Source organism: Micromonospora sp. NBC_00821 (genome assembly GCF_036347035.1).
GTDB classification, from domain to species: Bacteria; Actinomycetota; Actinomycetes; order Mycobacteriales; family Micromonosporaceae; genus Micromonospora; species Micromonospora hortensis.
Genome location: NZ_CP108880.1, coordinates 3,375,182 through 3,430,380, shown reverse-complemented (window position 1 = coordinate 3,430,380; position 55,199 = coordinate 3,375,182). Strand labels below are relative to the sequence as shown.

At 69.9% G+C, this 55,199-nt stretch carries 57 protein-coding genes (1 of these 57 cut by a window edge); 25 read left to right on the top strand and 32 right to left on the bottom strand.

Features of this window, described 5'->3' with window-relative positions:
• The first annotated feature begins 57 nt into the window (after positions 1-57).
• From OHB44_RS15645 to OHB44_RS15635, 3 genes are all read left to right on the top strand, one after another.
• Entirely contained in the window at positions 58-777 is a 720-nt protein-coding gene (locus tag OHB44_RS15645; RefSeq protein ID WP_330441103.1) for a DsbA family oxidoreductase, read from the top strand.
• Between the two features lie 272 nt (positions 778-1,049).
• The gene (locus OHB44_RS15640; protein ID WP_238685929.1) at positions 1,050-1,586 is read left to right on the top strand and encodes an RICIN domain-containing protein; all 537 of its coding nucleotides are present in this window, start codon (positions 1,050-1,052) and stop codon (positions 1,584-1,586) included.
• 140 nt (positions 1,587-1,726) lie between these two features.
• Positions 1,727-2,260 (top strand): RICIN domain-containing protein, encoded by a 534-nt coding sequence (locus tag OHB44_RS15635; protein ID WP_330441102.1) that lies wholly within the window; start codon positions 1,727-1,729, stop codon positions 2,258-2,260.
• Positions 2,261-2,338: 78 nt separating this feature from the next.
• Here the strand turns inward: OHB44_RS15635 and OHB44_RS15630 are convergent, their stop codons facing one another.
• Complete coding sequence (locus OHB44_RS15630) at positions 2,339-3,343, bottom strand: hypothetical protein (protein ID WP_238685931.1); 1,005 nt, start codon at positions 3,341-3,343, stop codon at positions 2,339-2,341.
• A gap of 207 nt (positions 3,344-3,550) precedes the next feature.
• On the opposite strand from OHB44_RS15630, the gene OHB44_RS15625 reads away from it, so the two are divergent.
• Entirely contained in the window at positions 3,551-3,940 is a 390-nt protein-coding gene (locus OHB44_RS15625; protein ID WP_266302682.1) for a hypothetical protein, read from the top strand.
• Positions 3,941-4,040: 100 nt separating this feature from the next.
• Here the strand turns inward: OHB44_RS15625 and OHB44_RS15620 are convergent, their stop codons facing one another.
• Complete coding sequence (locus OHB44_RS15620) at positions 4,041-4,955, bottom strand: SDR family NAD(P)-dependent oxidoreductase (protein WP_330441101.1); 915 nt, start codon at positions 4,953-4,955, stop codon at positions 4,041-4,043.
• A 101-nt stretch (positions 4,956-5,056) separates the two neighbouring features.
• Here OHB44_RS15620 and OHB44_RS15615 point away from each other — a divergent pair, with 101 nt between their 5' ends.
• Positions 5,057-5,722: a TetR/AcrR family transcriptional regulator gene (locus OHB44_RS15615; protein WP_330441100.1), complete on the top strand. Its 666-nt coding sequence runs from the start codon at positions 5,057-5,059 to the stop codon at positions 5,720-5,722.
• A 143-nt stretch (positions 5,723-5,865) separates the two neighbouring features.
• Here OHB44_RS15615 and OHB44_RS15610 read toward each other — a convergent pair whose 3' ends face one another.
• The 3 genes from OHB44_RS15610 to OHB44_RS15600 all read right to left on the bottom strand — a co-directional run bounded on the left by OHB44_RS15610 (position 5,866) and on the right by OHB44_RS15600 (position 8,168).
• Entirely contained in the window at positions 5,866-7,125 is a 1,260-nt protein-coding gene (locus tag OHB44_RS15610; RefSeq protein ID WP_330441099.1) for an MFS transporter, read from the bottom strand.
• A 1-nt stretch (position 7,126) separates the two neighbouring features.
• Complete coding sequence (locus tag OHB44_RS15605; protein ID WP_238685936.1) at positions 7,127-7,711, bottom strand: winged helix-turn-helix domain-containing protein; 585 nt, start codon at positions 7,709-7,711, stop codon at positions 7,127-7,129.
• Positions 7,712-7,895: 184 nt separating this feature from the next.
• Positions 7,896-8,168: a hypothetical protein gene (locus OHB44_RS15600; RefSeq protein ID WP_330441098.1), complete on the bottom strand. Its 273-nt coding sequence runs from the start codon at positions 8,166-8,168 to the stop codon at positions 7,896-7,898.
• Between the two features lie 142 nt (positions 8,169-8,310).
• On the opposite strand from OHB44_RS15600, the gene OHB44_RS15595 reads away from it, so the two are divergent.
• From OHB44_RS15595 to OHB44_RS15580, 4 genes are all read left to right on the top strand, one after another.
• Positions 8,311-9,087 (top strand): alpha/beta hydrolase, encoded by a 777-nt coding sequence (locus OHB44_RS15595; RefSeq protein WP_330441097.1) that lies wholly within the window; start codon positions 8,311-8,313, stop codon positions 9,085-9,087.
• A 269-nt stretch (positions 9,088-9,356) separates the two neighbouring features.
• The gene (locus tag OHB44_RS15590) at positions 9,357-9,734 is read left to right on the top strand and encodes a DUF2089 domain-containing protein (RefSeq protein WP_238685939.1); all 378 of its coding nucleotides are present in this window, start codon (positions 9,357-9,359) and stop codon (positions 9,732-9,734) included.
• Positions 9,734-9,991: a hypothetical protein gene (locus OHB44_RS15585; protein WP_238685940.1), complete on the top strand. Its 258-nt coding sequence runs from the start codon at positions 9,734-9,736 to the stop codon at positions 9,989-9,991. The genes OHB44_RS15590 and OHB44_RS15585 overlap by 1 nt, the downstream gene beginning before the upstream one ends.
• Positions 9,992-10,003: 12 nt before the next feature.
• Positions 10,004-10,426 carry a DUF2089 domain-containing protein gene (locus OHB44_RS15580; protein WP_238685941.1) on the top strand — a complete coding sequence of 141 codons (423 nt, stop codon included), beginning with the start codon at positions 10,004-10,006 and terminating at the stop codon, positions 10,424-10,426.
• 169 nt (positions 10,427-10,595) lie between these two features.
• Here OHB44_RS15580 and OHB44_RS15575 read toward each other — a convergent pair whose 3' ends face one another.
• Positions 10,596-11,363 (bottom strand): S1 family peptidase, encoded by a 768-nt coding sequence (locus OHB44_RS15575; RefSeq protein WP_238685942.1) that lies wholly within the window; start codon positions 11,361-11,363, stop codon positions 10,596-10,598.
• 459 nt (positions 11,364-11,822) lie between these two features.
• On the opposite strand from OHB44_RS15575, the gene OHB44_RS15570 reads away from it, so the two are divergent.
• Positions 11,823-12,278 (top strand): hypothetical protein, encoded by a 456-nt coding sequence (locus OHB44_RS15570; protein WP_238685943.1) that lies wholly within the window; start codon positions 11,823-11,825, stop codon positions 12,276-12,278.
• A gap of 57 nt (positions 12,279-12,335) precedes the next feature.
• Here the strand turns inward: OHB44_RS15570 and OHB44_RS15565 are convergent, their stop codons facing one another.
• Complete coding sequence (locus OHB44_RS15565; RefSeq protein ID WP_330441096.1) at positions 12,336-12,677, bottom strand: GlsB/YeaQ/YmgE family stress response membrane protein; 342 nt, start codon at positions 12,675-12,677, stop codon at positions 12,336-12,338.
• A gap of 198 nt (positions 12,678-12,875) precedes the next feature.
• Here OHB44_RS15565 and OHB44_RS15560 point away from each other — a divergent pair, with 198 nt between their 5' ends.
• From OHB44_RS15560 to OHB44_RS15550, 3 genes are all read left to right on the top strand, one after another.
• Positions 12,876-13,382, top strand: a complete 507-nt coding sequence (locus OHB44_RS15560) for a GNAT family N-acetyltransferase (protein ID WP_330441095.1) — start codon at positions 12,876-12,878, stop codon at positions 13,380-13,382.
• A 169-nt stretch (positions 13,383-13,551) separates the two neighbouring features.
• The gene (locus OHB44_RS15555; protein ID WP_330441094.1) at positions 13,552-14,205 is read left to right on the top strand and encodes a hypothetical protein; all 654 of its coding nucleotides are present in this window, start codon (positions 13,552-13,554) and stop codon (positions 14,203-14,205) included.
• A 4-nt stretch (positions 14,206-14,209) separates the two neighbouring features.
• The gene (locus OHB44_RS15550; protein WP_330441093.1) at positions 14,210-15,448 is read left to right on the top strand and encodes a DUF6357 family protein; all 1,239 of its coding nucleotides are present in this window, start codon (positions 14,210-14,212) and stop codon (positions 15,446-15,448) included.
• Positions 15,449-15,483: 35 nt separating this feature from the next.
• On the opposite strand, the gene OHB44_RS15545 is transcribed toward OHB44_RS15550, so the two are convergent.
• The 8 genes from OHB44_RS15545 to OHB44_RS15510 form a co-directional block, all read right to left on the bottom strand.
• Positions 15,484-15,711, bottom strand: coding sequence for a hypothetical protein (locus OHB44_RS15545; protein WP_330441092.1), 228 nt, complete (start codon positions 15,709-15,711; stop codon positions 15,484-15,486).
• 74 nt (positions 15,712-15,785) lie between these two features.
• A complete protein-coding gene (locus tag OHB44_RS15540) occupies positions 15,786-16,349 on the bottom strand; it encodes a hypothetical protein (protein WP_330441091.1) in 564 nt (187 codons plus the stop codon).
• Between the two features lie 118 nt (positions 16,350-16,467).
• Positions 16,468-17,691, bottom strand: a complete 1,224-nt coding sequence (locus OHB44_RS15535; protein WP_330441090.1) for an exonuclease domain-containing protein — start codon at positions 17,689-17,691, stop codon at positions 16,468-16,470.
• 9 nt (positions 17,692-17,700) lie between these two features.
• Positions 17,701-18,405 (bottom strand): DUF6218 family protein, encoded by a 705-nt coding sequence (locus OHB44_RS15530; RefSeq protein WP_330441089.1) that lies wholly within the window; start codon positions 18,403-18,405, stop codon positions 17,701-17,703.
• A 271-nt stretch (positions 18,406-18,676) separates the two neighbouring features.
• On the bottom strand, positions 18,677-19,831 hold the full coding sequence (locus OHB44_RS15525; protein WP_330441088.1) for a helix-turn-helix domain-containing protein: 1,155 nt from the start codon (positions 19,829-19,831) through the stop codon (positions 18,677-18,679).
• The gene (locus OHB44_RS15520) at positions 19,818-19,979 is read right to left on the bottom strand and encodes a hypothetical protein (protein ID WP_330441087.1); all 162 of its coding nucleotides are present in this window, start codon (positions 19,977-19,979) and stop codon (positions 19,818-19,820) included. The genes OHB44_RS15525 and OHB44_RS15520 overlap by 14 nt, the downstream gene beginning before the upstream one ends.
• 125 nt (positions 19,980-20,104) lie before the next feature.
• Positions 20,105-21,289, bottom strand: a complete 1,185-nt coding sequence (locus OHB44_RS15515) for a helix-turn-helix domain-containing protein (RefSeq protein WP_330441235.1) — start codon at positions 21,287-21,289, stop codon at positions 20,105-20,107.
• A 114-nt stretch (positions 21,290-21,403) separates the two neighbouring features.
• Positions 21,404-22,621, bottom strand: a complete 1,218-nt coding sequence (locus tag OHB44_RS15510) for a helix-turn-helix domain-containing protein (RefSeq protein ID WP_330441234.1) — start codon at positions 22,619-22,621, stop codon at positions 21,404-21,406.
• A 380-nt stretch (positions 22,622-23,001) separates the two neighbouring features.
• On the opposite strand from OHB44_RS15510, the gene OHB44_RS15505 reads away from it, so the two are divergent.
• Both OHB44_RS15505 and OHB44_RS15500 read left to right on the top strand, forming a co-directional pair.
• Positions 23,002-24,114, top strand: a complete 1,113-nt coding sequence (locus OHB44_RS15505; protein ID WP_330441086.1) for a DUF262 domain-containing protein — start codon at positions 23,002-23,004, stop codon at positions 24,112-24,114.
• Positions 24,111-24,770: an MAE_28990/MAE_18760 family HEPN-like nuclease gene (locus OHB44_RS15500; RefSeq protein ID WP_330441085.1), complete on the top strand. Its 660-nt coding sequence runs from the start codon at positions 24,111-24,113 to the stop codon at positions 24,768-24,770. Before OHB44_RS15505 ends, OHB44_RS15500 begins: the two co-directional genes overlap by 4 nt.
• Positions 24,771-24,826: 56 nt before the next feature.
• Here the strand turns inward: OHB44_RS15500 and treZ are convergent, their stop codons facing one another.
• From treZ to glgX, 3 genes are read right to left on the bottom strand one after another with little or no spacing between them, the layout of a single operon-like run.
• Positions 24,827-26,551 carry a malto-oligosyltrehalose trehalohydrolase gene (gene treZ / locus OHB44_RS15495; RefSeq protein WP_330441084.1) on the bottom strand — a complete coding sequence of 575 codons (1,725 nt, stop codon included), beginning with the start codon at positions 26,549-26,551 and terminating at the stop codon, positions 24,827-24,829.
• Entirely contained in the window at positions 26,551-28,854 is a 2,304-nt protein-coding gene (gene treY / locus OHB44_RS15490) for a malto-oligosyltrehalose synthase (RefSeq protein ID WP_330441083.1), read from the bottom strand. Before treY ends, treZ begins: the two co-directional genes overlap by 1 nt.
• Position 28,855: 1 nt before the next feature.
• Positions 28,856-30,973 (bottom strand): glycogen debranching protein GlgX, encoded by a 2,118-nt coding sequence (glgX, locus tag OHB44_RS15485; RefSeq protein ID WP_238685955.1) that lies wholly within the window; start codon positions 30,971-30,973, stop codon positions 28,856-28,858.
• Between the two features lie 480 nt (positions 30,974-31,453).
• Between glgX and OHB44_RS15480 the strand changes: the two genes are divergently transcribed.
• Together OHB44_RS15480 and OHB44_RS15475 are read left to right on the top strand one after the other, a co-directional pair.
• On the top strand, positions 31,454-32,725 hold the full coding sequence (locus OHB44_RS15480; RefSeq protein WP_266305166.1) for a glycosyltransferase family 4 protein: 1,272 nt from the start codon (positions 31,454-31,456) through the stop codon (positions 32,723-32,725).
• A gap of 841 nt (positions 32,726-33,566) precedes the next feature.
• Positions 33,567-34,211: a maleylpyruvate isomerase N-terminal domain-containing protein gene (locus OHB44_RS15475; protein ID WP_330441082.1), complete on the top strand. Its 645-nt coding sequence runs from the start codon at positions 33,567-33,569 to the stop codon at positions 34,209-34,211.
• Positions 34,212-34,484: 273 nt separating this feature from the next.
• On the opposite strand, the gene OHB44_RS15470 is transcribed toward OHB44_RS15475, so the two are convergent.
• The 4 genes from OHB44_RS15470 to OHB44_RS15455 all read right to left on the bottom strand — a co-directional run bounded on the left by OHB44_RS15470 (position 34,485) and on the right by OHB44_RS15455 (position 39,599).
• A complete protein-coding gene (locus OHB44_RS15470) occupies positions 34,485-35,768 on the bottom strand; it encodes a citrate synthase (RefSeq protein WP_112698363.1) in 1,284 nt (427 codons plus the stop codon).
• Positions 35,769-35,954: 186 nt separating this feature from the next.
• Positions 35,955-38,009: a sulfatase-like hydrolase/transferase gene (locus OHB44_RS15465; protein WP_330441081.1), complete on the bottom strand. Its 2,055-nt coding sequence runs from the start codon at positions 38,007-38,009 to the stop codon at positions 35,955-35,957.
• The gene (locus tag OHB44_RS15460; RefSeq protein ID WP_330441080.1) at positions 38,002-39,432 is read right to left on the bottom strand and encodes a class I SAM-dependent methyltransferase; all 1,431 of its coding nucleotides are present in this window, start codon (positions 39,430-39,432) and stop codon (positions 38,002-38,004) included. Before OHB44_RS15460 ends, OHB44_RS15465 begins: the two co-directional genes overlap by 8 nt.
• A gap of 17 nt (positions 39,433-39,449) precedes the next feature.
• Complete coding sequence (locus OHB44_RS15455; protein ID WP_165947858.1) at positions 39,450-39,599, bottom strand: hypothetical protein; 150 nt, start codon at positions 39,597-39,599, stop codon at positions 39,450-39,452.
• A 202-nt stretch (positions 39,600-39,801) separates the two neighbouring features.
• On the opposite strand from OHB44_RS15455, the gene OHB44_RS15450 reads away from it, so the two are divergent.
• A complete protein-coding gene (locus OHB44_RS15450; protein WP_266305167.1) occupies positions 39,802-40,650 on the top strand; it encodes an arginase family protein in 849 nt (282 codons plus the stop codon).
• A gap of 25 nt (positions 40,651-40,675) precedes the next feature.
• Here the strand turns inward: OHB44_RS15450 and OHB44_RS15445 are convergent, their stop codons facing one another.
• The 3 genes from OHB44_RS15445 to OHB44_RS15435 all read right to left on the bottom strand — a co-directional run bounded on the left by OHB44_RS15445 (position 40,676) and on the right by OHB44_RS15435 (position 43,249).
• Positions 40,676-42,181, bottom strand: a complete 1,506-nt coding sequence (locus OHB44_RS15445; RefSeq protein WP_442932672.1) for a sensor histidine kinase — start codon at positions 42,179-42,181, stop codon at positions 40,676-40,678.
• Positions 42,159-42,905: a response regulator transcription factor gene (locus OHB44_RS15440; protein ID WP_238682800.1), complete on the bottom strand. Its 747-nt coding sequence runs from the start codon at positions 42,903-42,905 to the stop codon at positions 42,159-42,161. The genes OHB44_RS15445 and OHB44_RS15440 overlap by 23 nt, the downstream gene beginning before the upstream one ends.
• Positions 42,906-43,018: 113 nt before the next feature.
• Positions 43,019-43,249 carry a hypothetical protein gene (locus OHB44_RS15435; RefSeq protein ID WP_238682799.1) on the bottom strand — a complete coding sequence of 77 codons (231 nt, stop codon included), beginning with the start codon at positions 43,247-43,249 and terminating at the stop codon, positions 43,019-43,021.
• 199 nt (positions 43,250-43,448) lie between these two features.
• On the opposite strand from OHB44_RS15435, the gene OHB44_RS15430 reads away from it, so the two are divergent.
• The 3 genes from OHB44_RS15430 (at position 43,449) to OHB44_RS15420 (ending at position 46,090) form a co-directional block, all read left to right on the top strand.
• Positions 43,449-44,396: a serine/threonine-protein kinase gene (locus OHB44_RS15430; RefSeq protein ID WP_238682798.1), complete on the top strand. Its 948-nt coding sequence runs from the start codon at positions 43,449-43,451 to the stop codon at positions 44,394-44,396.
• A 70-nt stretch (positions 44,397-44,466) separates the two neighbouring features.
• Positions 44,467-44,892, top strand: coding sequence for an OsmC family protein (locus OHB44_RS15425; protein ID WP_196922768.1), 426 nt, complete (start codon positions 44,467-44,469; stop codon positions 44,890-44,892).
• A 349-nt stretch (positions 44,893-45,241) separates the two neighbouring features.
• Positions 45,242-46,090: a hypothetical protein gene (locus OHB44_RS15420; protein ID WP_266302706.1), complete on the top strand. Its 849-nt coding sequence runs from the start codon at positions 45,242-45,244 to the stop codon at positions 46,088-46,090.
• Positions 46,091-46,114: 24 nt separating this feature from the next.
• On the opposite strand, the gene OHB44_RS15415 is transcribed toward OHB44_RS15420, so the two are convergent.
• The 5 genes from OHB44_RS15415 to OHB44_RS15395 all read right to left on the bottom strand — a co-directional run bounded on the left by OHB44_RS15415 (position 46,115) and on the right by OHB44_RS15395 (position 50,538).
• Positions 46,115-46,636, bottom strand: a complete 522-nt coding sequence (locus tag OHB44_RS15415) for an ATPase (protein ID WP_266302707.1) — start codon at positions 46,634-46,636, stop codon at positions 46,115-46,117.
• A gap of 114 nt (positions 46,637-46,750) precedes the next feature.
• Positions 46,751-47,197 (bottom strand): response regulator, encoded by a 447-nt coding sequence (locus OHB44_RS15410; protein WP_330441079.1) that lies wholly within the window; start codon positions 47,195-47,197, stop codon positions 46,751-46,753.
• An 84-nt stretch (positions 47,198-47,281) separates the two neighbouring features.
• Positions 47,282-47,629 (bottom strand): STAS domain-containing protein, encoded by a 348-nt coding sequence (locus OHB44_RS15405; RefSeq protein ID WP_238682795.1) that lies wholly within the window; start codon positions 47,627-47,629, stop codon positions 47,282-47,284.
• 116 nt (positions 47,630-47,745) lie between these two features.
• A complete protein-coding gene (locus OHB44_RS15400; RefSeq protein WP_330441078.1) occupies positions 47,746-48,783 on the bottom strand; it encodes a cobalamin B12-binding domain-containing protein in 1,038 nt (345 codons plus the stop codon).
• A gap of 3 nt (positions 48,784-48,786) precedes the next feature.
• Entirely contained in the window at positions 48,787-50,538 is a 1,752-nt protein-coding gene (locus OHB44_RS15395; protein WP_266302709.1) for a PP2C family protein-serine/threonine phosphatase, read from the bottom strand.
• A 210-nt stretch (positions 50,539-50,748) separates the two neighbouring features.
• On the opposite strand from OHB44_RS15395, the gene OHB44_RS15390 reads away from it, so the two are divergent.
• Positions 50,749-51,087: an STAS domain-containing protein gene (locus OHB44_RS15390; protein ID WP_238682792.1), complete on the top strand. Its 339-nt coding sequence runs from the start codon at positions 50,749-50,751 to the stop codon at positions 51,085-51,087.
• Positions 51,088-51,164: 77 nt separating this feature from the next.
• Here the strand turns inward: OHB44_RS15390 and OHB44_RS15385 are convergent, their stop codons facing one another.
• Positions 51,165-51,479 (bottom strand): hypothetical protein, encoded by a 315-nt coding sequence (locus OHB44_RS15385; protein ID WP_238682791.1) that lies wholly within the window; start codon positions 51,477-51,479, stop codon positions 51,165-51,167.
• A gap of 200 nt (positions 51,480-51,679) precedes the next feature.
• Between OHB44_RS15385 and OHB44_RS15380 the strand changes: the two genes are divergently transcribed.
• The 3 genes from OHB44_RS15380 (at position 51,680) to OHB44_RS15370 (ending at position 54,699) form a co-directional block, all read left to right on the top strand.
• Positions 51,680-52,657 (top strand): DUF2267 domain-containing protein, encoded by a 978-nt coding sequence (locus OHB44_RS15380; RefSeq protein WP_330441077.1) that lies wholly within the window; start codon positions 51,680-51,682, stop codon positions 52,655-52,657.
• 103 nt (positions 52,658-52,760) lie between these two features.
• Entirely contained in the window at positions 52,761-53,555 is a 795-nt protein-coding gene (locus OHB44_RS15375) for a spermidine synthase (protein WP_238682789.1), read from the top strand.
• A gap of 58 nt (positions 53,556-53,613) precedes the next feature.
• Complete coding sequence (locus OHB44_RS15370) at positions 53,614-54,699, top strand: AI-2E family transporter (RefSeq protein WP_238682788.1); 1,086 nt, start codon at positions 53,614-53,616, stop codon at positions 54,697-54,699.
• A 77-nt stretch (positions 54,700-54,776) separates the two neighbouring features.
• Here the strand turns inward: OHB44_RS15370 and OHB44_RS15365 are convergent, their stop codons facing one another.
• Positions 54,777-55,199 carry the 3' portion of an NAD(P)/FAD-dependent oxidoreductase gene (locus OHB44_RS15365; RefSeq protein WP_330441076.1) on the bottom strand. It continues 879 nt past the right edge of the window, so 423 of the gene's 1,302 nt are visible here — the last part of the coding sequence; the start codon falls outside the window, past its right edge — the gene reads right to left on this strand; its stop codon occupies positions 54,777-54,779.

The following is a 55,199-nucleotide window of genomic DNA, read 5'->3' as shown; positions in this document are numbered from 1 at the left end:
CCGATTCTGACGCATCATGTCACTACGAACAAGAAGTGAGAATCGAGGAGGAGCAACGTGAAGATCGAGTTCTGGTCGGACATCGTCTGCCCGTACTGCGGGCTGATGGACCACCGGCTCCACCAAACCCTGGACCGGCTCCCGTACGGCGATCAGGTCCAGGTGATCCACCGGTCGTTCCAGCTACATCCCGACCTGCCCCGAGCGGGTGTCAGTCAACGGGAGTTGATCACGATGGCGGGGGCGCCCGCGACGACAGTCGACCGGATCCTGCGGCCCATCGAGCGGGCGGCCGAGGCGGAGGGTTTGACGCCCTACCACGCGGTGGACCGCACGCTCGGGCCGACAGATTTCGCCCACGAACTACTCGCGTACGCGACCGACCAGGGGCGCGGCGCCGAGATCTGGACGGCGATGTTCCGCGTGCACTTCGGGCAGGCCCGCAAGCTGTGGACCGTCGAGGAGGTCCTCGACTTCGCCGCCGAGGTGGGTCTGGACAGCGCCGGGGCCGCCGACGCCCTGCGAAGCCGCCGCTACCGGGCCCGCGTGGCGGCCGACCAGCGCGAGGCACAGCGCCTCGGGGCACGCGGCGCGCCGTTTCTCGTCTTCGACGGCCGCTTCGCCGTCCCCGGAGCGATCGGCCTCGACGACCTGCTCGCGGTCATCGACAAGGCGTGGACCGAGAGCCACCCGACGCCACAGCCGCTGCCGGTGGTCGGTGCGGCCGAGGGCATGTGTGCCCCGGACGGGTGTGCGGTGCCCGACCGCACCACCTGAGCTCGCGCCCCGTCACCATCGGCGACTCCGTGTGGTGGCCCCATCGACACGACGACCTTGGGCGACGCCGTCCTCCGCCCTCGGCATCCCCGTCACGACGTTCGCGGAGTGGGCGCGCGAAAACCTGCCTGAGCCGTCGGGTCGCTGACGAGGCGACGCCGCACTCCCGCAGAGGGCGCATCTCGCCGCTCGCGGGTCTGCTCGGGTAGCGTGCATCGAGCATGATCGCTAGCCTTACCGGTCCCTCCACATTGGACAACGGAAGGCCATTCATGAAGCGCAGAATGATGACCAGCCTGGTGGCGATGTTCGCCATGATCGCGGCGACGCTGATCGGCACCGGCAGTCCGGCGGCGGCGGCCTCCTCCGGCCCGTGGATTGTCCAGCCCTTCACGAACCTCTACTGCCTCCACCCGGCGGGCTACTCGTCGGCGCTCAACGTCGTCGTCGAGCAGCGCCTCTGCGAGGGCGGACTGAACCGCAACTGGATCTTCACCACGACCAGTTCGGGCTACTACCACATCTCCTACCGCAACGGCGGAAGGTGCATGGCCGTCCGCGGCGCGGTGACCACCGAGCGGGCGAAGATCGCCACGCAGGTGTGCGGCGACGCCCGCCTCAACGACCAGTGGCTGCCGATCAAGCTCTTCGGCTCCGGTGGTTCCGACTACTACCAGCTGAAGAACCGCGACACCGGCAAGTGCATGGCGGTCGAGGGCAACTCGGTGCAGAGCGGCGCCGACATGATGCAGTTCACCTGCTACACGACCTCGAACAACCAGGCCTTCACCTGGTTCTCCCCGTCGTAAGCAACGCCCCGCGGCCGGGAAGCGGGACCTCCCGGGGTCCCGTTCCCGGCCGGTGGCGCAGATCGCCGACAAGTGGCGCACATCGAGCATGATCGTTAGCCTTACCCGACTCTCCATTTTGGACAAGGGAAAGGCCCCTCATGAAGCGCAGAACGATGACCGGCCTGGTGGCGACGCTCGCCATGATCGCGGCGACGCTGGTCGGCACCGGCAGCCCGGCGGCGGCAGCCACCACCGGCCCGTGGGTGATCCAGCCCTTCACGAACGACTACTGCATCCACCCCGAGGCGTACGCATCGGCGAGCGGGACCGTGATCGATCAGCATCTCTGCGACAGAGGACTGCTCCGCAACTGGAACTTCACCACTACCAGCTCGGGCTACTACCACATCTCCTATCGCAACGGCGGAAAGTGTATGGCCGTCCGCAACGCGTCGAAGACCGAGCGGGAAAAGATCGTCACGCAGGGGTGCGGCGACGCCCGTCTCAACGACCAGTGGCTGCCGATCAAGCTCTTCACCTCCGGGTTCGCTGACTACTACCAGCTGAAGAACCGCGGCACCGGCAAGTGCATGGCGGTGGAGGGCAACTCGACGCAGAACGGGGCCGACATGATGCAGTTCACCTGCTACACGACCTCGAACAACCAGGCCTTCACCTGGGGCCTGGACTAAGCAACGCCGTTGAGCCGCGCGGCGGGACCCCCCTCCGGGTCCCCCGCGCAGGGCGTCGTGCCCACCACGGACACTGCGTCAGTCGGTTGTCAGCCCTCGGGTCGCCAGTTCACTGAGGGACGCGGCGCTGTCACCGCCGAGCTTGGCGCGAGCCGCCGCCGGCTTGCGCAGCTCGAACACCTCCACGAGGAATGTCGGCGATGCGGACCGTTGGCGGATCGAGTCGACCTCCTGCCGGTCCGGGTTGAACGGCAGGAGCTTCCACTGGTTCGCGGTCTCCTGCCAGTCGGACGAGATGGCCGCCACCAGGCCGTCGAGCAGGCTCTCGTAGTCCTGCTCGCTGATCGGGCGGCCCATCCCGTATCGCTCACGCAGGGCGAGGATCTCGGCGGTGGGCGTTCCGGAGTACCTGCCGCCCTTGAGCCCGAGCCACCAGTGGGCGAAGTAGGCACCCTGGTAACCCTGGGCGAGGTAGCGGGATTTGTCGCGGTGCACCTCGATGACGAAGTTGTGCACCTGCGGGAACTGGCAGTCGAGCAACAGGACGGTCTCCGCGCTGGCAGGCCGCGCGAGTAGTGCCTCCCGGAGCTCGACGCCCTGCCCAGCCCGATAGGTCTCGCCCGACAGTCGGGCGGGCTCGCCGCCCTTGTCATGCAACTGCTTGCGGATCTGGAACGCGGCTATGCCGCAGTTGGCCCACCGTCGGCTCTCGTCGCGCAACACGATCTGCGGGTCGCCGGTCCGCCCCGTGCTCGCCACCGCCGCGTTGAGCTTCGCCAGTTCGTCACCGTCGACGACCTGGCCACGATGCCGTTGACCGGTATCGGTGGCCCGCAGGGCCTCCCGCCGCGCGTAGCTGGTCGCGGCGGTGATGGCCTCGGCCCACGTGCCGAATTTCTGACCGTCCAGCAGGGTGCTTTCCGACCAGCTCACCAACGCGCCGACCACCTCCCCCCGCAGCTCGGTGGGCAACAGCGGCTCGATCCTGGCCAGGATGTCGCCGCACGCCTTCTCATCGGTCTCCAGGTTGGGGATCTGACCGTCCGGTGGGTAGGTGTGCCGCTCCTCCGCGATGACCAACATCCGAGCCTCCACAGTCCCTTGTGTACCGACCGCCCGACGGCGAGCCGGGTTTCAGATTGAGCCATCCGTGAGCGGGCAGACACACAACGTCGGACTTCCGTCCCGGATCACGAGCACCGAGCCGGGCACGCCTCCCGAGAAACAATCAATGCGCAGGAGTGCTCGATCGCTCTGCGACGGGTTGCCCGCCGGTGGCACCATCGGTGCGTGAACGTTCGTCGTTTGGCGGCCGTCGACATGTACGGCAGCCGAGGAACCACCCGCCGACGGCGGATCATCCTGGCCGAATTCCTCGTCGGCGTTGTTGTCATGGTGACGTGGGGCGCCTGGCTGCTGTCGACCTCGAACGACCTCAGCGGCCGAGCGTTCGGCCTGTGGCTGACCGGCGCAGGTCTCAACTACGCCCCGCTGTCCATGTACGCGCTCATGCTGATGCGACCCGGCGCCCTCGACGCCGAACTGGCCGGCGTCGACACCAACGGGGAACTGCGCCGCTACACAGTGCTCCAGCTCTGGGTCTTCGTGCCGCTCTCACTCGTCGTCTTCACCATCCGCGACGCACTGGCCCGGCGCAGGGCAGGGACGACAGCCCCCTGACCACCTGACCGCCACCGCGCCTCCCGCCGGGCCACCGTCTGTGATCGACCACGGTCGCCAACCCCTGCCCGCGCCCGGACCACGTGCCCCCCTGGCGCGGTCACGCCGCGACGGCGGCCCTGCCCACCGGGAACCGCACGCCGGTGAGGTCTTCCGAGACGACCCAGAGGCGTTGCTGCACGCTCACGTCGTAGGAGTCGGGGCTGGACGTGACCAGCCTCGGGTAGCCGCGCGCCTCACCCGGGCCGTCGGGGCCGTAGTACTGCCCGCCGAGGACGGACGGGTCGGTGGCGGCCCGCAGGGTGGGCAGCGCGCCCGTCGCCGCGGGCTGGGTGACCAGCGGGGCGAGCCAGGTGAGCGGTCGGCGGACGACGGCCGGGGAGTTGCGGGTCAGTTCGGTGTTGGAGATGCCGGGGTGTGCGGCTACGGCGGCGGTGGTGCCGTGCGCGGCGAGCCGGCGCTGCAACTCGTAGGTGAACATCAGGTTGGCGAGCTTCGACTGGCCGTAGGCGGCGACCCGGCCGTAGGACCGTTGCCACTGCAGGTCGTCGAAGTGGATGGCGGCGCGGATGCGGTGACCGACGCTGCTGACGGTGACCACCCGAGAGCCGGGCACCGGCAGCAGCAGGTCGAGCACCAGGCCGGTGAGCGCGAAGTGGCCCAGGTGGTTGGTGCCGAACTGCATCTCGAAGCCGTCGCGGGTGGTCTGCCTCGGGGTGTACATCACGCCGGCGTTGTTGATCAGCAGGTCGATCCGCGGGTGCGTGGCGCGCAGGCCGGCCGCGGCGGCGCGTACCGATTCCAGCGAGGTCAGGTCCAGTTCCCGTACGGAGACGTCGCCGTTGATGCGGGCGGCGGCCAGCTTGCCCTTCTCCGTGTCGCGTACGGCCAGCACGACCGACGCCCCGCGCTCGGCGAGCAGCCGGGCGGTCTCGAAGCCCAGCCCGGTGTTGGCGCCGGTCACCACTGCCACCCGGCCGTCCTGGCGCGGGATCTGCTGCTCGGTCCACTTCATCTCGTGCTCCTTATGTACCGCCGGTAACTTACACCTGAAACGGTAAGGTACTGCCGGTACGCTGTCAAGGGACCGCCGGTACCTAAGCTAGGGTTGGTGTCATGACTTTCCAGCGGGCGCGCAGCGAGGAGCAGCGTGAGGTCCGGCGCCGGGCCATCCTGGAGACGACCTCGGCGATGCTCGACGAGATGCCGGTGGCCGAGGTGACCCTGAACGAGCTGAGCCGGCGGGTCGGCCTGGCCAAGACGGCGGTGCTGCGCTATTTCGAGTCCCGCGAGGCGATCCTGCTCGACCTGCTGGACGACCGGACGACGACCTGGCTGGCCGAGCTGGACCAGGAGCTGGCCCACGATGTCGACCTGAGCCGGTCCCCCATGGAACGGGCGGAGCAGACGGCCGACGTGCTCAGCCGGTCGCTCGCCACCCAGACGGTGCTCTGCGATCTGTTCGGCGCGCAGGGCGCTGTGCTCGAGCACAACGTCTCGGTCGAGGCGGTCCGCCGGCACAAGCGGGCCGCCCTGGGCAACCTCGCGGTGATGGCCGGCCTCGTCCGGCGGCACCTGCCCGAGCTCGGCGACAACTCCGAACTGTTCTGCCTGAACGCCTTGATCATGGGTGGCGCGCTCTCCGCCTACACCTCGCCGCCGCCGAGCCTGCTCGCCGTCTACGAGTCCGAGCCAGCGCTCGCGGTCCACCATGTCGACCTACGGACAGCCCTACGGGTCGCCATCATCACATCGCTCGTGGGCATACTGCCGCGCTCCTGAGTCGGACGTCTCCCGTCACTGCTCGAATCACTCCCGCACCCGCTGCTGCACAGCGAGGGCTGGTCGTTGCCGGGGGCGAGGACGTGGCGTACAACCCTTCAGGCGCACGGCTGGGCCGTCGTCGTCGGTGAGACGAGCGTGGCTTACCCGACGTCGACGGTGGCGCGCTGCCGTACGGCGGGGCGCAGCTGCTGCCGCACGGCGCGCAGGCCAAAGTAGGCGACCGCCCCCGAGGCCAGGTACAGCAGGGCCTGCACGTTGAGCATGAGTACGACGCTGAGCACGTCGCCGAGCAGGCCGGCCGCCGCCATGCCCAGCCCCTGCGAGGCGTTGAAGATGGCGAAGTAGACGCCGAAGGCGCGGCCCAGCTCGGTGTCGGGCACGCTCTGTTGAATCTGCGCGAAAGCTCCGCTGGCGTACGCGATGCCAGGCGCACCGACCAGGATGAACAACCCGACGTACCACTCGGGTTGACGGGTGACCGTCGGTCCGTTCCAGATGACCAGGCTGATCAGTGCGAAGGTGGTCGCCCCGAGGCTCATCAGCAGTCGAGGACTGAGCCGGGCGCCCAGCAGGCCGACGATGAGCCCACCCGCCACGCCGCCGATCGCCTGGACGCCGCGCAGCACACCGGTGAGAGTGCCGTCGGCGTGCAGCGCGCGGCTGACGAACACCACGAAGAGCACCACGAACAGGCCCTGCGCGATGCCGCCCAGCGCCACACTCACGATCGTCATCCGGACGGCGCGGTTGCGCAGCACCGCCGTGAGGCCGTGTCGCCAGGCGGTGAAGAACGACGACGTACGGTCCGGGGTCGTCTGCTGTGCAGTTGCCTGGTGGGCGGCCCGGCGCCCGGCGGCGATCAGGGCCGCCGTGATCACGAAGGCAACGGCAGCGCCGACGGCCAGGTAGCGAGTGCCGTCGCGGGTGATGGCGAACCCGCCCAGCGAACCTCCGATGAGCCGTCCCACGCTGGTGTTGAGCGCTATCACGCTGTTGGCGCGTACCAGGTGCGCGGGCTCGACGAGGCGGGGCAGCGCGGCGTTGCGGGCGGAGTCGAACGTCTGCGTCAGCACCGCTTGGGCCCCGGCAACCAGGGAGATGACCCATAGGTGATGGTCGGGTTGACCGAGCAGCGGGAGCATCACAGCGGCCTGCAACGCGGCGACGCAGCTCATGAGCCGGAACCGGTCGAGACGATCGGCCAGAGCACCGGCGAACGATCCCAGGGTGATGCCGCACAGCAGCTCGACGAGGAAGACCGCGGAGGTGGTGAGCGCCGAGCCGGTCACCCCGAACACGTAGATCGGCAGCCCGGTGAGCAACAGCCAGCTCGCCACGCTGGAGAAGAGCCCGGCAGCCCAGATCAGGACGAATCCGCGGTGTCGCAGCAGGGTCACCATCTCAGATGAACTCCGCCGTGGGGTACGCCTGAAGGTTGAGAGTGACGGGCCGGGCATCGCTCGGGGGCGCGGTGCGCAACGGGCGAAGGTACGGCCGGATGACGGCGTCCAGGGTCAGGGCGAGATGCCGCAGCTCCTCCGGAGTGAGCGAGAGAGTGTAGCTGTGGAAGGTGGCGCTCTCCCGCCACTCGTCGGTCAGTTTGTGCTGCTGATTCTGGTAGCGCTGCAACGATCGGAACACCTCGTCTAGCTCCAGGGCGGTCAGCGCGTCGTTGATCTGCTGCCCCTCGGCATCGTCGGGGTCCGGGCGGAATTCGAGCCCGGTGGCGGCGGCGCGCCACGGTCGGTCACGCCGGTTGGCCCCCTCGGCGGGGACCCGCTCGATGAGGCCGTGCCGGGCTAGTTGATGCAGGTGGTAGCTGCAGTTCGATCCGGTGTCGTCAAGGGCCTCGGCGCACTGCGCGGCGGTCCTCGGGCCGGCGGCCAGCAGATAGCGCAGCAGCCGTAGGCGCAACGGGTGCGCGAGTGCGCGCAGCTTCGTGGCGTCCTGGACGCGCACCCGACGTTCTGGCTCGTTCTGCTCCATCAGCACCCCTTAACGAAAGACTCCCTTCGGTTATACGTCCGTGGAGCCCGTTTTCGCAAGAAGTCTTTCGCATAGGCTGAGCCCAACGGCGGCCGACGTGCGGCCATCCGGAAGGTGCCGGCGCGAGCCACTGCGGTCTTGCACAGCTCGAGCCTGGTCGTTGGGCGGAAGGCTGCCCGGACGGTCAGGTTCGACGGAAACCCTGATAGGCCCGCCAACAACCCCAGCCAATCGTCGCGAAGCAGGCGACCCGCGCCGCGAGCAGGATCGGCAGGCCCAACCGACCCCGATCGATGAGCCAGTCGTGCAGCCCCCAGAACAGGGCGGTGAACACGATCGCGGCCACCACGGCGACGGTCAAGCCGCTCACCACCTGCGCCCAGCGGCGGGTCGGCAAAACCCGAGCCAAGCCACGGCCGCCGTCGAGCCGGCGCCCGTCGTCATCGACCCCCGCCATGCCCGGCACCCTAGTCCTCTCCAGCAAGGCCCCTTGGTGAACGACGTCCGCCACGGCCCTACCGCCTGCGACTCGCACTCACGGCATGACGGCGCGTCCCCATCAGCTTGCAGACGTACACCGCCAATGATCGGATGCCGTCATGGTGAGGGCTGGTGGGGAATCCTCGACCTTCTACCGGGCCGCCGACGGCAGCGAACTGCCCCTGCTGGTCTTCGAGCCGGTCGAGGGCACGCCGCCACGTGCTGGCATCGTCCTGTTCCATGGCGGCGCCCTCCGCGAGGGATCGCCCGACGGGCTCGCCCCGCACTGCCGAGCACTGGCGTCGCGGGGAATCCTCGCGGTGTCGGCCGGCTACCGGCTGCTCGGTCGGGGCGCGGCCGGCATCGACGACTGCCTCGCTGACGTACGGCGCGTGGTCGAGCGGTTCGGCCGGTTGGCAGCGTCGCGCGGGCTCGACGCGCCGCACCTGGCCTCGGGTGGCAGCTCAGCCGGCGCTCATCTCGCGATGCTCGCGGCGATGACCCCGTCCAGCACGGCACCGGAGTTCGGCATCACGGCGCTGGTGGCCCTCAACCCTGCGGGACTGGATCTGGGCTCCTTCGAGCCGAACGCGCAGCGCCGCCTCGCACAGCAGGTCGGTGTCGCCGCTGACAGACTGATCGAGTACTCGCTGATCGAGTTCGTGCGACCGGGCAATCCACCGACGCAGATCCACCACGGCACCCGCGACGAGATCGAGCCGATCGGCTCGGTGCGGCAGTTCCGGGACGCGATGGTCCGCGCCGGCAACGAGTGCACGCTCCTTGAGTACGAGCACGCCGAGCACGGATTCCACTACCCCGGCACCGGCGGGCACTTCGACGACGTCATCGACGCCACGGCGCGCTTCCTCCTCTGCCGGACAGCAACGACCTGAACGGCGCGCGTCTCAGCTGGGCGGCGGCGGGCACTCCAGGACGGCTATCGAGTTCCCGGCGAACAGCCCCAGGTGCGGGTGCCCGGCGAAGATCTGGACGGCCTCGTCGTGTGAGCCCGCGGGACCTCTTCGGGTTCCGCCGCGGTTGCGCATTCCCGGCAGGCGGCGAGGTCGACTCAGGCTTCTTGAGACCGCCCCACAAGGACGACCTTAAGAAAATTAAGGTCAACTTCTTGGAAGTTGAAGATTCTTGAGATACAACTTTAGGTATGACAGAACAGGCCATGGACTGGCAGGACCTGACCAGCCTGACGCGGGGGCAGCCGTTCGTCGTCGAGCGGGTGCGCCTGGCGAGCAACGGCGTCGCGATCGAGGGCGAGTTCGAGCCACCGCAACTGGCTCAGCTCAACGTCGATGACCAGGTCTTCGTCACGGCGTTCGTGCGCTGCCACGGTTCGATCAAGGAGATGGAACGCATCTTCGGGGTGAGCTACCCGACGATCAAGTCACGACTCAACCGGATCACACAGATGCTCGACTTCGTCGAGACCGACCCGGCGCCCTCGCGAGCCGACATCATCGACCGGTTGCGCCGCGGTGAGATCACCGCACAGGAGGCGTTGGCCGAGCTGGACGGCCGGACGTGATGCCGCAGTTGGTGACCGTCAAGGTCAACCGCCCGGACCGCCGGCCCGTCCGCGTCTGGGTTCCGGTGCTCCCCGTGGCGCTCGTGCTCTTCCCGGTCGTGGTCCTGGTCGTGTTGGCGGCGATCGTGGCCTGCGTCGTGTTCCGCATCGGTGTGGTGCGGGCCCTCGACGCCGCTTGGCGTGTCATCTCCGCGCTACCCGGCGCCCGCTTCGACATCGAGCAGGGCCACACGGCCGTGTTCGTGGCCATCCGATAAGGAGAGGTTCGAATGACCGAACAACGCAAGGACATCCTCGACATGCTGGCCGCCGGCAAGATCACCGCCGAGGAGGCGGAGCAGCTCATCGCCGCACTCGAACGGGACCAGGCACCGGCGACGGCGAGTCACGACGCCCGACCGAAGGGCAAGGTGAAGTACCTGCGGGTGATGGTGGACGCCACCGACAACGGCGAGCCGTCGCGGGTCAACGTGCGGGTGCCACTGCAACTGCTGCGCGCCGGTGTACGGCTGGCGGCGCTGATCCCGCCCCAGGCCCTGGTCAAGGCCAACGCCTCACTCAGCGACTCGGGGGTGCCGATCGACCTGACGCAGCTCAAGCCCGAGCAGTTGGAGGCGCTCGTGGAGCACCTCGACGAGGTCACAGTGGAGGTGGATTCACCCGATGCCACAGTGCGGGTCTTCTGCGAGTAGGCGCCGTCCGATGGGACGGGCAGCGGAGGGAACCACTCGGACGGGTGGTCCCTCCGCTGGTCGTCGCGGTCCTCCGGCACGACGTCGGGTATTGCGCGACGTGGCGCCATCGGCGCGGTGGGCGTTCGTCGGCGCCTGGCTGCTGGCGTCGTCGGACGAACCGTGCCAGCTAGACCAGCGCCCCGGGAACAGGATCAGGGTTGACCGGGATTGGCGCGCCGGAGCGCTCGGTCACCTGAGCGGGCTGCTGCCCCGCACCTCTGGTGTACGGATGGACGGGCAGCGTCGCGCCGAACCGCGCGAGTACGTTCTGGATGGGGTTGAAGCACATCTTCCCATCGGACTTCGCGATGACAATTCCCACCGCCCACACGTGGCCAGCCCCGTCGGACTGCCACACCGGCCCTCCGCTATCCCCGCCATCCACCGTCGCAGTGGTGCACAGCAGGTAGTCACGCACACCGTCAGGGTAGTTAACGGTTCTCCACTCGGTGATTCTTCCTTCCGTCCAGCCCGTCCTCCGACCCATCTTCCCGACCAACATGCCGGGACTGAGGGCACTGTTGTTGAAGTAGCCCACGACCCTGCCTGGGCTGCGTCCGCTCACCGGGTCCACAACGATTTGTGTGGCGTCGTCCCCGGCGTCCATGCGAATCAGTGCTCCATCAAAGGAGTTCGTTGTGTATATGTCACCGACTCGGTCGTTGCGGATCACCGTGCCGTATCGGCGATCGCTGCCGTACACGATGTCCCCGGTCCGGCCGTAACCCCAGCAGTGCCCTGCGGAGACCAGAAACATCCCACTCGACCCACGGACCGCGTAGCCGCCGGTGCAAGACCCCGGCGTGGTGCCCGGGGCATTAGGGTACATCGGATCACCAGGCCGATAGAGATAACCGGCCGCCTGCACCGGCGCCGCTCCCAGCAGCACCCCCACACAGATGATTGTCAGCGCCGCGATAGACGCTCTAAAAAGTCGCACCGGTACTCCGAACGTGAGGAATCGGCAAAGCTCGGCTTATGACGGCGCAGTCCGCATAAGCCGATGTTTAGGACGGACACCAGCATCACCGGGCGGGAACATCGAGTCAAGCTCATGTTCACGTTGCTGACCCGACAGTCAGAATCGCTCTGAACCCTGCCCTTCCGGCATCCTCGGTCCGCTCTTCGTGCTGAGCCGTGTATTCAAAGGTTCACCACCATTGGAGTAGCGCGGCGATGGTGACCGTGGCCTGGAACGACGTTGCGGTCTTGTCGGAGCGGGTCGCGACGCTGCGGCACCGCTTGAACCCTTTGGCCTGCCGCCTGCCCTACTGTCGACGGCACTGTCGACGGAAGGAACCTCATGAACGAGAACGACCAGACGACGTTCCGTACGTCCGCCCGCCTCACCTTCGTGTTCATGCTGCTGATGGGCTTGCTGGCCTGGGTTGTCGTCCAAGCCGTGCTGGCACTCATCGCGGGGCGGTCGGCGGCCGACTACACGAGCATCGCCGTTTCGGGCGTCCTCTACGCCGTCGTCTTCAGCGCGCTCACGCTTGTGCTGCATCGCAGGAACTGGTCCTCGGTCGACGTCACCGGTCCGGCACTGGCGCTCGCCGAGAAGGGGCGAACGGCCGTCCTCCCGTGGCAGGCGATCCAGTCGGCGACGGTCCGCCGTCCTGGCCCGTTCGCCGTTCTTGAGGTCATCCTGCGCCCAGAAGCGGTCGCGCCATCCGCCACGACGCTTCGTCCTGGGATTCGCGCCGGTCAGCCTGTCTACACGATCAACGTCGGACTGCTTCGGCCGGCGACGGGCGTCCTGCGTACCGCACTCGCCCGTCACCTGCCACCGGTCGCCGACCGTTCCTGACCTCCGCTCGCGACGTCACTGCGGCTACCGAAGACGGCTCACCCGCCGACCGGCTCGTCAGCCCTTGGCCTTGCTGCGACGAGCCCGCCCACGGGGCTTGACGTCGCCGCCGGCGAGCCGGGTGAAGGTGAGCATGTTCGCCAGCGCCACGGCGACGATCGCGACGCCGACCTGGATCGCGAGCACTACCCAGTCCCAGCGCAGCACCCACACCTTGACGCCCGCTCCGTCGTCGATTCCAAGCGCTCTGGCGACCACTGTGCCCAGCACGGCCGAGCCGACGCCGATGACGAACGTGGCGAAGAAGCCGATCCGCTGCCTCCCCGGCAGGATGAGCCGGCCGAGCAGGCCGACGAGGGCACCGATGAGCACCGCGCCGAGATAACCAGTTACCAGCATTGCTGTCTCTCCCCTCCAGCAGTGCCCAGGTACATGCCCGAATCTCACGTTCCCGGAACCCCGTCCTGGCGTCGACCGGGCGCGGGGTGGTGTCGAAGCGATGCCATCGGGAACGTCGATGGGAGTCGCTCGGAGGGGATCCGCGTCGTCCGAAGTGCTCGTGTTGGGCCCACTCGGCACGGTGGGTAGCCTGCCGGCATGGCAAAGGTCGTCACGTACCTGGAGATGAACAACGCCACGGACCTGCGGCCGGGAAAGGTCGTGCCGGAACTTTCCCTACGGCGCGTCGACGTTGGCCTGCCGCTCGTGCACGCCATCAATGCTCAGGTCGGTGCGCCCCACGGGTGGCGTTGCGCGTCTCGCACGAGCGAAGAGTGGCAGGAGCTGATGCGGTCTCGTCCGCTGCGCCAGTACCGGTTCATCACCCTGAAGGACGAGATCGTGGGGGTGGCGAATGTGGAACCCCACCCGGACGGAGAGGTGGAGATCACCGCCTTCGGGCTGATGCCGGAGTATGTCGGGAAGGGTCTCGGCGGCCATGCGCTGACGCTGACCATCCGGCAAGCCTGGGACATGGTGGCCCTGGAGTCTCCGGCCGTACGCAGGGTGTGGCTGCACACCTGCTCGTTGGACCATCCGAATGCTCTCCGCAACTATCAGCGACGCGGCATGACTGTCTACCGCACCGAGGTCGAAGCCGAGTAGTTGTGGGCAGCTACGGTGCCCAGCCTGATCGCGGTCTGGCTGAGGGCTTGCGAACGGCTGGTCTGCTCGCGGGGGGCCAACGCGCGCAGCAGGCCGATGATCAGGCCGCGGGCGTGTCAGATCGGTCCACTACGCTGGCGGAACTTTCACACGTGAACGAAGGACGCACATGGCCCGCCCCTACAGTCCCGGACCGAAGCTGTTCGTCTTCGCTGCCGGTGATGGCAACGATCAACACGTCTCGGTGGGCGACCCCCAGGAGGCGTACGTGGCGTTCTCTGCGTTCTTCCGGGGGCGAGAGTCCGACACCTACACCATCACTGACGAGGCGGCGAAGCAGAGTTTGGTGCTCAGGCCCCGTCGGGGTGTGATCTCCCGAATCGAGGATGCCGACCAACCTCGGTCGGAACACCTCCAGGTCGACAGGGGCAACCGCTACCTTCCGAGCGCGATGCTGTTCTTCGAGAACGGATACGCCGGCCTCGACTACTTCGGCCAGTGGTTCCCCGACCTCTCCGACCTCGACGCGTCACCGGAGACCCGCGGTGCCGCCCGCGCCGCCACGTTCACGACGGAAGCAGCGGCAATCGAAGAGGTCGGCCGGATCTGGGCGGATTCGGGAATCGTCGACCCGAGCGACACGTACTACGTCTTCTTCGACTCGCATGACGTCGACGAAGACCGCGCCGAACGAGCCGAACTGCTCCAGTTGATCGCATTCCTCGGTCTCGAACGGATCGACGCCCCGGCCGAGGCCGCCGGGGGCGAAGTCTGGGTGCGCACTGACCCACGCCTCGAAGTCGAATGTGCACGGTGGGCGTGAACACATGACAGACATCGTTTTCACGCGCAGCGGCTGGATCCCGAAGGTGGTCCGCGAGGACGGCGAGCTGAAGCTGACGCTCGCCGCCGGGGCCGACGCCAACCATGACCCTCGCACGTTCACGTTCCCGATCAGGGAAGCCCACCTCGCGGTGATCCGGGAGGACCTGGCCAGACACCTGCTGCTGTGGAGTGCGGTCCTTCCGCTGTGCGACGCCGCCGGAACCCGGGGCCAGCTCGACGAGGAGGCCGCCGTCGCGCTCCTTGACCAGGTCCTGCTCTCCCCGCCCTCGGACGTCGACGCGCTCTTTCGGCGCATCCGGTGGGACAGGAGTCGTCTCGTCGCCCATGGCGCCGACATCGAGCTACTGGAGCGCGGTCAGGTCTGCGAGGCGATGCGCACGGCGACGGAACTGTCGAACACGAAACGTGCCCAGGAGTATCACGCAAACCGCCGTCGCGCCGAGCGCGGAGTAGCACTCGGGCCACTCGACACTGAGATTCTGCGGTACACGGGCCAGTATCTGCATGGTGCGACGGTTCCACGGCGCAGCCCCGATGCCGTCGACCCCGCGCTGCTGCCCCAGGTCATGCGTGTGATCGCGACTGCGGAGCAGGCGTGCGCCGGGATGCAAATCGGCCTCGATCCGCGGCGGGGAAAGCGGGCCACTGACAAGCGCGACTGGGATCGGATGGCGGCGACTGTCGACGAGGCCGTGCGCCGCGCGTACCCCGAACTCGTCGACGACGCGGTGCGGACGGTGAGCTTTCTGATGTGCTCGGAGGCCGCGGAGCGCTCCAAGAGCACGCCCGTGGAAGACGACGACGAGGCCGCCGGCGACCACGGTAAGACGGCCCTGTCGTTCACCGATGACAAGGGCGGCGAGAAGAAATGGGTACGGGACGGGCCGCGCACCGCCTCCGCCGAGTTCTGGGAGTTCGTCGCCGATCGCTCTGCCGGGAACAACGAAGTGTTCACCATCGAGGACGAGGAGATGGGCGAGGGGATTCAACTCCACTTCTACGCGGACTCCATCGCCCGGATCACAACGGTGCGACACGGGGAAGACGGGTCGGACCCGGAGTACCAGGTCGAGTACAGCCTGGTCGACGGGATCGGCGGGTACCGGAAGCTGGTAAGCGCCTTCGTCCGCGGCGGCTGCGTCGCACTCGAACAGCACGGTCCCTGGATGTCCGATGTCGCCGAGTTCGAGCGCGCACGTCGTCGGCGCGACGCCCGGTAGTCCCGGAGCGAGTCCGACGCCGAGGCCAGCGGCCGTCAGCGGGTGAGGCCGACCAGCGTCGCCAGTCGCGCCACGCCGGCCGGTGCCGGCTGTGCGCGGGCAACATCGGCGATCACGGTACGCGCCAGAGGCCGACACCGAACCTCGGCCGGCGCGACACTGTCCGCGTCCACCAGGGCGCGAGCAGCCCTGCGCAGGTCACCCATCTGCAGGTACGCCCGCGCGACGTCCACCAGGTACGCGCCCCGATACTCGGCCGGCAAGGGCCGCCACGACTCCCACCGCACAAATTGGGTCTGCCGATGCCGCCTCGACCGCGCGGCATTCCGCTGGTGGGCTACGCCCCATCATGGGCCAGTCCGATGTACTCGCCTTGCATCTTGCTCCACTGCCACAACGCCCTGTCCAAAGTTCGCAGGTCGGCCCCTACCCGGCGGGCCAGTTCGCTGCAAACCTGCAGATACAGCGTGTAGCTCGGGCTGCTATCCAACTCGCCATGGGCACGTAGCGTCTCAATCGCCCGGTAGTCGATAACCGTGAACACTGATGGTTCGCAGACCGTGAGTAGGGCGCTCGCTATCGGCACGCCGACACCGTCGAGAAGACCTAAGATCCTGTGTCGCAGCCGCTGAGGCGCTGCTAGTGCCATGCGCGTCAGGTCCGCAATGTCACAGTCACTGTTGCGGGCGACGTACGTCGTTGACCGCGGACTCTTCCAGCGGACTACTTCCAGGAGGTCGCTCCGGTCGTAGTACCCCCTCGCGGCCACAGCGGGCCCAACCCGGCCGAAGACGTCATTCTCCCGCTCGCTCACCTCGTATCGGCGGCTCCAGGTCTGCACGAACTCCCTGGTGATCCCCACTTCGGTGCGGACTGGGTCGAATTGATGTGCCAAGCGCATCGATGCTCCGTCGGTCAGTTTGAGTTATGGCAGGCAGCTCAACCAGATCGGCTCACGTTGAACGGCGCCGACACGACCGCCTCCGAGCCTCGTTTGTCGCCTACAACCTCGGGTCCTCCTAAGCCGCTGCGACGGCGAGCCCGGCCAGCATGTTCTGGTAGGCGGCGGGATGCACGATCGGGATGCCGTATTTGCGAGCCACCGCGGCCTTGCCCGACATGGTGTCCGGGTCCGCCGCAACGAGAAGCCGCGTTTTCTTAGTGACGTTGTCGCCAACGAGGAGGCCCGCCGCTCGTGCCTCCTCCTGCCACTCACTGCGCGGCGGATCCATGGCACCGGTAAAAACGACCCGATCACCCGGCTGAAGCCGCCACTCGTCGGAGCGGCGCTGGCCTGGAATCTCGGTAGCTGCGGCGCCCAACGCCGCCTCGACTTCTGATCGTTGCAGGCCGAGCAGTTCGGCTACCTCGTCCAGGTCGTGCCGTTCGGCTGTGGTCAGGACACCGTCTTCGAGCGCCACTCCCGCAAGACTCGCCAAGTAGCCTCGGTGCAGGTGCTCAATGTCAACGCGAGCGAGCCCCAGGGTCTCCGCCGTGGCGACGAGCGCGTCAGCTTCTGTCGCCGAGATATGCCGGTCGAGGAGAACCTGATCGAGGAGTGCCAGGTAGGCGTCTCCCTCAAGCTCGCGCAACCGGGGTAGGCGGTCGACCAAACGCGCGAGGAAGTGCTGTTGCCGTTGGCCCGCTTTGCGGCGCTGGACGGCCACAACGGAGCCGGCGGAGATCGTTGGCCACCGGAGCCCGGCAGCTGCAGTCGCGGTGGCAGCCCATGGGGGCGGGCTACCGGCCACTCGGAGGTAGTAGCTCAAAAGTTGCGCGGAGGCGCGGGCGTCGTGCAGGGCCGAGTGCGCTTGGTGCGGCGGCAGTCCGGCGAGGCGACAGCAGTCACCGAGACTGCGGCTGGCCGATGGTAGGAAATGCGAGGCCAACTGCATGGTGCAGAGGCCGGGTGCATGGCGGATCGGCGCGTTGATCCCAACACGCTGGTACTCAGCATGCAGAAACGGCGCGTCGAAGTTCAGATTGTGCGCGACCAGGACCCGGCCGCGCAGCAGGCTGGCGAGGTATCCGGCAACCTGGTCGAAGCCGGGTGCGGTCCGCGCCTCCGCAGCCGTGATGCCATGAATGTGCTGTGGCCCGAGATCGCGGTTTGGGTTGACAAGGCTGCACCACTCGCCGGTGGTCCGGCCACTCTCATCGAGGTGCACGACGGCCACTTCGACGATCCGATCGTGCCAACTGGTACGGAGGCCCGTGGTTTCAAGGTCGATGACTGCGTACATGAACGCCCCCTACACCGATGCCGAGGAGTTGTTGTGAACTGCCTTACGCAGCTGCGCCAACCACTGCGGCGGCAGCGGCTGCGGTTCCCCAAGCGATCGCAGGTAGGTGCGGCGGAAGCGCGCCTGCTCGGTGTCCTGCCACAGCTGAGCCGTTCTTGCGACAGCAGCAGTCAACGCCAGCGCCGTAGCCGCGACCGGCGAGGCTGAGGCGAACCGGTCCTTGACTGCCCAGGTGACGAGCTGCTCCTGGTCGGGCATCTGCGTGGGCCAAGCCAGCGGTGCAATCTTTGATTTGACGTGCGTCCTGTGCTGCTCCACCGCAGCCGAATAGGAGGCCCGATGTTCACTGATCTCACCGAGTAGCTCGGGGATGGTGAGAATGGTCCCCTCAAACTTGGAGATCAGTTCGGCCGGGACGACTCCAGCAACCCTGGCCAGGACGGCGAGGGGTGTCTCGCGGTCCCAGCCGATCAGGCATCGGTCCTGCAAATTCCACATGATTCGACGAAGTCGCTCCGGGTCCAGTTCGATCTCGTCGAAAGGAACTACCCATGCTCCGCCGGCTAGGCCGGTGGGCCCAAGCCGCCACACCGCCAAGGCGTCGCCGCCGCCGGTGTTCGGACCGATGGCCAGAACCGCGTGGCCTCGTGCGCCGGGCACGTAGTCGATCGGTACAGCCAACTCACTCTCGGATACCTCCACGCCGATGCTCATGCAGGTCCTCAATGCTCGACAACGGGATGATCACCGTAATGGCTCCCGACGGCACCGGAAGTCAGCTATCTGGCCCAACTTGCTGCCCGGTCCGCACCTTGAAATCGGCACGGCTGTCGACTCTCGATGAATGCCCGCTGTCCGAACGGATCCCAACCGCGGACGCCAGCCTGATGCACCTATTCATCGGTTCCGGCAATATGCGGGTTCGCTCCGAGTCGAACGACGGGCTAACGACGACTCGCCACGAGTCCAGTTGGACTAGGTGCGGTCAACGGGTGAGGCCGACCAGCGTCGCCAGTCGCGCCACGCCGGCCGGCGCCGGCTGTGCGCGGGCAACATCGGCGATCACGGTACGCGCCAGAGGCCGACACCGAACCTCAGCCGGCGCGACACTGTCCGCGTCGACCAGGGCCCGTGCGGCCCCGCGCAGGTCACCCATCTGCAGGTACGCCCGCGCAACGTCCACCAGGTACGCGCCCCGATACTCGGCCGGCAACCGCCGCCACGTCTCCCGCCGAATCACCGTCCCGTGCCTTTGTAACGCCTCGGTGGCATCACCCCGTTGCGCCGCCACGACCACCCGCGCCACGTCGACGGCGATCGGCCCGAAGCTGGTCCGGTGCACATCGTCGTACCCCCTGAGCCCTGCGGCGACCCCCACGGCCCGGTCGATCAGCTCGTCGGCGTGGCGTGTGTCGCCGCAACCGACGGCGGCCAGGGCTGCCTGGAGCAGCAGGGTCCCACCCACGGCCCGCTCCCCCGTCGACCGCTGCCGACCTGAGGTACTGCGGTTCGCGGTGGCGAGCGTCGCGGCCAGGGCCAGGCGGTCGCGGCCCGACGCGCGCAGCGCCTGGGCTACCGAGATGGCCGCCGTTGCCGCCATGATCGGGTCGTCGCCAGCGGCGGACATCGCCCGGTCGGCGGCCAGCCAGCCGAGGTCGGCCTCGCCGAGCTTCACCAGCAGCGACGAGGTGATCCGGTACGCCTGCACCAGCAACTCCGGTGACCGCGTGGCCTGGACGGCGTCGAGCAGACCCGGCAGGACTCGCACCAACTGCCCGTAGTGCGCGTGCTGGTAGCTCAACCAGGCGTACCCGACCTGTCTTCTTAGCTCTTCCGTCGTCTGCTGTGGGGCTTGCGGGATGTCGTAGCGGGCGAGAGCGGCCCGGATGTCGTCCACCCCGTCCGGCGTACCCGCCGGAGTGCTGGGCTGCTGGCCGAGCAGCACCTCCGGGTCGACCCGCAGCACGTGGGCCAGCTCCTGGATCACCGAGTAATGGTCCAGGGAGCGCACGCCGCGCTCCACCTTGTCCACCCAGCTCTTCGACCTGCGCAACCGGTCCGCGAGCATCTGCTGCGTCATCGACCGCCGCACCCGCCAACGGGCCACCCGCCGACCGATCGGGACGTCATCGCTGGTCACGCCGCCACCGCCGGTCCGGGACCGCGCGGGTCGTGTCCTCCACGGGTACGCGCTCCGCCTCGGCCTGGGCCAGGAGACGCTGCTTGGCGGCCTCCCGCTCGGCCGCCTCGCCCTTGTTTTCCGGAGCGCTGTCGTCCTGCCCGCTCATCCCCGCCTCCTCCGTCAGAGGCCCGGAAGGCTCGCTATCAACCGCCGCCGTCCCAGGCCATCAGGACGTGCTCACGTCCCAAACCGGACAGTAGGGCGGATTAGTGATGCGGTGATTACTAGCAGTTATGCGGCCAGGTTGATGCCAATGCGGCCGGCGAGCAGGCGCAGGTCGTCGGGGATGGCTCGACGCTGAGCGCGCTGCGCCAGGGTCACGACGGCGTCGCGGGCGAGCGGGTTGATGGCGAACGGGATCGGCGCAGCCTGCTCGGCCCGGATGAATGCTGCCAAGGCCTCGGAGTCCCGACGACCGCCGTCCGCGAACGCTCGCCCAATGTCGAGCCAATACGACAGTTGGCGATTCGATGCCTTGAGTACCTGCGGTCGGATTGTGCGGGACAGCTCGACTATCTTGCCGTATTCGCCCTGCTCAGCCGCGATGGACATCTTCCAGAGCCCCACATTGGTTGGCCCAAAGCAGCAGCCGTTGAAGCCGCCACCGTCGGCCGGATCTCCCAAACTCGCCGCCTCCCGTGCGGCCTCGGCGAGGTGGTCGCGGGCAACGTCCGGACGAGCGTCCACGGTCGAGGCCAGTGCCGCCATGAGGTGAAGCTGGCCGAGCATCTGCCGCACCCGGACATCGGATGCGTCGCCCTGAAGCTCCACCAGCGAGCGGTTACTGACTCTGGCCGCCAAACGCGCGGACTCGATCGGCAGGCTCTGCGCATATATGAACCGCGATGCACCGATCCACGCCCGATCTTCGACGTCCTCAGCAGCCGATACGGATATCCGGGAGGCGTTGAGGGCCAGGTGGCGATAGCCGAGGTGCCGAAGACAGGTGGAGGCCAGGTAAGCGACCTGAGCGAGCGCGGTGCCGCCCACGGCAGCGGCTTCGAGCAGCAGCCTCGGGAGCATGCGGGCCATGGCCGGGTAGTTGCACGAATTGCGGAGCTGATCGGCGCGGGCGATCTCGGCCGCCAGGTGATCCGCGGCGTAGGTCGACGGACGGCGCTCGCCGTCCTCAATCTCGATCAGGGCCGACCAGACCGCCGGCACACACTCGGCGGCACTTTCCCGGGCCGGATCCCCGGACTCGGTGCCTTGGCCGAGCAGATCGGCCACCGTGACCTGAAGCGCGGCGGCGAGAGCCACCAGAGTGGAGCGGCGGTCGATCGGCTTCCGGCCGGACTCGATCTGCGACACGTAAGACTGGGTGACGCCGGCGAGCCCAGCGAGGACGGCCTGAGTCATCCCGCCACGGCGCATCCGCCAATACCGGATCCTGGAGCCAATGGTGTCCGGCTTCATCACCATGCCTACGCCCACCCCCAGTTAGAGGACCGGATTGCGGCGTTGAAGCGCTACGACCGCACGGTTGGACGCTACACCCGCAAAGCACCGCATCGGTGACGCTCGACGTCGTCAAGGCGGTCTGGCACCTTCCGTGGTCAGCCGGCTTCCGAGCCTCGATCGGCAACAATGGGCGCGACGCAGCTCGTCGGGGATGGCTCGACGCCGGGCGCGCTGGGCCAGGGTCACCACGGCATCGCGGGCGAGGGGATTGATCGCGAACGGTACCGGCGCGGCCCGTTCGGCTCGGACGAATGCGGCCAGCGCCTCAACGTCTCGGCGACCGCCGTCCGCAAGTGCGCGACCTAGGTCGAGCCAGTAGGACTGCTGGCGGATCGACGCTGCAAGCACCTGCGGTCGGACCGTCCGGGACAGCTCAATGACCCTGCCGGACTCGCCTTGCTCGGCGGCGATTGACATCTCCCAGAGCCCGACGTTGGTTGGGCCGAACCCACAACCGTTAAAGCCGGCCCCGTCGACCGGATCCCCGAGCGTTGCCGCCTCGCGCGCTGCCGCGGCAAGGTGATCGCGAGCTACGTCCAGTCGACCACTGACGGTCGACGTCAACGCGGCCGAGAGGTGGAGCTGTCCGAGCATCTGTCGCACCCGCTCGTCGGCGGCGTCAGCTTGCAACTCACTTAGTGACCGATCGGCGGCTCTGGCCGCGACCGGTGCTGATTCGATCGGCAGGCTCTGCGCATAGGCGAAGCGGGAGGCCGCGATCCATGCCGGGTCTTCGGTATCTTCGGCGGTCGCCCCGGCGAGCCGGGCGGCGTTGAGGGCTAGGTGGCGGTAGCCGAGGTTCCGCAGGCAGGTGGCGGCCTGGTAGGCGACCTGGACGAGCACGCTGCCGCCCACGGCGGCGGCTTCGAGCAGGAGACTGGGCAGCATACGAGCCATCGCCGGGTAGTTGCACGAGGTGCGAAGCTGCTCGGCGCGGGCGATCTCGGTCGCCAGGCGTTCCGTTGTGTAGGTCGACGGGCGGCGCTCGCCGTCCTCGATCTCGATCAGGGCCGACCAGATCGCGGGCACGCATTCGGCGGCGCTCTCACGGGCCGGATCGCCGGACTCGGTTCCCTGGCCGAGTAGGTCGGCCACCGTGACCTGAAGCGCGGCAGCGAGAGCGACCAGAGTGGAGCGGCGGTCAATGGTCCTCCGACCCGACTCGACCTGCGACACGTACGACTGGGTGACGCCAGCGAGCCCAGCGAGGACGGCCTGGGTCATCCCGCCACGGCGCATCCGCCAGTACCGGATCCTGGCGCCGATGGTGTCCGGCTTCTTCACCATTGCCTTCGCCCACCCCAAGGTCAAGGAGAGCGGATTGCGGCGTTGAACCGCTATCCCTGCGCCGTTGCACGTTACACCGTCAGAGTGTCGCAGCGGTGATACTGCGCTGTCCGCGACAGGCATTGCCTTACCGCCACGACACTACGAGTCGCGGCGTCTAAGTTCACTTTCGCCGGTGAGGCTGACGGCCGGCGACGTTAGAACACCGCTGCCGACCCCTCGGCGCGGACCGGCAACCCCCTCCAAGAGGGACAAAGACCACAAGGCCGGCATTCCGCATCGCGGCTCTGCTAGTACACGGGTGGTCACACCACAGCGTGAAAATTAAGACTATCCTTGGCCAGTCAGCGGAGTTGGGCAACATAGGGGTGGGCCAGGGCATGGTAGTGCTGCAGGAAGAGATAGATGCAGGAAGGTCCACGGTCAAGGCTGACGCATTCTCAATGTCGATTGGCGAATTGGTCAACCTATACAAGAACCGCGAATTGGTCATCCGGCCGGAATATCAGAGGCTATTTCGCTGGTCGCAGGAAAAGAAATCACGCCTAATTGAAAGTATCCTTCTAGGCATTCCCCTTCCTTCGATATTCGTCATGCAGCGACACGACGGAATCTGGGAGGTAATCGATGGACTCCAGCGCATATCAACCATCCTGGAATTCATGGGAGAATTGATTAATGAGGCCAGCGGTGAACAGTTCGCGGCCAGTAGGCTGACAGCCACAAGATATTTGCGCTCTCTGCAGGGGATGGCGTTTGAATCCGAGCAAGAGCCAACCCTTAGCCCTGGACAAAGAATTGCGATTAAGCGAAGCAAAATAGACGTCAAGATTCTATTGCCCGAAAGTGATGATAAAGCAAAGTACGAACTCTTCGACCGGCTGAATTCAGGTGGCGAAAGCGCCTCTCCGCAAGAGGTCCGCAATGTGCAGCTAATCATGGCGGATCGAACATTCTTCCAATGGCTCTCTGAACTTAAAGAGCACGAGGGATTTCGCGACTGCGCCCTTGTTTCCAGTCGACAGGGCGACGAACAATACGACCTGGAACTGGTATGCCGTTTCATCGCCCTATCTCAGAGTACCAGCGCTGAGCTTAAGGCCATGCCGGAGGTAGATACCTACCTGACTGAGAAGATGCTAAAAGCCGCCGTTGATCCGGACTTTGACCGACAGGCAACGGCCGACCAGTTTCGTGTGATGTTTTCGATGCTCAGCGAGGCACTCGGCTCTGAATCATTCCGTCGCTACGACGCAACAAAAGGACGCTTCACCGGCGGTCTATCAGTTTCCGCTTTCGAGGCCGTGACCACTGGCCTTCGCCACAATCTAACTTCATGGACGGCGGTAGAGGATCGTAACGAAAAGTTGCGGGAAAAAGTCATTAGCTTGTGGGACCTACCAGCGTTTCGGGCGAAGGCACGAGGTGGCGTTCGGGGCACAACCCGCATTCCAGCCATCGTTCCGGCGGCTAAGTCCCACTTCAAGCCGTGAAAATTCGAACTCTCGATGCCTTAGATGAGGCTATAACCACAGATCTGGCCTGGCGCAAGAAGGAACTTTCCGTATTTAGGAACCAAGTTCAGAAAGCTGATCGCGCCATCCAGCGCGCACTCTTGCGCGGAGCGATATCTCTCCTTTACGCTCACTGGGAGGGATTCATCAAGAATTCGGCCCACGCTTACCTATGCTACCTATCTCGACTCAACCTGACGTGGGATCAACTCCGACCCGAGATTGTCGGATTAGCGATGCGCCGAGAGTTGATTCAGTTCGGCGAGACGAATCGTCCTCACATTCACGCACAGATTGTTCGCCAGCTGCGTGAAGGCTCGGCAGAGCTGGCCCGGATTCCCGACAACCGGGACGCCATTCGAACCATGGCGAATTTAAATTTTAGCCGACTAGAGGACATACTTGTTTCAATTGGCTGCGACTGCGGTCGTTACGCTTCCTACCGCGACCTGATCGATGAGCAGCTGCTTGCATCTCGCAATCGGATTGTGCACGGCGAAGACGACTATATCGCTCTAACAGATTGGGTTGACCTGCGAAAGGAAATTCTCTACATCATGGACGATGTTTCGAGGCAGATAGTCAACGCCGCCGCGTTAAAGGAATACCGCGCTCCGATTCTAAAGATGGCCTAAATGATTTAGTTCGCCCCGCAAACAGTCTCCAAGCAGTCTCGCGTCCAAAGGTCTGCTCAAAGCGCCACGATCGCCGCAGTCTCCGCCGGCAGCTGGATCCGGTCCCGCATCACCGTGACCCCCTCCCCAGTAGCCAGCAGCACGCGCCGCGCAACCCCGGGCAGCGACACCCCCTGCCCCCGCCCAGCCAGGTTCGCCACCACAAGCGTGTCCCCCCGCCGCATCACCAGGAACTGGTCCCCGTGCTGCACAGAAACAGCGTTCAACCGAGGATCAGACAGGTCAGGAAGAGACCGCCGCAGCCCGATCAACCGCTGGTAGAACGCCAACATCGAAGCATGCTCAGGCTTGTCCAGCTCGGCCCAGTCCAACCGCGACCGCACGAACGTCTCCGGGTCCTGCGGATCAGGAACGTCCCCCTCCGGCCACCCGTGCGAGGCAAACTCCCGCCGACGCCCGGTCCGCACCGCAGAGGCCAGCTCCGGCTCCGGATGCGACGTGAAGAACTGCCACGGCGTTGAGGCAGCCCACTCCTCCCCCATGAACAGCATGGGAGTGAACGGCGCCGTCAACAGCAACGTAGCCCCCACCCGCAGCAGCGAAGGCGACAGAGAAGCCGAGATCCGATCCCCGGTAGCCCGGTTCCCGATCTGGTCGTGGTTCTGTAGGTAGGCCACGAACCGGTGCCCCGGCACCCGAGGATCAACAGGCCGCCCATGATGACGGTTCCGGAAGCTGGACCAGGTGCCAGCGTGGAAGAACCCGCCGGTCAGCACATCAGACAGCGTCTCCAGGGACCCGAAGTCCCCGTAGTACCCCTGCCGCTCCCCCGTCAGCAACGTGTGCAGGGCGTGGTGCGCGTCGTCGTTCCACTGGGCGTGCAGCCCGAACCCACCCGCCTCGCGCGGCGTGATGACCCGCGGGTCGTTGAGGTCGGACTCGGCGATCAGCGACAGCGGCCGACCCAGGTGCGTCGACAACGACTCGACGGAGACCGCCAGCTCTTCCAGGATGGGAACGGCCCGCGAGTCGTGCAGGGCGTGGACGGCGTCCAGGCGTAGGCCGTCGACGTGGTAGTCGCGCAGCCACATGAGCACGCTGTCGATGATGTAGCGGCGTACCTCGTCGGAGTGCGGGCCGTCCAGGTTGATCGAGCGGCCCCAACTGTTGCTCTGCTCGGCGAGGTAGGGCCCGAACTGCGGCGCGTAGGCCCCGGAGGGCCCGAAATGGTTGTAGACAACGTCGAGGATCACCCCCAGACCGCGAGCGTGGGCGGCGTCGACGAACCGTTTCAGGCCGTCGGGGCCGCCGTAGGGCTCGTGTGGGGCGTACCAGCAGACGCCGTCGTACCCCCAGTTGTGTTCGCCGTTGAAGGCGTTGATCGGGAGCAGTTCGATCAGGTCGACGCCCAGGGACACGAGGTGGTCGAGGCGGTCGATGGCCGCGTCGAAGGTGCCTTCCGGGGTGAAGGTGCCGATGTGCAGCTCGTAGAGGATGCTCCCGGGCAGTTGCCGGCCGGTCCACGCGCTGTCGGACCACGCGAAGTCGGCGTGGTCGTAGCGGCGGCTCGGCCCGTGCACTCCCGCAGGCTGCCACGGTGACCGGGGGTCGGGCAGTGGGGTTTCGTCGTCGTTCAGCAGAAAGGAGTAGTCGAGGCCGGCGTCGGGCACCTCGACCCGCCACCAGCCGTCGGCGGCGGCGCGCATCTCGTGGTCGGTGTCGCCGGCGAGGCGCAGCCGCACCCGCTCGGCGTCCGGCGCCCACACGCTGAATTCGGTCATCACGCAGCCTCCACGGAAGTGGTGGAAGGAGTCAGCAGAGCCACGGGATAGTCGGCCAGAAGGTCGTCCAGAGGGGTCTCCCCGCCACTGTAGACCCGGCCGGTGAACAGGTCCTTCATCTCGTGAACGGGAAGTGACAGAGCTGTGTCACACCACCCACCGGCGCGTGCCAGGCCCAGCGGCAGCCGGGTCGCCACGGCGATCGCGCCGCCCCGGTCGAAGGCCACCACGTGTCGGCCCACCGGCCCGTGCGCGGGCACCGGCCGGTAGGTGGTGAACAGCTCGGGATGCGCCCGCCGCAGCCGCAGGGTCCGCGACACGACGAGCAGCTTCGCCGCTCCGTCGGTGTCGACCGGGGGACGCCAGCCGCCGTCGATGCGTGCCAGCAGCTCTCGGCGTACGTCGAAGTCGACCGGGCGGCGGTTGTCCGGGTCGACGAGGGAGTTGTCCCACAGCTCGGTGCCCTGGTAGGTGTCCGGCACACCGGGCATGGTGAGTTGGATCAGCTTCTGCCCGAGCGAGTTGCACCAGCCGGCCGGGGCGATCGCGGCGGCGAGTTCGGTCAGCTCGTCGTGCAGGCTCGGGTCGTCGTACATCTGGTCGACCACTGCGTGCACTGCCTGTTCGAAGGCCGGGTCGGGGTCCGCCCAACTGGTCGAGGCCCCGGCCTCCCGGGCGGCCTTCTCGACGTACGCGTGCAGCCGTTCCCGCTCGATCGGCCACGCGCCGACGGCGGTCTGCCAGAGCAGGTGGGCGAACGCCGGGTCGGGCAGTGGCGCGTACTCCATCCAGGTCTTGACCTGCTCGGCCCAGCGGCCCGGCAGTTCGCTGAGCACGGCGAGGCGGGCGCGGACGTCCTCGCCGCGTTTGGTGTCGTGGGTGGAGAGGGTGGTCATGCTGGCGGGCCAGCGGACCTGTTGGGCGTTGGCGAAGCGGTGGAACTCCGCCGGCGGCACCCCGAAGTGGGAGGGGTCGTCGCCGACCTCGTTGAGCGCCACGAACCGGGTCCAGCGGTAGAACGCGGTGTCCTCCACGCCCTTGGCCATCACCGCGCCGGTGAGCTGCGGGAACCGTTGGGCCAGCTCGTCGTCGGGGTTGCGCAGGCGGCGGGTGACAGCGTCCAGGGCGCCGGCCAGGGCGGGGCGGCGGCGGCCGGCCTCGGAGCGGGCGGCGGCGAGGTGCCGGGCGCCGTGCGGCGGGTAGCCCCGGTAGACGGCGAAGGCTGCGGCCAGCTCGGCGAGCGCCGCGCGGGCCCGCTCGGTGGGCACCTCGGGGGCGAGGGCGGCCAACCGGGTCAGCTCGGCGGCGAGCAGTTGGGTGGCGGCGGCCAGCTTGGTGGTGTGGGTCAGGTCCTCCCAGGAGGTGTGCTGCCCGGTGAGGCGGTTGTCCAGCGCGGTGAAGTCACCCTCGGCGTCGGTGTCGACGAAGAGCCCGCCGACAGCGGCCAGGGCGTCGTAGCCGGTGGTGCCGTCCACTGGCCAGTCCGGCAGCTCCTCGCCGTACTCCAGGATCTTCTCCACCACGAGCCAGGCGTCCGGCGCGGCGGCCCGCAACCGGGCCAGGTAGCCGGCCGGGTCGCGCAGGCCGTCCGGGTGGTCGACGCGGATGCCGTCGACCTCCCCGGCGGCGGCCCAGCGCAGGATCAGCTCATGGGTGGCGGCGAAGACCGCCGGGTCCTCCACGCGCAGACCCGCCAGGCCCGCGATGGCGAAGAACCGGCGGTACGTCAGCTCGGCGTCACCGCGCCGCCAGGAGACCAGCTCGTAGTGCTGCCGGTCGTGCACCTCGCGGGCGCTGCCGTCGCCGGTGCCGTCGGCGACCGGGAAGCGGTGCTCGTGGTAGCGCAGCTCCCCGTCGACCACCTTCAGGTCGTCGAGGGCGGCCGAGTCGTCGCCCAGCACCGGCAGTAGCAGCCGGCCCCGGTCCCAGTCGATGTCGAACCAGTCGGCGTACGCCGAGTCGCGCCCCCGGCGCAGCACGTCCCACCAGGCCGGGTTGGCGGCCGGGACGGCGACCCCGGCGTGGTTGGGCACGATGTCGACGACCAGGCCGAGATCCTTGTCGCGCAGGGCGGCCAGCAGCCGCTGCCGGGCGGCCTCCCCGCCCAGTTCCGGGTTGACGGCCCGGTGGTCGACAACGTCGTAGCCGTGCTGGGAGCCGGGGGTGGCGGTGAGCAGCGGGGCGCTGTAGAGGTGGCTGACGCCGAGGTCGTCCAGGTAGTCGACGATCGCGGCGGTGGCGTCCAGGTCGAAGCCGGGGCGGACCTGGATCCGGTAGGTGGCAGTGGGAGGGGTGGCCGTCATGTCAGATCGTCCTCTCCAGCACGACGAGGGAGCGGTCCGGCACCCGGATGGTGCCGCCCGCGCTGATCACCGTGGCGTCGTCCGGCTCGGGTTCGGCGGTGCTGATCACCCGTTCCCACTTCTGGCCGTACTCGCTGCCGGGCATGGTGAAGTCCAGCGGCGCGTCGTGGGCGTTGAAGCAGAGCAGGAACGACGCGTCGTGGTGCTTCTGGCCGTACTGGCCGCGTTCGCGGATGCCTTCGCCGTTGACGAAGAGCGCCACCGATCGGCCGAAGTCGTTACCCCAGTCCTCGCCGGTCATCTCCCGCCCGTCCGGGGTGTACCAGGCCAGGTCGGGCAGCGGCTCGTCGATGCCGCGCCCGTTCACCGGCAGGCCGGTGAAGAACCGGCGACGGCGGAACACCTGGTGACGCTTGCGGAACGCGGTGAGCGTCTGCACGAACTCCAGCAGTTGCTCGTCGGCGTTGTCCCAGTCGACCCAGGCCAGCTCGCTGTCCTGGCAGTAGACGTTGTTGTTGCCGTGCTGGGTGCGGCCCAGCTCGTCACCGTGGCCGATCATCGGCACGCCCTGCGACAGCATCAGGGTGGCCAGGAAGTTGCGCCGCTGCTTGGCCCGCAACGCGAGGACCGCCTCGTCGTCGGTGTCGCCCTCGACCCCGCAGTTCCAGGACCGGTTGTGGCTCTCGCCGTCGCGGTTTTCCTCGCCGTTGGCCTCGTTGTGCTTGTCGTTGTAGGACACCAGGTCGTTGAGGGTGAACCCGTCGTGCACGGTGACGAAGTTGATGCTGTGGAACGGTCGACGGCCGTCGTCCTGGTAGAGGTCGGCGGAGCCGGAGATCCGGGACGCGAACTCGGCGAGGGTGGCCGGCTCGCCGCGCCAGAAGTCCCTTACGGTGTCGCGGTACTTGCCGTTCCACTCCGTCCACAGCGGCGGGAAGTTGCCCACCTGGTAGCCGCCGGGGCCGACGTCCCACGGTTCGGCGATGAGCTTGACCTGGCTGACCACCGGGTCCTGCTGCACCACCTCGAAGAAGGTGGAGAGCCGGTCCACCTCGTAGAACTCGCGGGCCAGGGTGGCCGCCAGGTCGAAGCGGAAGCCGTCGACGTGCATCTCGGTCACCCAGTAGCGCAGCGAATCCATGATCAGTTGCAGCGAGTGCGGGCTGCGAACGTTGAGGCTGTTGCCGGTGCCGGTGTAGTCGACGAAGTAGCGGCGGTCCTCCTCGCTGAGCCGGTAGTAGCTCGGGGCGTCGACGCCCTTGAAGCTCAGCGTCGGGCCGAGGTGGTTGCCCTCGGCGGTGTGGTTGTAGACCACGTCGAGGATGACCTCGATGCCGGCCGCGTGCAGCGCCTTGACCATGCCCCGGAACTCCTGCACCTGCTGGCCGGTCCGGCCCAGCGCGGAGTAGCCGTGGTGCGGGGCGAAGAAGCCGATGGTGTTGTAACCCCAGTAGTTGCGCAGCCCCAGGTCGACGAGCCGGTTGTCGTGGATGAACTGGTGCACCGGCATCAGCTCGATCGCCGTCACCCCGAGCCGGGTCAGATAGTCGATCATCGGCGGGGAGGCGATGCCCGCGTACGTGCCGCGCAGCTCCTCCGGGATGTCCGGGTGGCGCATGGTCAGCCCACGCACGTGCGCCTCGTAGATCACCGAGTGGTGGTAAGGGGTGCGCGGCGGCTTGTCGTTGCCCCAGTCGAAGTACGGGTTGACCACCACCGACTTCGGCATGAACGGCGCCGAGTCGGTCTCCGACATCCGCTCCGGCTCGTTCAGGTCGTAGTCGTAGACCGCCGGGTCCCACTCCACGTCACCGTCGATGGCCTTGGCGTACGGGTCGATCAGCAGCTTGTGCGGGTTGCAGCGCAGCCCGTTCGCCTGGTCGTACGGGCCGTACACCCGGTAGCCGTAGCGCTGGCCCGGCTCGATGCCCGGCAGGTACGCGTGCCACACGTAGGCGTCCACCTCGCGCAGCTCGACGCGGCGCTCCGCGCCGGTGTCCCACTCGTCGAAGAGGCACAGCTCGATCCGCTCGGCCACCTCGGAGAAGATGGCGAAGTTGGTGCCCATCCCGTCGTAGGTGGCGCCCAGGGGGTACCGCTCGCCCGGCCAGACCTGCATGTCGCTCCTTAGACCATGGTTATGTGCGCACCGGCCGAGATCGCCCGCGCGCACGCAGGTAGTGCCCCCGGCCCGGACGCGCCAATCCATCCTTTCAGGCGACGGGCGAAAACCGCCCGTCTGATGCGCGCTACACCACTCGGGTGTCCTCCGTCACGATGACCCTTTTCGAGATGCGTTCTCGGGTCCGATGCACTTTCCTTGACCGGGGACAAGCGTTCGCGCGTGCCCGCCTGGCCATCTGCCACCCCTTACACCTCTCGCTCCGCCGCCACTGACGTCGGCGCGCCTCACCATGCATGGACGGAGATTGATGTGACACTGCGGGTCGACGAGCAGCTCGCTGCCACCAAGGACCGGGCCCACCGGCCCACCCTGACTTCCCGGCCCCCCGCGCAGTCCGGTCCCACCACGCAGCCCGGCACGCCAGTGCCGGCGCAGTCCGGCCCCGGGGTGCCCCCGCAGACCCGCCGCATCCTCATGCTGTCCTGGGAGTACCCGCCGGTGCTCGTCGGCGGTCTCGGTCGCCACGTGCACGCGCTCTCCGTCGCCCTCGCCGCCGCCGGCCACGAGGTCACCGTCGTCACCCGCCACTCCGAGGGCGCGCCCCTGGAGGAGTACGCCGACGGCGTACGCATCCTGCGGGCCCCCGAGGACCCGGTGGCCTTCCCGCTCGCCACCGGCTCGCTGCTGGCCTGGACGATGGCCTTCAACCACACCCTCACCCGCACCGCCCTGCGCGCCACCCAGGCCGGCTCGTACGACGTCATCCACGCCCACGACTGGCTCGTCGCGCACACCGCCATGACGTTGCGCGACCACCTGGACATCCCGCTGGTCAGCACGATCCACGCCACCGAGGCCGGTCGGCACCAGGGCTGGTTGCCGGAGGAGATGAACCGCACCATCCACGGCGTCGAGCAGTGGCTCAGCAGCGAGTCCAACCGGGTGATCGTCTGCTCCGGGTACATGCGCGACGAGGTGAACGCGCTGTTCGGCGTACCGGCCGGACGGGTCGACGTCGTCGCCAACGGCGTGGAGCCGCACCGCTGGCGGGTGCCCGCCCGTGCCGTGGCCGCCGCCCGCGCCCGCTTCGCCGCGGACGGCCCGCTGGTCACCTTCGCCGGCCGCCTGGTGTACGAGAAGGGCGTCCAACACTTGATCGAGGCACTCCCCCGGCTGCGCGAGCGGCACCCCGGGCTGCGTGCCGTGATCGCGGGCGACGGCCCGTACCGCGCCGAGTTGGAGGCCGAGGTGCACCGCCGCGGCCTCGGCGGCATGGTCACCATGCCGGGCTTCCTGGGCGGCACCGACCTGCCGGCCCTGATGGCCGCGTCCGACTGCTTCGTCGTGCCGAGCATCTACGAGCCGTTCGGCATGGTGGCCCTGGAAGGCGCCGCGGCCGGCGCTCCCCTGGCCGTCGCCGCCACCGGAGGCCTCGGCGAGATCGTCGAGCCGGGCGTCACCGGGATGACCTTCCGCCCGCACGACCCGGACAGCCTCACCGACGCCGTGGACGCGCTGCTGTCGGATGCCGACCGTTCCCGCGTCATGGCCCGCCGCGCCCGCCGGATGGTCCACGACCAGTACGGCTGGGCCGCGATCGCCCAACGCACCGCCGCCAGCTACGCCGCCGCCATCCACCACGACGCCGCGTTCACCGCCGAACGCGCCGAGCAGCGGATGTCGCAGGGCCGGGCCCTTCCGGCGCTTCCCGAGGGCAACCTGCTCGCCGCCGCCGGCCTGCGCTGACCTTCGTCCTCCAGGCCCGACTCCGGCTCGGGCTCAGGCTCAGGCCGGGCTCGGACTCAGGCCGGGCTCAGGCCGGGCTCAGGCCGGGCTCAGGCCGGGCTCAGGCCGGGCTCAGGCCGGGCTCAGGCCGGGCTCGGACTCGGGCCGGGCTCAGGCCGGGCTCGGACTCAGGCCGGGCTCAGGCCGGGCTCAGGCCGGGCTCAGGCCGGGCTCGGACTCGGGCCGGGCTCAGGCCGGGCTCGGACTCGGGCCGGGCTTAGGCCGGGCTCGGACTCGGACTCGGGCCGGGCCGGGTTCGGGCCGGCCGGGTTCGGGCCGGCCGGGTTCGGGCCGGCCGGGTTCGGGCCGGCCGGGTTCGGGCCGGCCGGGTTCGGGCCGGCCGGGTTCGGGCCGGCCGGGTTCGGGCCGGCCGGGTTCGGGCCGGCCGGGTTCGGGCCGGCCGGGTTCGGGCCGGCCGGGTTCGGGCCGGGTTGATCGACTCGGTTTTCTTGAAGTCGGGGCGTCCCGGTGCTGGGGACCCCCCGACTTGCGGTTGATCGACTCGGCTTTCTTGAAATCGGGTTGTCCTGGTGCTGGGGACTCCCCGACTTCCTGAAAGCCGAGTCGATCATGCGCTGAGGAGCGCAGCGCACCGCTCAGCGCTGGGCTGTTGGGCTGCGGTGCCGGGCGCGGTGCGCGCGGGCGCCGGCCGGGTAGCTCGCCGCTGGACGCCGGCCGCACCGCTCAGTGTCGGGCCGTCGGGCCGTCGGGCCGCCTGACCGTCGGGCCGCCTGACCGCCTGACCGCCTGACCGGGGCCGTACAGCTCGGTGGATGTCGATCGGGGCTGTCAGAATGTGCGGATGTCTCGCCCTGTCGACGCCCTGGATGCCAGCTTTCCGGTCGCCGCCTCGATCGCACTGGACCTGATCCGACGCCCCGAGGTGACCGAGCGGTGGTCAGACCCGAGTGCGCTGCCCCACCTGTCCGTGGGTGGCCTCGCGTGCCACCTGGGACGTCAGGCGGTCCGGGCGGCGGAGCTACTGCCGACGCCGACCGACCTGCCGGTGTTGGAGGCGGCCGACAACCATTACGAGCGGGCCGCCTGGGTCTCCGAGGGGTCTCCGGACAAGAAAACGGTTGCCTCCGGCTCCGACGAGGCCGACGCCGCACGCGGGCCGGCCGACCTGCACGCCCGTTCCGCCCGGGCCTTGGCGGAGGTCGGCGACCTGCTCTCCCGGAGTGCCGCCCGTGAGGTCGTGCCGATCCCGTGGCAAGGCTGGGCGCTGCGGCGCGGCGACTTCCTGCTCACCCGTCAGCTCGAGATCGTGGTCCACTCCGACGACCTCGCGGTGAGCATCGGCGTCCCTACGCCGGAGTTCCCGGCGGACGTCTTCGACCCGGTACGCGACCTGCTGGTCCGACTGGCCGTGCGCCGCCGTGGCCAGTCCGCACTGATCAGCGCGCTCAGCCGCAGCGAGCGGGCCCAGGACATCTCCGCCTTCTGACCGGCCGCCCCGTCGGTGATCATCCGCCGCCCGGGACCGCCCCCGCGGGTGATCGACTCGGCTTCCTGAAGGGCGCGGTGTTCCGGCGCCACGGACACCGCGCCTTCAAGGAACCCGAGTCGATCATACCGACGCGGGGCGGCGCGGAGCACGGACACCGTGCCTCAAGGAACCCGAGTCGATCATGCCGGGGCGGGGCAGCTCGGAGGGCGGAAACGCGGCAGGCCGCCGACCCGGAGGGGTCGACGGCCTGCTCGTGTAGCGAGGAGCGGGTCAGCGCTCGCCGAAGGGGACGTAGTCCCGCTCGGCGGAGCCGACGTAGACCTGCCGCGGACGGCCGATCTTGGTCTCCGGGTCGTTGATCATCTCGCGCCACTGGGCGATCCAGCCGGGGAGCCGGCCGAGCGCGAAGAGCACCGTGAACATCTTGGTCGGGAAACCCATGGCCTTGTAGATCAGGCCGGTGTAGAAGTCCACGTTCGGGTAGAGCCGACGGGAGACGAAGAAGTCGTCGGCGAGGGCGATCTCCTCCAGCTCCATGGCGATGTCCAGCAGCGGGTCGGGCTTGGCCATCCGGCCCAGCACGTCCTGCGCGGCCTTCTTGACGATCGCCGCCCGCGGGTCGTAGTTCTTGTAGACCCGGTGGCCGAAGCCCATCAGCTTGACGCCGTCCTGCTTGTCCTTGACCTTGCGGACGAAGGACCGGACGTCGCCGTCGCCGGCGTGGATCTGCTGGAGCATCTCCAGCACCGCCTGGTTCGCGCCACCGTGCAGGGGGCCGAACAGCGCGTTCACACCGGCCGAGACCGAGGCGAACAGGTTGGCGTTGCTGGAACCGACCAGGCGGACGGTCGACGTGGAGCAGTTCTGCTCGTGGTCGGCGTGCAGGACGAAGAGCATGTCCAGCACCTTCGACATCACCGGGTCGACCTCGTACGGCTCCGCCGGCACGCCGAACGTCATCCGCAGCAGGTTGTCCACGTACCCCAGCGAGTTGTCCGGGTACAGCAGCGGCTGACCGATGGACTTCTTGTACGCGTACGAGGCGATGGTGGGAACCTTCGCCATCAGCCGGACCGTGGAGATCTCCACGTGCTCGGAGTCGAACGGGTCCAGGCTGTCCTGGTAGAAGGTGGACAGGGCGCTCACCGCGGACGAGAGCACCGCCATCGGGTGGGCGTCCCGGGGGAAGCCGTCGAAGAAGCGGCGCATCTCCTCGTGCAGCAGCGAGTGCCGCCGAATCCACTCGGTGAACTCGGTCAGCTGCTGCTCGGTCGGCAGCTCACCGTAGATGAGCAGGTAGGAGACCTCCAGGAAGGAGGACTTCTCGGCCAGCTGCTCGATCGGGTACCCCCGGTAACGCAGGATGCCCGCGTCGCCGTCGATGTAGGTGATCGCGGATGAGGCAGCGGCGGTGTTGACGAAACCGGGGTCGTACGTGGTCATCCCGGTTTCCTTCAGCAGCTTGCTCACCCCGATACCGGCGGGGCCCTCGACCGCAGGATGCACCGGCATCGACAGCTGCCCACCGGGGTGATCGAGCTTGACTTCCGTCATGTGGTTCCTCGCTTCGCCGGCAGATCTACGTTGAATTGCCTTCGCTTCTACCGTAATTGCGGCTCGGGGGACAACGTCCGCCGTGGTTCGGCGGTGAGGTATGCGTCACCCGATTCCCGACCGGGCGGCCGGGAAACCCGGCATCCCGACAGTCGGGACCGGACCGGACCGACCCCCGAAGCCAGGTCACGACAGGGCGAGGCGTCGCAGCGTACCGTCTGTCGCGACCTGGAAGACGTCGAGCTGGTTGGTGCCGGCGTGGAAGAGTTTGTCGTCGGCGAGCAGCGCGGCGAACCGGCGTCCGCCGGGGTCGGCGGGCACCACCGGGACGACGGCCCCGATGCGGCCGTTGACGGCGACGGCGAGCAGTGTGCCGTCCGGGATCCGGTCCGGGACGTCGCCCCAGACGAGCGCCGGGAGGGTGCCGGTGTCCGGGTCCGTGGCGGTGAACGCGGCCAGGTCGGCGACCCGTGCGCTGCCGGCGGCGGGGCCGGCGCGTACCTCGGTGCCGACCAGGGGGTGCGGTGTCGGCAGGGGTGGCGGCGCGGGCACGCCACCGGGGAAGGTGACCGGTTCGCCGGGGCGGTCGTAGAAGTGCTTCGTACCGTCGGTGCGGGGGGTCTGCCGGGCGGAGCGCCCGTCGACCCGCCAGGGCAGCCGGACGCCGGCCTCGTCGGCCACTGTCGGCAGCAGGTCGACGTGTTCCCAGTTGCGGTCGTCCACCCGGCCGGTCTGTTGCCGGGGTTCCTTGACGAACGTCGGCACCCACGCGACCTCGCCGGCTGCGGCCTTGATGGCGTCCATGCCCCGACCCTGCGCGCCGGGGCGGAAGCTGACCCCGTGGTCGGCGGTCACCACGACGAGGGCCTGCTCGTAGAGGCCGTTGGCGCGCAGCGTCCGCAGCGTCTCGCCGATCAGCCGGTCGGTGTAGCCGAGCTGGGCGAGGTGCCGCTGCCGGGCCAGGTCGACCCACCCGGCGCCGTCGTTGGGCAGGTCCTCGGGGGCGTCGTAGCGCGCCCCGGACGGCAGGTACGCCCACGGTGAGTGCGGCATCAGCAGGTGCAGGAAGTGCAGGGTGGGCCGGTTCGTCGGCTTCAGCCCGGCGAGGAAACTGGTGAACCGGGCCGGTTGGTTGTCGTCCAGGCTGTCCCAGCGGAACGTCGGGTCGGCCGGCACCGGTTCGGCGGCGTCCAGACCGGCTTCGGCGCGGGTCTGCTCGCGGTAGGAGTCCTCCGGGTCGACGGCGCTCTCCGTCGGCCCGGCGACCCGGCCGAGCAGCTTGCCGGTCTCCCGGACCAGCACGCCGAGCCCCTGCTCCGGGGTGACCGGCTGCTCGCAGCGACTGGGCGGGCAGAGCCGGGTGATGCTCTCCTCGGCGCGGATGTCGTACAGGCCGCCGAAGGCGGTGAAGATGTTGTCCGGGTACTGCGAGTAGTGCGGGGCGACCGGCTTGGCCGGGTAGCGGCCGGTGAGCATCGCCGGCAGCGCGTTGGGCGTCCACCCGCTGACGCCGGTGGAGTTGCGGTACCAGGTGGAGCCGGCGGCCAGCTCGGCGAAGTGCGGGTACCGCCCGGCGTCGATCTTCCCGTCCGTGCCGAGCAGGCTGACCAGCGGCAGTTCGTCGAGGATCAGCATGACCACCGGCGGGTGCACGGCCGAGCCCTGCGCGGTGCCGGCAGTGCCGCCGTCGCCGCGCGGCAGGACCACTGCCGAGGTGGGTGAGGCGAACAGGAAGAGCGCCACGAAGGCCACCGGACCGGCGGCGGCCAGTCGCAGCACCCGGCCCGGCGCCCGCCACCGCCGGTGCGTGGCCGCGCCGGCGACTCCGGCCAGCACTGCCACCAGCAGCAGCGGTACGCCCCGAAGTGGCGTCACGTGTCGGCCCACCTGCACGGCGAGGGCGACGACCAGCAGCCCGACCAGGGCGGTGTGGGTGAGGGCGCGGGCGGTTCGGCCGGCCAGTCGACTGAGGGCGCCGAGCAGCGCCACCGCGACTGTCGGGAGCACCGTCACCAGGGCGAGCAGCAGCAGGATCTGGGCCGGGTCGGCGCGGTGGAAGAGGAAGAAGTCGGGGCTGCGGCCGAGCACGTCCAGCAGTGGCTGGGTGACCACGAGACCGACCAGCGCGACGATCTCCAGCAGCCGGCCCAGCTCACCTCGCCAACCCCGGTCCCACCGTCCGGGGGCCGGCGGCGGGCGGTGCTCCGGGGCCGGCGGGGCGACGGAGGCCGGTTCAACCACCCATCACCGCCCGGTAGAGCGTGCGGGTGCCCGAGGGCAGTTCCAGACGGTCGGTGATCCGTCCCCGGGCGGCGAGCAACGTCTCGAAGGTGTCGCGTCGGTAGTCCGGGAAGAGACCGGCGGGCTTGTTGGCCAGCAGCCGGGTCGCCATCGGGTCCTCCGGGTGGACGAACTCCACCACCACCGCGCCCCCCGGCGCGGTCAGCCCGGCCAGCCAGTCGACGACCTCCGAGAGCGGCACGTTGCGCCCGATCGCCAGGTGGTGCACCACGGCCAGGGCGAGCACCACGTCGGCGGACGCCCGCTCGGCGAAGCCGGCCCGCTCGACGCTCCGCCAGCCGCCACCCGGCGAGGGGTCGGCCAGGTCCAGCACCAGCGGCAGGATGCGGCGCTGGCCCTCGGAGCGCAGCTGTCGGTACAGCTCGTCGACGACGGTCGGGTCCTGCTCGACGGCGACCACGTAGTCGGCGTGCCCGGCCGCCAGCCGGGAGTACCGGCCGTCGTTGGCGCCGAGGTCGAGCACCAGGCGGGGGCGGGTGCCGGCGGCGACCGCGACGGCCACGAACTGCTCCTTCGCCACCCGGTCACGGGCCGAGTAGCCGCAGGTGCGTTGGTAGTCCGACCAGTGACTCCCGGGCGGGCGGCGGTCCAGCTTGCGGACCAGTTTCTCGATGCCGCGTACGGTGGCGAGCAACAGCTCCCGGGAGAAGCCGGCGGCGCGCAGTTGGTCGCGTACCTCGGTGGTGCTGGCGGCGGCGTTGCGGTGCTGCATGGCCCCGTGCAGGTGCAGATGGGTCAGCACGCCGGGGCGCAGCCGGCGGGCGCCGTTGAAGAGTGGCCGTAGCTCGTCGGCCTCGATGCCGTCGACCCGGGCGCGCAGCCACGGTTGGAAGTCGACGCCCAGGTGGGCGGTGAGCATCAGCGGATAGAGCACTGTCTGGCAGAACTGCCGGTAGCCGGCCCACGGTTCGCCGTCGCGGACCGGCTCGAAGGAGCCGATGTCGATGAAGACCGGTTGCGCGCCGCGCCACTGGAGGTTGTACGCCGAGCCGTCCTTCGTGGTGAAACCCTCGCCGAGCGCGGCTGTCAGGATCTCCAGGTGCAGCAGGGCGGCGTCGCGCAGCATGCTGAACGACCACTCGTACGGGTGGGAGACGAACGGGATGCGCTCGTGGCGAAGCACTGCCGCCCACGGTGCCCCGCTAGCGGCCGGCACCAGGGTGGGCGGGGCGTCCTCGGTGGCGCAGACCTTGCGCGCGGCGACGAGCGCCGGGAAGAACGTGCTGCCGGTCAGTGCCCGCCAGTGCGCGGCGGCCTGGGGGTCCAGCCCGCGCAGCACCTCGTCGCCGACGTGGAAGACCCGGTTGGCGGGGTCGCGGAAGGAGGCCGGCTCGGGCCGTACCTCGGTGGGTGAGATCGCCATCGTCGGGGCTGGCCCGCTCAGCGCTGGTCGGTGGGTTGCCGGCGGAACCGGTCGACCAGCCGTCGCCAGTAGAGTTTCGCGGCGACCGCGGCGCCAGCCACCCCACCGACGACCGCCTGCACGATCAGGCTGCCGGACCCCGCGTCCAGGTAGGCCAGATGTTCCACCGATCGCTCCTTGCCCTCGCCGCCTCGACACCGGCGTCCCAGGGCGTACACCGATGAGGCTTTTGACCCAGAAAGCCGGACTTGTCCCTCACCGTACGCCGGTCGTCGTCGCTGTCGCGGGCACATCGGCGTACTCCCAGCCGCACCACAGAATGCGGCCGGGACCGGCCGATTCCGCCGGTACGCTGCGGACGTGCGCTGGATGATCGTGGACGCGCCGCTGGACTCCTCCGGGGCCGGGCGCGGCGAGGAGCGGGCCCCTGCCGCGCTGCGCCGCGCCGGCCTGCGCGAGGCCCTGGCCGCCGACGACGACGGGCGGATCGACGAGGCACGACTGCGCGACCCCCACCGTGACCCGGCCAGCGGGGTGATCGGCGCGGCGGGCCTGGTCCGGGCCGGCGGCGCCATCGCCGCGCGGGTCGGCGCGCTGATCGCGGACGGCCACCGACCACTGGTGCTCGGCGGCGACTGCGCGATCCTGCCCGGCATCTGCCGGGCCCTACCCCCGGCAACCGACCTGTGGTTCGTCGACGCCCACCCGGACTTCCTCGACGGCACTACCTCACCGACCGGTGAGGCCGCCGACATGGACCTCTCGGTGGTCACCGGGAACGGCCCCGCCGCCGCCGTCGGCCCCGGCGGCGCGCTGATCGAGCCCGGCCGCGTCCACCTGCTCGGGCACCGCCCGGCCACCGACGAGAGCAGCCGGGTCGAGGCGGCCCGCATCGACCCGGCGATCCACCAGGTCAACGCCGCCGAGGTGCGGCGCCGGGGCGCGGCGACGGTCGGCGCGAGCCTGGCCGCCGACGGGGACGGACCCGCCTGGCTACACCTCGACCTGGACGTGGTGGACCCGCGCGACCTGCCCGCGGTGACCTACCCCGAACCGGACGGCCCGCGCTGGGCGGACCTGATCGCGCTGGTCACGCCGTTGGCCCGCGCCGACCGGCTGCTCGGGATGAGCGTGACCGACCTGAACACCGACGAGGACCCCGACGGGCGGCACGCCCGACGCGTCGTCGAGGTCCTCACCGAGATGCTGGTCAGCTGACCGGCGCCGGTGTGCCGTGCGCCGACTACGGGTCGGCTGTGGGATGGGGCAACCGGACGGTGAACAGGGTCCGACCTGGACGGCTGTCCACCCCGACAGTGCCGTGGTGGGCCTCCACCACCGCCGCGACGATCGCGAGGCCGAGGCCGGTGCTGCCGTGCGCACGAGACCGGGAGCTGTCGCCCCGGGCGAACCGCTCGAACATCTCCGGTTGCAGCTCCACCGGCACCCCCGGCCCGTCGTCGGCGACGGTGAGCACGGCACTGGCGGCGTCGACGGCCAGCGTGGTGGTGACAGTGCTGCCGGGCGGGGTGTGCACCCGGGCGTTGGTGAGCAGGTTCGCCACCACCTGGTGCAGTCGGGCGGCGTCGCCGGGCACCCGGATCGCCACCTCGGGCAGTGCGAGCTGCCAGCGGTGCTCGGGACCGGCGACGTGCGCGTCACTGACCGCGTCCACCACCAGGGCGGTCAGGTCCACCGGTTCGACAGCGAGCGGCCGACCGGTGTCGAGGCGGGCCAGCAGCAGCAGGTCGTCGACGAGGCTGGTCATCCGGGTGCTCTCCGACTCCACCCGACGCAGCGCGTGTGCCACGTCGGCGGGGACCTCGTCACGGCCACGCCGGGCCACCTCGGCGTAGCCGCGGATCGCCGCGAGAGGCGTCCGCAGTTCGTGGCTGGCGTCGGCGACGAACTGGCGTACCCGGGTCTCGCTGGCCTGCCGGGCGGAGAGCGCGTCGGCGACGTGGCCCAGCATCCGGTTCAGCGCCGCGCCGACCTGACCGACCTCCGTGCGCGGGTCGGTGTCGGCGACCGGGACCCGGACGGCGAGCGCCACCTCCCCCCGGTCCAGGGGCAGCTCGGTGACGCGGGTGGCGGTGGCGGCCACCCGGTTGAGCGGTCGTAGGGTCGCCCGCACGATCAGCGCGCCCGCCACACCGGCGAGCAGCAACCCGACCGCGGCCACCCCCGCCTGGGCGGCGACCAGCGCCCAGACGGTCTCCTGGACGCCGGAGAGGGGGACCGCGACGACGCGTACCCGGCCATCCCAGTACTGCCGGACCACGGCCCGGTAGTCGCCACGGTCGCCGAGGTCGACGGTGCGTGGTCTGGTGTCGACCGGCAGGTCCGCCAGCACGGCGACCTCCCCCACCGGGACGGACTGCTCGTCGGGGAACGGATCGGCGCTGGAGACGCTCTTGGTGAGGGTCCGGGCGCTGGTCACCCGGCCGTCGGTGATCTCGGCGACCACCGCGCCGGACGGTAGCCCGGCTGGGATGCCCGGTCCGTTGCCGGGAAACGCCGGCCGTCCCGGCCGGTCGCCCCGCATGGCCGTGGCGGGGGCCAACTGCGCGTCGAGCCGGTCGATCAGGAAGTGCCGCAGCGCCACAGTGGTCAGGCCACCGATGGCGACGCTGACCAACGCCAGTAGCGCGAGCAGGGCGAACACCAGTCGGGTACGCAGGGAGCGCCCGGCCAGCCACCCGCGGGCGGCGCGCAACGGGCGGCGTCTACTCGGCGGGTTTGAGGACATAGCCCGCGCCACGCAGCGTGTGGATCATCGGCGCGCGGCCGGCGTCGATCTTCTTGCGCAGGTACGAGATGTACAGCTCCACCACGTTGGCCTGGCCACCGAAGTCGTAGTTCCACACCCGGTCGAGGATCTGCGCCTTGCTGAGCACCCGGCGCGGGTTGCGCATCAGGTAACGCAGCAGCTCGAACTCGGTCGCGGTGAGGGTGACGAGCTGGCCGGCCCGGCGGACCTCGTGGCTGTCCTCGTCGAGGCTGAGGTCACCGACGGTCAGCACCGCCTCCTCCCGGGCGGCGATCGCCAGCCCGGAGCGGCGCAGCAGCGCACGCAGCCGGGCGATCACCTCCTCCAGGCTGAACGGTTTGGTGACGTAGTCGTCGCCGCCGACGGTCAACCCGGCGATGCGCTCCTCGACCGCGTCGCGGGCGGTCAGGAAGAGCACCGGCACGGTGGGGGCGTGCTCGCGCAGCCGGCGCAGCACCTGGAAGCCGTCCAGGTCCGGCAGCATCACGTCGAGCACCACGGCGTCCGGCTGGAACTGTCGGGCGGTACCCAACGCCGCCATTCCGTTGCCGGCGGTGCGGACCTGCCAACCCTCGTAGCGAAGGGCCATCGACAGCAGGTCGGTGAGCGTTGGTTCGTCGTCGACCACCAGCACCCGGACGGGTTCACCGTCGGGGCGACGCAGCTCGATCCGGCTCGGCGCGACCTGCCCGTTCATGACCATGGGCCCCATGGTGGCCGCCGCGCCTGTGCCGCGCCCCTGCGGAGGCTGTGCGCGAGCTGTGCGGCCGGGCCGACGCGACGCCGGCGACACCACCGGTCAGCCCCGCCTCGTGGTCACTCGGACACCCCGTACGCGTCGGTGCGCACGAACCGCATGCTCCAGCCGCCGGCCTCGTCGGGCCGGTCGCGCTCGTAGAGGTGATCGGGACCGGGCTGCACCGGGCCCGTGCCGTCCGGATGACGCATGATCCAACGGTGGGGCGGGGCGCCGTCCGACCCGGCCGGCAGCAGCCGGACCAGGCCGTCCGCGGGCCCACCGACGAAGCGTACGGTGACCTCGCCCATCGCGGCGTCCCCTCGGGTGACCGTGCCGGCACAATCGGTGACACCGGCTCTGGCTCGCAAGCTACCGCACCTACCGCCGTGGCGCAGCGAGGTGCGCGGGGCCGTCCACCCCGAATCGGGCTACGGTTTGCCCAGCTCGGCGCTCGGGTACCGGCACCTGAGCACCCGCCGTCGGCGGGGCGAGGGCGAGGAGCGGTCGATGCGGATGCTGGACGGGCGGTACCGGCTCGAACAGCGCATCGGTGTGGGTGGGATGTCCGAGGTGTGGCGGGCCTACGACCAGGTGCTGGACCGGCCGGTCGCGGTGAAGCTCATCTCGCCCGGCCACGACAACCGGGACGGCCCGGTGGACCGTATCCGGGCGGAGGCCCGGTCGGCTGCCCGCCTGGAGCACCCCAACGTGGCCAGCGTCCACGACTTCGGCACCTCCTCGACGTGGCCCGGCCGGCCGGTGCCCTACATCGTCATGGAGCTGGCCGAGGGTGAGACGCTCGCCGTGCACCTGCGCGCCGGGCCGCTGGAGTGGCAGATCGCGGTGCGGGTCTGCGCGGAGGTCGCCGCCGCGCTGGCAGCCGCGCACGCCGAGGGCATCGTGCACCGCGACGTCAAGCCGGCCAACGTCATGCTCACCCCAGCCGGGGTGAAGGTGCTCGACTTCGGCATCGCCATCGCCGCCGGCTCTCCGGACCCGTTGCCGACCGGGATGGTGCTGGGCACCCCGGCGTACCTGGCGCCCGAGCAGCTGGACGAGGCGCCCGCCACCCCCGCGGCCGACATGTACGCCCTCGGCGTGCTGCTCTACTACAGCCTCACCGCCCGCCTGCCGTACCGCGCGACGACCTCGAAGGAACTGCTCGACGTACGCCGCCGTCGGCCACCGGAGCCGCTGCCCGACATCGCCGGGCTTCCGCCGGAGGTCGCCGAGCTGTGCCACTCCTGCCTCGCCGACGACCCCGGGCAGCGTCCGACCAGCCTGGTCGCCGCGCTGCTGCTGGCCGAGGCCGTGGACGCCCGGGTGTACGTGCCGATGACGATCCCAACGACCCGCCGGCCGGTCCCCACGTCGCCGTGGACCGAACGGGCCGCCGCCGAAGCCACCGAGGCCGTGGCGCTGGTGGACGAGCCGAACCTGCCCGCCGGGCGCTGACCGGACGCCCCGCGGCGTTTCGCCGGGCGGCGAAGGGGTAGCCGGCCTGGTGAGCGACGGGAGAAACGCGATGCCGGATCAGAGTTCCTGGCTGCGTGAGGCCACAGCGACCGCCGAGGGCGGTCACGTACGCACCGACGATGGCGGGCTCTCCACCGCGCTGGCCTCACCGCTGGCGCCACACTGCACCGGGTTGACCCCGGAACAGTTGCTGGCCGCGGCCTTCGCCTCCTGCCTGCATCACGCGGCAGTGGAGGTGGCCGGGGAGATCACCGACGAGGCGCACACCGTGCAGGTCCGGGCGGAGGCGAAGCTCGGGCGGGACAACGACGGCCGATACCGGGCCGACGTCCACGCGGAGATCTCCTCAGCCGGGCTGAGCCGAGACCAACTGGCCGACCTGGTCGAGTACGCCGACCGGCTCTGGCCGTTCTCCAGCAGCGACACCAGCCGACACCGTCTGACCGTCACCCCGGCCGAGAACGGCCGACACTGACGCCACGCCCCACCGCGCCGATCTTGCACTTTCGGTTGCCGATGTGAGGGGAATGCCCCCCTATGTCGCCGCAGTAAGTGCAAGATCGCCGAGGTGGGGCTGGGCCGATTGGTGGAGGGGCGCCTCGGTTGATCGGGTAGTTCTGACGGTGGCGGTGGGTGCAGCGGGCGGAGTGGCGACGCGACCGTGTTCGCCGGGCAAGTCGGGAATAACCGTCTGGCGTGATCCGCGAGGTTGATCAGCTTCGCGGTCGTTATGACCGGTAGAGTCAGCATGATCAGGGCAAATTGTGGCGCATGCCACCGTACGGGCTGGTGGCATCGGGCATTCAGCTCTTTAGCCTCGTCAGGTGCATCCCGACGACCCCTCCGCCCAGAAGCTGACCGACGCGCCCCCGACCACCCCCTCGGACGACGCCGCATCAACCGAACGGACGATCGGCCGTCACCGCGCTTCCGAACCATCGCGGCGTGCCCTGCTGGGCTCGACCCCCGTGCGGGTGGCGCTGGCCACCGGTGTCACCTGCTGCCTCAGCCTCGTCGCGGTCGCCACCGCGCGCGGCAACCACGACACCCCCCGTACGGTCGAGCCGCTCGCCGAGGCGGTGGCCGACCGCGCCGCCATCGCCGACGAGCGCGCCTCCCGGTCGCTGGACCGCGACGCCGCCCCCGCCCGGATCCTGCCCAGCCCGACGGCGAAGCCCACGCCCACTCCCACCGCCGTCCGCAAGGCGCCCAAGAAGCCGGTCAAGCCCCGCCGCCCCCGGCCGGTCGCCGGCCTCGACCAGGCACAGATGGACAACGCGAAGATCATCGTGGACGTCGGCCTGGAGATGAAGATGCCGCGCCGCGCCCTGGTGGTGGCACTGTCCACCGCCATGCAGGAGAGCAACCTCTACAACCTGGCCAGCGCCGTCCTCCCGGAGTCGGCGGAGTACCCGAACCAGGGCAGCGGCTCCGACCACGACTCGGTCGGGCTGTTCCAGCAGCGGCCCAGCAGCGGCTGGGGCACCGTGGCCCAGTTGATGCGCCCGTCGTACGCCGCGCGGGCCTTCTACTCGGCGCTCAACGAGATCCCCGGCTGGCAGGACATGAGCGTCACCGCCGCCGCCCAGTCCGTGCAGATCTCCGCGTACCCCGACGCGTACGCCCAGCACGAGGACCGGGCGACCACTGTCGCGGCGGCGCTCACCGCCTGAGCCGGGCACCCGCGCCCGCGCGTCTCAGCGACGGCCCGGCGGTGGCTCCGCGCCCGCGTCCGGGCCACCGACCCCGACCCGGCTCTCCGTCACCCCGGCGGCTGCGGTGGGGGTGTCGGCGGGCACCTGGTCGGCGGTCACCTGGCTGAGGATCTCGTCCACCCGCACCTCGCGCCGTCGGCGAGCGTCCAGCGCCGCCTCGACGTCACGTCGGGCCTGCACGGCCTCCGCGTACGCCCGCTCCCGCACCCGCCGTGCCTCCTCGCGGGCCTCGTCGAGCTCGGCGCGGGCCTGGGCCAGGATCTCGGCGGCCTCGCGCCGCACCACGCCACCGGCGTGCCGGGGGGCGGAGGTGTCGCCCAGGTCGAGTCGATGCAGCAGCCCGCTGAGCCAGGCTGCCTCCTGGCGGATCTCGTCCCACTCCCGGGACGCACCGGCCGCGCCCTCGGCGCGCGCCGCGAGCCGGGACAACCGGATCGCCAACTCGTCCAGGCAGTAATCCACCTGCCGCTGGTCATAACCGGTCTCAACGACGGAGAACCTCATACTGTCGCCCCCCAGGCAGCTGCTGTTACTTCCCCACCTGGATCCTCGGCCGCGACCGCTCGCGCCGAGGGGGTTCGGGAAAAATGTTCAGCATGCGCGCAGGTGGCGCGGACCTCAGACGCGCTTGGGCAGCACGACGACCCGGCCGAAGAACTCGTCGATGCGGCGGACCACGTCGTTGAAGTCGTCCAGGTCGATCGGCTTGGTGACGTACGCGTTGGCCTGCAACGTGTAACTGCCGACGATGTCGGTGTCGGCGTTGGAGGTGGTCAGCACGACGATCGGAATGGTCCGCAGGTCCTCGTCCTGCTTGACCGCGCCGAGCACCTGCCGACCGTCCATCCGCGGCATGTTCAGATCCAGCAGGATCACGTCCGGTCGGCGGGCCTGCTCGTGCCGGCCCTCGGCGCGGAGAAACTCCATCGCCTCCTCGCCGTCACTCACCACGTCGATGATCTTTTCGACGTCGGAGTCCGCCAGCGCCTCCTCGATCATCAGCACATCACCCGGGTCGTCGTCGACCACCAGGATGCGTACCGGCTGCGGGCTGTCTACGCCCATCACTACCTGCCTCGGAGTCGGCGGGGACGGGACCCTGACGGTCACCGCGTTGGCGGGGAAATACTGGCGGGGAAATCTAGCCCATCAGGAAGCGCTGCGGGACGCGGGGTCGACCGACTCCGGTTCGTAGCGCAACACGTCGGCGAGGCCGGTCACGCGCAGCACCCGTTCGACCCGCCCGTTGGCGCCGGTGAGCCGGAGCCACCCCCCGTCGGCCGCCGCCTGGTTGTCGCCCCTGACGAACACGGCCATTCCGGTGGAGTCGCAGAACGTGAGGTCGGTCAGGTCGAGCAGCACCCGGGTCTCGCCCGCCGCGGTGAGCCGGTCGATCGCGGCGGTCAACTCGGGGGCGGTGCTCAGGTCCAGCTCGCCCTTGAGCCGAAGGCAGGCGCCACCACCGTCGCGCTCGACGTAGTTGACGCTGAACGTCACCGTTCTCCCCCTCGCTCCACCCTGGGGTGGGACGTTTGCAGTCCGGCAAGTATACGCAGAGCTGACTCGTGGGCCGCCGAGCGCGGTGATCGATCCGGATGCCACCGGCGGGTCGGTCAGCGGGCGGCACCGGGCAGCGCCGCGCGCCCCAGCGCCAGCGCCCTCGCCGCCCGGGGGAAGTCCCGCAACGCGGTCGCGTAGTGCTCCAGCGGCAGGACGACAGCCCCGGCGGGCACCCCACGACTGCCCAGAATCCCCGACAGCCACTCCACGAACTCGGTGAACAACGAGGGGTCGTCGACGTAGACCGCCGCGGCCAGGAAATCCACTATGTGGCCGAGGTCGCTCACTGTCGCGTCGAGCTGCGCGGCGGTGTACGCACGCGCCGCCGGCACCCGCTCCCGCAGCTCCGCCAACGCGCTGTCGATCAGCTCACCGCGACGGCGAACCAGGCCGGCGTACTCGTCGTCGGCCAGGTGGCCCAGCCGCGCCGGCGGCGCCCCGCGCAGCGCCCGCTCGTCGGCGATCAACTCGGCCGCCGACGGCGCGTCCGGCGCCCAGGCCACCCCGAGCCGGCGCGCCCACCGGCCGTCGGTGCCGAACCCACGCCCGCCGACCACCACCGGCACGTCCGAGCGGCGGCAGGCCTCGATCATCCGATGGGCGTACGGCAGGCGCATCGGTAGCGCGCACGCCAGCGCGACCGCGTGCGCGTCGTAGCGGTGCAGGTACGACACGAGGTGCGCTGCGGGGACGCTGGCGCCCAGGAACGTCACCTGCCACCCGCGTAACCGCAGCACCTCGGCCACCAGCCGTGGTGGCAGCGCGTGCCATTCGCCGTCCATGCAGGCGACCACGATCCGTCCGCCGGTCGGCCGCGGTTTGACGTGCGCGGAGACAGCCGCCACCACCTGCTCGCTGATGTGGGTGGCGGCGTGCTCCTGGGCGACGCTCCACTCGTTGCGCGCCCACCGCTCGCCCACCTCTGCCTGGGCGGGCGCGACCAGGTCGAGCAGCACCCGCTCCGCCGGTACGCCCGCGTCGAGCAGGCCGATCGCCAGGTCGGTAGCGGCGTACTCGTCGGCGTCGGCGAGGTGGCCCAGGTACCCGGAGTACGCCTCGCCGAAGTTGGTGATGGCCGTGGCGGCGGTCACGCGTCAGTCCCTTTCGGTCTGGTCGATGCCGGCGGGCACCGAGTGCAGGTGCCGCACGTTGCGCCCGCTCGGGCCGGCCGCCCGCAACGCCAGCACGGCGATGTCGTCGTGGTCGCCCTGCCCCAACCAGTCGCAGGTGATTTGCTCGACCCGTTCGGCCAGGGCCGGCGCGGGCATCCGATGGCAGCCGGTCAGCGCGTTGACCAGCCGCTCGGCGCCGAACTGCTCGTCGCCGCGCCGGCCGCCCCGGGCCTCGGTCACACCGTCGCTGTAAAGCAGGCAGGTCTCGCCCGGTGCCAGCCGCACTGTCACCTCCCCGACGCGGGGGTCGGGCACCACTCCGATCAGCATGCCGCGCAGCGGCACCGTCTCCACCTCACCGGAGGCGCGCAGCACCAGTGGTGGCAGGTGCCCGCCGCCGGCCATGGTGAGGGTGAGGCCACCGTCGCGCTCCGGGCGGGCCACGCCGAGCACGATCGTGGCGAAGCGGCCCTGGCCGTGTGCCTGGGTCGTCTCCAGCAACGCGTCGTTGAGCAGCCGCAGCAACCGCGCCGGATTCGACTCCAAGCGGTGAAGCGCCTGGAGGCACTGGCGCAGTTGGCCGGTGAAGACGGCGGCTTCGACTCCCTTGCCCGACACGTCGCCGAGGAAGAACACCGAACCACCGTCGGTGAGCCGGTGCGAGCCGTAGAAGTCGCCGCCGATGCGCAGCCCCGCCTGCGCGGGCCGGTACGCGGTGCCCCACTGCACGCCGGCGGCCTCGACCGGCTCGACCGGCAGCAGGCTGGCCTGGAGGGTGTCGGCCACCTCGGCCTGGTCGCGATAGAGCAGCGCGGTGGTCAACGCGGCGCCGGCGCGGGCCGCGAAGGCGCGAACCAGCTCCACGTCGTCCTCGTCGTACCAGCGGGTGGCGCGACGGGCCACCAGCAGTACCCCGACCGGCGCCTCGCGCCCCGGCAGCGGGACGACCCGGGCGGCGCTGTCCGTCGCGGCGAGCCCCGGCAGCCAACCGGCGTCGACCGCCTGCTCGACCAGCCAGTCCACCGCGTGCGGCTCGGCACCGGTCAACCCGTCGGCGATGGCGGTCGGTAGATCGCCGCCGGCCAGCACGCCGCTGTCCACCGTCGGCACCTCGTCGTCGGTGCGGGAGGCCCGCCACCAGCGGGCGCGCCCGGCCCGCGGGGCGAGCACCAGCACCGCCACCTCGGCCAGGGTCGGCACGGCGAGTCGGACGACCGCGGCGGCCGCCCGGTCGGGGTGCAGTGGGTTGCCCAGCTTGTCGCCGACCACGGCCAGGAACGCCGAGCGGGCTCGTTCGGCGAGCAGCGCGTCGGCGCGGCTGACGCTGTCGGTGACGTCCTCGACGTACCAGCAGCAGCGGTCACCGGAGAGCGGCACCGGGCGCGCGGTGAGCCGGCGCCCGCGATGGGTGAAGCTCCCGGGGACGCCTTCGCTCAACCCGGGCACACCGGCCGCGCCGAGCACCTCGCCGGGCGTCACCTCGGGCAGCAACCGCTCAGCCACCGGGCTGACGTGCCGCACGACGCCATCGGCGTCGCAGACCACCAGGCCCTCGCGGAAGTGCTCGACGACCTCTAACCAGTCGGGCGTGGCCTGCCCACTGTCGGGGGCCAGCGGCGGCAGGGCCGCGGTGGGGCGGCGAACGTCGGCGGACCACGCCGAGGGTCGTGTCGTGCTCGGCGTGGAAAGCCGTCCGTCGCCTGGGTCCCAGTCCCTGACGTCGGAAGCAGTCACCAGCTGAGCCTCACTCCTTGTCGTTCACCGAACCCGTGCCGGAACCGGCGTCCACTGTCAAAACTCTCCAGCCACCCTACGCCCGAACCCGGAAAGCGGCATCTCACGGCAGGTGGCGGGCACCGCCACCGCGAGGGCGTCGACGAGGCACACGGGAGCGTGTCGCCGCCCCTGCTTTGCGTTTTGTCGCTGGACAAGGAGAATGGTGGGATGCCCGACCAGCTGTTGACCATCGAGACAACCCGGCTCGCCGCCGGGAACGTCCGACTCCGGCTGACCGGCGAGCTCGACTACGACAGCGCGCCCGAGCTGATCGCCGCGGCGGCCGAGCTACGCGGCGACGACGACGCCCCGGTTCTCGTCGACCTGACCGGGGTGACCCTCTGCGACTCCTCCGGGCTCAGCGCGCTGCTGGTGGTGCACCGCGCCGCCGGGGCGATCCGCCTGACCGGGGTCAGCCCTCAGCTTCAGCGGATGCTGGACCGCACGGGCCTGAGTGAGTTGCTGGCCGAGGCGTACGCCGACGACGACGTGCGCGCCATCGGCTGACCCGTAGGCCACCCCCGGGGAAGCGAGACGGGGTGGCCCCCGACCCTGGGACCTGGGGTCGGGGGCCGGAGGAATGTCTAGGGTGCCGTCATCGGCTGGAGCCGGGGGCCGTCCTCACGCAGCTCGCCGATCGGGGTCGGGTCCACGTCCTCGGGCTCTCCCGAATCGGGCGTCTGGTACAGGTAGCGGACGAACTGCCCACCCGCCTCGTTGTCGTCCGCGCCGGGCCACTGACCGATGCAGTCCATCCCGATCACCTCGCGGCCCGTTCCGTCGGCCTCCTCCAGCAGCGCCCACAGGCTCACCGGGTAACACCTGGTGATCTCGGGTGTGAGCTGCCAGCGGGCGTACCAGCCGGGTCGGGCGGGGACAATCTCGACAACTTCCTTCATGACGACCTTCCTTCCGCGTACCTCGGAAGAACTCCGGTCCTGAACCGATCGTGCGGCCCAGGTGGGTGAGCACCCCTCACCCCCGCCGGATGAAGCGTGGCGCGGGCCGCTCCGACCCGGCCGGCGGGCTCCGTTTCCTTCTCCCGGACGGCGGGAAGGCGACTCGCGCAGCCACGATCCCCAGCGGAAGGGATGCCAGCATGCGCAAGCAGATGGAGGGCGACAACCAGAGGCGTCGGGCACTGGCCCGGCAGGCCCGGGAACAGAATCGCCAGCCCAGCGAGACCGGCGCCAGCCTGAGCGCGTCAAAGCAGCTCACGAGCCTCGATGCGGGTAAGCGGGCCGGCCCGCCGGCGGCTGGAGCGCGCAAGTCGGACACCACGCGCGGGGGGCCGGCACCGCCGCCGGTCGGTAGCGCCGACAACCCGCGACCGCAGCCGTCCCCGCCGAGCGGCGCGGCCGGTGTGACCAGCATGGGTTACCACGACCTGGTCGACGAGGTCCGTCGTCGCGCCGGGGTCGACTTCAAGACCGCCAAGGTGGGCACCGAGGCGACCGTTCTGGTCCTCGCGTTCGCCCTGGAGGCCGCCGAGCGGCAGCGGCTGCTCGCCGCGGTGCCGGCGTCGCTGCACGACGTGCTGCCGGTGGACGGCATCGAACGGCACCAGGACCTGCCCGGGTTCCTGGCCGAGGTGGGCCGGATCAGCGGCAACACCCCGGAGCAGGCCCGGTACCAGGCCGAGGCGACGATCGCCGCGCTCGCCGAGCAGGACGGCGACCTGGTCGAGTCGTTGCACGTACCCGACGGGTTGCGCGACCTGCTGAACCCGCCGGAGGCGGGCGGCGGCCTGGTGGGCGCCTCCACCACCACACCCACGCTGGACGCCGACGAGATCAGCGCGGCGCTGGACGACCTGCCCTACTGGGCCGGCGACAGCCAGGGCCTCTACCGGGTGGTAGCGCTGCCGCCCGACAACCTGGACCGTGTGCTCGCCCGCCTTGACCGGCTGCGCCAGGACAATGGCCGCGGCCCGAGCATCGGGCGTCCGGGCGACACCGCCGCCGTGTTGACAGTCCGGACCAGCCAGGCCAACGGGGTCACCGCGCTCGACGTGGACCTCGCCCGCCAGATCGACGACGCGATCGACGAGGTGGGAGCCGGGATGGCCGGCAGCTGACCGGCCAGCACGACATCGGCGGGCCGGCGGGCCGGGGGCGACCCCGCTCCGCCGGCCCGTCCGCCGTGCCGGGTGCACAGTGGGCTCGGCTAGCGTGCCGGACATGAATCGCGCCGCCGACCGGCTGGAGCTGGTCGCCGACCCGGTCCGCCGGACCGGGCGGACACTGCTGTCCGCCGGCGTCGAGCAGTCGTACGTGGATGTCGAGGATCCCCGGCACCTGCACTTCGAGTACGTCCGGCGGATCGCCTCGGCGGTGGAGGTGGCGGCCCCGGCCGGCGCCCCGCTGAACGTCCTGCACCTGGGTGGTGGCGCGTTGACGCTGCCCCGCTGGCTGGCCGCCACCCGGCCCGGCTCCCCGCAACGGGTCGTCGAGCGGGACGCGGCGGTGGTCGAGCTGGTGGCCCGGGAGTTGCCGCCGCTGCCGCCGGAGGTGCGGGTGGAGGTCGCCGATGCCCGCGACGCTCTGACCGGCGCCCCGGACGGCCGGTACGACCTGGTGATCGCCGACATCTACCGCGCGGCCCGGATGCCCCGGCACGTGCGCACTGTCGAGTTCGCCGCCGAGGTGGCCCGCGTCCTGCGGCCCGACGGGTCGTACCTGGTCAACGTCACCGACCTGCCGCCGCTGGTCGGTACCCGGGTGCAGGTGGCGACCTTGCGGGCGGTCTTCGCCGACGTGTGCGTGGTCGGCGACCGGCGGATGTTGCGCGGCCGCAGGTACGGCAACCTGGTGCTGGCCGCGACCTCCCGCCCCGGTGGGCTTCCGGTGGCCCGGCTGGCGGTGGCCGCCCTGCGCGACCCGGTGCCCGGCGGGCTGCTGCACGCCGCCGCGCTCGACACGTTCGTCGCCGGTGCCCGCCCGGTCACCGACGCGGACGACAATTCCCGCCACTGATCACCGTTGTGCCCGCAATGCCGGGTTTCCGACGGCGGGCGCGGGGAAGGCCGGTCGGATGAGCGACGTCGACGATCGGGCGACCGGCCGCCGCACTCTGATCGTGATCGGTCTGGTGCTGGCCACCGCGCTCGCGCTGGGGTTCGTGTACGCGACCCGGCGGGTGCTGGTCTGGGCGGTGGTGGCCGCGTTCTTCGCCGTCGCGCTCAAACCCCTCGTCGACCGGCTGCAACGTCGCTTCGTCCGGCGTCGGGCGCTGGCCACCCTGCTGGTGTTCCTCGCCGCGTTCGTGCTGCTGGCGATCCTGGCGGCGCTCATCCTGGTGCCGTTGTTCGGAGAGTTGGGCCGCTTCGCCGACCGGGCACCCGAGCTGCTGCGGGAGGCCCGCGCCGGACGGGGCCCGGTGGGGCAGGCGTTGGAGCGCACCGGGGCACGTCGCTACGTCAGCGAGCACTCCGAGCAACTGCGCGACCTCGGCAGCCGGCTGCGCCAACCAGCTGTCGGTGTGCTGCGCGGCGTCGTCGAGTCGGTCGCCGGGCTGGTCACTGTCATCGTGCTCGCGTACCTCATGGTGTTGGAGTCGCCGCGGATCACCCGCGGCCTACTCGCGGCGGCCGGGGACGGCCAGGGCGAGCGGCTGCGCCGGGTGGGCCGGGAGGTGTCGCGTACCGTCACCGGCTATCTCACCGGGAACCTGCTGATCAGCGTGATCTGCGGGGCGTTGACCTTCGTGGTGCTGACCCTCACCGGGGTGCCCTTCGCGGCGGTGATCGCCCTGCTGGTGGCGGTGGCCGACCTGATACCGCTGGTCGGGGCGACCCTCGGCGCGGTGATCGCGGCCGGTGCCGGTTTCCTGCACTCCCCCACCGCCGGGGTGGTGGTGCTGGTCTTCTTCGTGGTCTACCAACAGGTGGAGAATCACCTGCTCCAGCCGCTCATCCTCTCCCGCGCGGTCCGGCTGAACCCGTTGACGGTGCTGGTCAGTGTGCTGCTCGCGGCGGAGCTGGCAGGTCTGCTCGGCGCGCTGCTGGCCATCCCCGCCGCCGGCATCATCCAGACCCTGCTGCGCGAGTACGGCCCGCGCCGGCTGCGGCCCGCCCCACCGGCCGCGCGGGCCGCGCGGCCGGCCGGCTCCACCGACTGACCGTCGCGGCTGGCCTGCTCTTGCGACGACCTGGCCGGGCGGGCCGCCCTGCTCCCGACGACCTGGCCGGTGCCCGCTCAGCGGGACCGGGTCGCGACCTCGGGTGTGGTGCTCTCCAGCGGCACCGCGTTGGCCGGCACCAGCCCCAACTGGACCGCCGACCGGGTCAACGCGGCGTCCAACGCCCAGTCGGCGCTGACCCGCGTGCGGTTTCCCGGCATCGCCATCAGGTGGTACGCCCGGGTGACCGCCTTGGCCGGCAACCCAGCGAGGTTGACCTGCAACGGGTTCGCCGCCGCGTCCTTGCCACCCAGGTCGACGACCCAGCCCAGATCGTGGTGCTTGTACGGCTTGCGGCGGCCGAAACCGTACGACGCGGCGATGTTGTACGCCGCGCGCTTGCCCTGCCGCTGCGCGTGCTGGGCGGTCATCCCGCAGACCTTGCCCGGATTGACGAGGTCGGGCACCGCGGCGGCGTCACCGCAGGCAAAGACCTCTGG

Coding starts and splice junctions, on each gene's coding strand:
- OHB44_RS15385 (WP_238682791.1), bottom strand. CDS start 51,479: ATGAAGGAAGTTGTCGAGATTGTCCCCGCCCGACCCGGCTGGTACGCC.
- OHB44_RS15425 (WP_196922768.1), top strand. CDS start 44,467: ATGCCGGATCAGAGTTCCTGGCTGCGTGAGGCCACAGCGACCGCCGAG.
- OHB44_RS15515 (WP_330441235.1), bottom strand. CDS start 21,289: ATGAAGCCGGACACCATTGGCTCCAGGATCCGGTATTGGCGGATGCGC.
- OHB44_RS15390 (WP_238682792.1), top strand. CDS start 50,749: ATGCCCGACCAGCTGTTGACCATCGAGACAACCCGGCTCGCCGCCGGG.
- OHB44_RS15415 (WP_266302707.1), bottom strand. CDS start 46,636: ATGAGGTTCTCCGTCGTTGAGACCGGTTATGACCAGCGGCAGGTGGAT.
- OHB44_RS15480 (WP_266305166.1), top strand. CDS start 31,454: ATGCTGTCCTGGGAGTACCCGCCGGTGCTCGTCGGCGGTCTCGGTCGC.
- OHB44_RS15535 (WP_330441090.1), bottom strand. CDS start 17,691: ATGTACGCAGTCATCGACCTTGAAACCACGGGCCTCCGTACCAGTTGG.
- OHB44_RS15440 (WP_238682800.1), bottom strand. CDS start 42,905: ATGGTCATGAACGGGCAGGTCGCGCCGAGCCGGATCGAGCTGCGTCGC.
- OHB44_RS15610 (WP_330441099.1), bottom strand. CDS start 7,125: ATGGTGACCCTGCTGCGACACCGCGGATTCGTCCTGATCTGGGCTGCC.
- OHB44_RS15605 (WP_238685936.1), bottom strand. CDS start 7,711: ATGGAGCAGAACGAGCCAGAACGTCGGGTGCGCGTCCAGGACGCCACG.
- OHB44_RS15635 (WP_330441102.1), top strand. CDS start 1,727: ATGAAGCGCAGAACGATGACCGGCCTGGTGGCGACGCTCGCCATGATC.
- OHB44_RS15600 (WP_330441098.1), bottom strand. CDS start 8,168: ATGGCGGGGGTCGATGACGACGGGCGCCGGCTCGACGGCGGCCGTGGC.
- treY (WP_330441083.1), bottom strand. CDS start 28,854: ATGACGGCCACCCCTCCCACTGCCACCTACCGGATCCAGGTCCGCCCC.
- OHB44_RS15615 (WP_330441100.1), top strand. CDS start 5,057: ATGACTTTCCAGCGGGCGCGCAGCGAGGAGCAGCGTGAGGTCCGGCGC.
- OHB44_RS15445 (WP_442932672.1), bottom strand. CDS start 42,181: ATGTCCTCAAACCCGCCGAGTAGACGCCGCCCGTTGCGCGCCGCCCGC.
- OHB44_RS15380 (WP_330441077.1), top strand. CDS start 51,680: ATGCGCAAGCAGATGGAGGGCGACAACCAGAGGCGTCGGGCACTGGCC.
- treZ (WP_330441084.1), bottom strand. CDS start 26,551: ATGACCGAATTCAGCGTGTGGGCGCCGGACGCCGAGCGGGTGCGGCTG.
- OHB44_RS15640 (WP_238685929.1), top strand. CDS start 1,050: ATGAAGCGCAGAATGATGACCAGCCTGGTGGCGATGTTCGCCATGATC.
- OHB44_RS15475 (WP_330441082.1), top strand. CDS start 33,567: ATGTCTCGCCCTGTCGACGCCCTGGATGCCAGCTTTCCGGTCGCCGCC.
- OHB44_RS15520 (WP_330441087.1), bottom strand. CDS start 19,979: ATGAGCGGGCAGGACGACAGCGCTCCGGAAAACAAGGGCGAGGCGGCC.
- OHB44_RS15470 (WP_112698363.1), bottom strand. CDS start 35,768: ATGACGGAAGTCAAGCTCGATCACCCCGGTGGGCAGCTGTCGATGCCG.
- OHB44_RS15555 (WP_330441094.1), top strand. CDS start 13,552: ATGGCCCGCCCCTACAGTCCCGGACCGAAGCTGTTCGTCTTCGCTGCC.
- OHB44_RS15450 (WP_266305167.1), top strand. CDS start 39,802: ATGATCGTGGACGCGCCGCTGGACTCCTCCGGGGCCGGGCGCGGCGAG.
- OHB44_RS15430 (WP_238682798.1), top strand. CDS start 43,449: ATGCGGATGCTGGACGGGCGGTACCGGCTCGAACAGCGCATCGGTGTG.
- OHB44_RS15540 (WP_330441091.1), bottom strand. CDS start 16,349: ATGCGCTTGGCACATCAATTCGACCCAGTCCGCACCGAAGTGGGGATC.
- OHB44_RS15375 (WP_238682789.1), top strand. CDS start 52,761: ATGAATCGCGCCGCCGACCGGCTGGAGCTGGTCGCCGACCCGGTCCGC.
- OHB44_RS15590 (WP_238685939.1), top strand. CDS start 9,357: ATGACAGAACAGGCCATGGACTGGCAGGACCTGACCAGCCTGACGCGG.
- OHB44_RS15370 (WP_238682788.1), top strand. CDS start 53,614: ATGAGCGACGTCGACGATCGGGCGACCGGCCGCCGCACTCTGATCGTG.
- OHB44_RS15410 (WP_330441079.1), bottom strand. CDS start 47,197: ATGGGCGTAGACAGCCCGCAGCCGGTACGCATCCTGGTGGTCGACGAC.
- OHB44_RS15505 (WP_330441086.1), top strand. CDS start 23,002: ATGGTAGTGCTGCAGGAAGAGATAGATGCAGGAAGGTCCACGGTCAAG.
- OHB44_RS15595 (WP_330441097.1), top strand. CDS start 8,311: ATGGTGAGGGCTGGTGGGGAATCCTCGACCTTCTACCGGGCCGCCGAC.
- OHB44_RS15580 (WP_238685941.1), top strand. CDS start 10,004: ATGACCGAACAACGCAAGGACATCCTCGACATGCTGGCCGCCGGCAAG.
- OHB44_RS15560 (WP_330441095.1), top strand. CDS start 12,876: ATGGCAAAGGTCGTCACGTACCTGGAGATGAACAACGCCACGGACCTG.
- OHB44_RS15530 (WP_330441089.1), bottom strand. CDS start 18,405: ATGAGCATCGGCGTGGAGGTATCCGAGAGTGAGTTGGCTGTACCGATC.
- OHB44_RS15435 (WP_238682799.1), bottom strand. CDS start 43,249: ATGGGCGAGGTCACCGTACGCTTCGTCGGTGGGCCCGCGGACGGCCTG.
- glgX (WP_238685955.1), bottom strand. CDS start 30,973: ATGCAGGTCTGGCCGGGCGAGCGGTACCCCCTGGGCGCCACCTACGAC.
- OHB44_RS15550 (WP_330441093.1), top strand. CDS start 14,210: ATGACAGACATCGTTTTCACGCGCAGCGGCTGGATCCCGAAGGTGGTC.
- OHB44_RS15620 (WP_330441101.1), bottom strand. CDS start 4,955: ATGAAGTGGACCGAGCAGCAGATCCCGCGCCAGGACGGCCGGGTGGCA.
- OHB44_RS15585 (WP_238685940.1), top strand. CDS start 9,734: ATGCCGCAGTTGGTGACCGTCAAGGTCAACCGCCCGGACCGCCGGCCC.
- OHB44_RS15630 (WP_238685931.1), bottom strand. CDS start 3,343: ATGTTGGTCATCGCGGAGGAGCGGCACACCTACCCACCGGACGGTCAG.
- OHB44_RS15565 (WP_330441096.1), bottom strand. CDS start 12,677: ATGCTGGTAACTGGTTATCTCGGCGCGGTGCTCATCGGTGCCCTCGTC.
- OHB44_RS15460 (WP_330441080.1), bottom strand. CDS start 39,432: ATGGCGATCTCACCCACCGAGGTACGGCCCGAGCCGGCCTCCTTCCGC.
- OHB44_RS15510 (WP_330441234.1), bottom strand. CDS start 22,621: ATGGTGAAGAAGCCGGACACCATCGGCGCCAGGATCCGGTACTGGCGG.